This window comes from Aliivibrio sifiae (assembly GCF_002954705.1).
In the GTDB taxonomy this organism is placed as follows: Bacteria; Pseudomonadota; Gammaproteobacteria; order Enterobacterales; family Vibrionaceae; genus Aliivibrio; species Aliivibrio sifiae_A.
In genome coordinates this window covers 755,928-813,598 of sequence record NZ_MSCO01000001.1, presented here as the reverse complement: position 1 = coordinate 813,598, position 57,671 = coordinate 755,928, and the positions used below count along the sequence as shown (strand labels likewise).

Genomic DNA, 57,671 nt, shown 5'->3' with positions numbered 1-57,671 from the left:
TAGATTTCACCAGTATGACTCATGCTAGAGACGTTAACTTCCCAGATAGCGTGCCTAAAATGGCATTTGGAAAACTAGTTCACCAAGGTGAGAAATGGCGTATGCCACTGTCCATTGAAGTGCATCATGGCTTGATGGATGGTTTACACGTGGGGCAATTCATACAGACATTACAAGCGATGTTTGATAATCCATCGCAGCTTGAGCGAGCTAAATAGCGTTCATTCAAATCACTAATAATGCGATTCGACGCCCTATTCAAATCAAAATGTGATTAGATTAAGGCTATTATTCACATCACAAGTACTTCTCTATTGGCAATAACTGCAAAAATTGAGATTCAAATCGCTCCCATCGGCCAGTTTCTGGTTCACTTTGCCAGCTTTTGTCGCCTGAATACCAACGGACTTCGCCCTCTTGCAGTTTTAGATGCCAACTGTTTTCTTCATCCATGGCGTGTTCGATATCTTGCGTGAGTTGCTGTGCGATTTCTTGATTTTCAATGATTAAAATCGACTCTGTATTCAGGTACGTTGAGCGTAAATTGAAGTTAAAAGAGCCGATACTCGCGATACGATCATCAAAAACAGCAGACTTAGCGTGAAGTCCATAAGGCAATATTGGTGCGCACTTAGAGATATCTCTAGTCGATTCTTCACATAATCCAGCTTCTGGTTTTAATTCATAAAGTTGAATGCCGTGCTCAAGCATATCTTGACGGCGACCTGCGTAACCTGAGTGATTAGTGGTTAAATCGTTCGATGCCATTGAGTTAGTTAACGCTTTTATCTCAACACCCTTACTAACCAATTCTTGCCACCCTTCGAGTTGGTTATCATCAAATATAAGGTAAGCCGATTCTAATAAGATCTCTTTGTCTGATTCACTGGCTAATTTCGCGAGCGCTTTCGCCGTTGATTTTGGCTCACTGGTGTTATCTTTATCCAGCGGTACAGGGCGATCAAAAACAAATTGAGCGTTAACCCAAGTCATTTTCTCCATTAGATTAGTTAAGTATTGATGCGCCGTTTTATTCCCCTCAGGTAAAGCTGGGTAGTTTTTATAAACAGGTGCATCAATCTCATCTAACACAGGTTGCTGTGAGGCTGGTTCTGATGAAACTTCTTTTGCTAATAAATCGACTGGGTAAGACCAAGTACTGTCCCAATATTGAGTAAAGCTCGTTTGAATATCAGCCACCACAGAGCCGGTTACTAACACATCACGATCACGAAAATTAATCTCTTCAGACAAATCAAAATATTCATCGCCAATATTACGCCCACCCACCACAGAAAAAGCGCCATCAACAGTGAATGATTTATTGTGCATACGACGATTTAGGCGAGAAAAATCCCCTAAGAAGTTCACCCACTTAGTCACTCCGCGACGGGTTGGAATTGGGTTAAAGACACGGATCTCAACTTGAGGATGAGAATTAAGCGCAATCAAGAGATCTTCACGCTCGTTTAAGTTGATGTCATCAAGCATAACGCGAACTTTTACGCCCCGATCAGCCGCCGCTAATAAGCGACTCGCTAGATAATGGCCTGATGTGTCTGAATTCCAGATGTAATATTGAATATCAATGGTGTGCTCTGCGGTTTCAATCAATGCTAACCGTTGAGCAAAGGCATCCCACCCTGCATCTTGTATTAAAACGGCACTGGTTTCTTGTGTCGTTTTTTTAGGTATCGATGTATCTCTTAATTCAGATAAAGAACTTGTTATCGGTGCTACTGCTGGCTCGCTAGCGTGCTCAATTCCATCAGGAAGTGAACCACACCCCGAAAGAATAGCGACGAAAAATAGGGTGATATTAATGCGTTGAAGCACTGACATTTATTAAACTTCCTTTTAATTTTTAGTAATCAATCCTGATTATCTCTGCCGTAATCTTAGCAAGAAAACAAAGAGTAATCTTATATATTCTGATATGATGCTTTTTTGCCTTAACTACTGTTTATATATCCATGTATACATTACGACCTTACCAACAAGATTCTGTTAAAGCGGTTATCCATTATTTCCGAAAACACACAACGCCTGCGGTGTTAGTGCTGCCTACGGGTGCCGGGAAAAGTTTGGTGATTGCTGAATTAGCACGAATAGCAAAAGGTCGTGTGTTGGTACTTGCTCACGTTAAAGAGCTTGTTGAGCAAAACCATGAGAAATATGAAGGTTATGGTGAAGAAGCCTCTATATTTTCAGCAGGGCTAGGTCGTAAAGAAAACGATAAGAAAGTGGTGTTTGCCTCTGTGCAATCTGTGGTGCGTAATCTTGATTCATTTAAGGATCAATTTTCCTTATTAGTTATTGATGAATGCCACCGCGTGCCTGATAACAAAGACACCAGTTACCGCAAAGTGATTGAGCACTTACAAACCCAAAACTCAGGTATTAAGGTGCTCGGTTTAACCGCTACCCCTTATCGTTTAGGGATTGGTTGGATTTACCAATATCACACCCGTGGACAAGTCAAAACTGATACGCCTCGTTTTTTCCGTGATTGCATTTTTGAATTGCCTATTCAGTACTTATTGGATGAAGGTTTTTTAACGCCAGCAAAACTCTTAGATGCCCCAGTATTAAGCTATGACTTCTCGCAATTAAAGCCAGCCTCTACCGGTAAATACAAAGAATCAGAATTGGATTTGGTGATTGAAGAATCCAAACGAGCCACACCACAGATCGTTCAACAAATAGTGGAATACGCCAAAGACAGAAAAGGCGTGATGATCTTTGCTGCGACGGTTCGCCATGCTCAAGAAATATTATCACTACTGCCACCAGAGCAATCTGAGTTGGTGATTGGCGACACTAAAGTGGTCGAGCGTGATGCTATTATTCAGCGCTTTAAGAAACAACAAACCAAATTTTTAGTCAATGTCTCAGTATTAACGACAGGGTTTGATGCACCTCATGTTGATTTAATCGCTATTTTACGTCCAACAGAATCGGTCAGTTTATACCAACAAATTATTGGCCGAGGCCTGCGTTTAGCAGAAGGAAAAACCGAGTGTACGATTTTAGATTACGCGGGTAATTGCTACGATCTCTACCAACCAGAAGTTGGTGACCCTAAACCTGATAGCAACAGTGAAATCATTACTATTCCCTGCCCTGCCTGTGGTTTTAATAATAACTTCTGGGGGAAGTTAGACAGTAATGGCTTTTTACTTGAGCATTTTGGTCGTCGCTGCCAAGGTTATTTCGAAGATGATGAAGGCACGCGTGAAGAGTGTGGCTATCGCTTTAGAGCCAAATACTGTAACGAGTGTGGTGCAGATAATGATATTGCAGCACGTATTTGCCATGAATGTGATGCGATCTTAGTTGATCCAGACAAAAAGCTAAAGGAAGCACTCAAATTAAAAGATGTTCGAATTCTCAACTGTATTGATTTGACGCTTACCGCAGGAAAAAACCAATTCGATAAGCCACAAATTAAGGTCACCTATTTAGGTGATGATGATTCTGAACTGCATGAAGTATGGCAAATGACGACTAAAAAACAGAAGCAATTATTTTTGAATAACTTTGTACGTCCTCATTTAGTGGATAGGCACCGTCCATTTGAAGAAACAACGGCAATAAAAATCGCGAATAACCAACACCGTTTTCGTCCACCGAGTTTTGTGATTGCTCGTAAACAAGGGAAGTTTTGGTCTATTCGCGATAAAATCTTTGAAGAGTAATTTAAATTATGATTGGTATTATCTAGAAAATTACCACAGCGAACGATAATTCATGTGACAAGAGCGGCACTGAGAGAACGCCTTATCAAGCGCGGCTCGTGCTGCCACTTCATCTTGCTCTACTGCAGCTTCGCTGATTAACATAAATTGCTGCGATAGCGTATTAAATTTAGCTTCAAATTCTGCTTTTTGGGCCCAAATTTTAGTCCGTGCTCGGCTGTTGTCTGCGCTGCCTTCTGGAAACAGGGTTTTCTGTTCTTCTACTGTTAAATGCGCACTTTGGGCTAACGGCATAATACGCTCCCAATCTAATGCATCTTTATCAAACTCATCATCCAATAAATCAGCCGTTGCATCGAGGTGCTGAAAATTATCTTGTCGAGTCTCTATCTCTTTAGTGTAATCCGCTGCTATTACGGAAAAAGAAAATAACGTAATTATCCCTATTTTTTTCATATTTGCCTCCATTCGTTTTTCTCTATCAGTCCACCATCCACTAATATTACATGCCGCGATGCTCTATTTTAACGGCAATTTCTTTACATTACCAAAATACTATTTAAAACACACGAAAATAGGTTGTTAGATAAATAATGGGGTGGTACTATTCGCGCTCGTTTTTCGAAACGAAAGTCTGTTAAGTTAGGTCGCTAAGCTTAATGGCATTTTTTTATTTTACTATTTTGAGAGTAAAGACTATGAAATTTGAAGCAGTAGTACGTACTGAACAAGGTAAGGGTGCGAGCCGCCGCCTTCGTCACGCTGGTAAATTCCCTGCAATCGTTTACGGTGGCACAGAAGCTCCAGTATCAATCGAACTAATCCACAGTGATATCATCAACCAAATGGATAAGCCTGAATTTTACGAAGCAATTGAGCTAGTAATCGATGGCGCTACTGTTAAGGTTAAACCGCAAGACGTTCAACGTCACGCGTTTAAGCCTAAAGTTGAGCACATGGACTTCATCCGCATCTAATTCGAGTCTGTTTTATTCTTTTGCATTATGTTATTTCTTTCTTACCAATTGAAATAACAACCCCTTTAAAGCCCTGATATTACCAGTATCGGGGCTTTAATCTATCTGACGCACACGATTATAGAATCTCCCAATTCTCTTCTGCTTAAAAACTAAGATCCCCTTCTCATTTTGTATTCTAAATTATAAGACAACAGTAATTGGACAGTGTTTTTTACGTTTTACTGACAATATTGGGGTATTCTCTTCTATACTTCGGTGTATTAAAAAAAGTTAAACTTCATAAACCAGTTAGGAGTTAAAATGAAAAAATTATTAGTGGCTGTATCTCTACCTGTATTAATGGCTGCATGTGCAAGCAATGGCGATAATCTAATGGCTGACGCTCAAGTTTCTGCTGACATGCTTCAACACCACAACTGGCAGTTAACGCAAGTTGATGGTAAAGACATTACTACTCCTGAAAGAATGGAAGCTCCACGTCTTGAAATTGGCGAGAAAATGACAGCTAATGGTAACGCTGGCTGTAACAACTTCTTTGGTCAAGGTGAGTTAAACGCTGAAGGTCAATTCCGTATTGAAAAAATGGGAATGACAATGAAGATGTGTATGGGCGATGTAATGACAACTGAACAAGTTATGTCTAGTACTCTATCTACATGGAGCGACATTACACTGACTAAAGAAAACTTGATCCTTAAAGGTCAAGAGCATGAGCTAACTTTCACACTGCGTGATTGGGTAAACTAATCAAGTTGTGTTAATACCAATTCCATTAATTATCTGATCTAATTAGTTACATTGGTATAAATCTATCTTCGATCTAACCAATCTGAAGATACAAAAAAACCGGTGAATTCCCCTCACCGGTTTTTTATTGTTTGTTATTTCTAAGCTTCAGTCCAACGCTTAAAGATAAGCGATGTATTGATACCACCAAACGCAAAGTTATTGCTCATAATGTAATTACAATCAAGCTCACGACCAGTGCCTGTAATGTAATCAAGCTTGCCACAGCGCTCATCTACAGTATGTAGATTCAAGGTTGGGCTAAACCAATTGTTACGCATCATCTCTATCGATAACCACGCTTCAATCGCGCCACAAGCACCCAGCGTATGACCGAAGTAAGATTTCAATGAACTAATTGGCATTGATGAACCAAATACGTTTTCTGTTGCTGTACTCTCTGCAATATCACCTCGCTCGGTTGCTGTACCGTGCGCTGACACATAACCAATTTGTTCTGGAGATAAGTTCGCATCTTTCAATGACATTTCCATACACAGCTGCATGGTTTCCATTTGAGGTTGTGTCACATGAGCTGCATCGCAGTTACTTGCAAAACCGATCAATTCAGCATAAATCGTCGCACAACGTGCTTTTGCGTGCTCGTATTCTTCAAGTACTAGTGCACCTGCGCCTTCACCAATAACTAGACCATCTCGATCTTTATCATATGGACTTGGCGATGTTTTAGGCTCATTATTTTTTAAGCTAGTTGCAAATAATGTATCAAATACGGCTGATTCTGTTGGGCATAACTCTTCTGCACCACCTGCAACCATTGCAGTTTGGTAACCGTGTTTAATGGCTTCATACGCATAACCAATCGCTTGGCTACCCGAAGTACACGCACTGCTTGTTGGGATAACACGACCACGTAAGCCAAAGAATAACCCTACGTTTACCGCAGCGGTGTGAGGCATCATTTTCACATAAGTTGTTGCTGTAATCGCTTTAGTACTTTTCTCGCTTAGCATGACCCCAAAAGCGCCTACGGCATCAGTTGAGCCCGTTGATGAGCCAAAAGCAATACCTGTTTGACCGTTGGTTAGAACGTCATTACCAATCAAACCGCTTTGCTCTAACGCCTGCTCAGAAGCAACAGTGGATAATAATGACACTCGCCCCATTGAGCGGATCTTTTTACGAGTGTAATGCTTTGGTAAAGTAAAGTTATCAATCGGTGCTGCAAGCTTAGTGTTAAGGCCATCATAAACCTCAAAACTTGGCATATATTGAGTGGCATTTTCACACTTACGCAAGTTTTCGCCTACGGTGTTCCAATCGCTGCCTAGCGCTGTTACGCCCGACATGCCAGTTACCACAACACGACGACTCATACTAAACCACCATTAATAGAGATAACTTGGCGAGTCACATAACCCGCAACATCTGACATTAGGTAACTAACAAGCCCTGCAACCTCTTCAGGATCACCCATTCGACGTAATGGCACTTGCGGTAATGCATGCTCTTTTACATGTTCATCAACCATACCGGTATCAATCAAACCTGGAGCGACACAGTTTACTGTAATTTTTCGTTTTGCAAGTTCAAGCGCTAACGATTTCGTAGCACCAATCACGCCTGCTTTAGCGGCGCTATAGTTGGTTTGACCACGGTTACCAACAATACCAGACACTGATGCCAACGTGACAATACGTCCGCCTTTACGCTTTTGAACCATAGGCATAACACAAGGGTGAAGAACATTATAGAAACTGTCTAGGTTAGTATGAATAACGCTGTCCCACTCTCCTTCTGTCATTGCTGGAAAAGCGGTATCACGAGTAATTCCCGCATTACTCACAACGCCGTAATACGCACCATTCACTTCGATGTCATGTTCAAGCATAAGTCGACATTGAACACGATCACTAATGTCAAACTGAATTAAGCGACCTGCGCCGCCGTTCTCTTCAATTGTCGCTAATGTTTGTTCAGCTCCTGCTTTATCACTCATATAGTGAACAACCACAAAGAAACCATCTTTTGCTAACTGTTCTGAAATTGCGCGACCAATCCCCTTACTGGCTCCGGTCACTAATACTTGTCTCATCATGATTCCCTCTACTACTTGTCTTGCTTAGGAGCTAAAAGCTCTTCTAATTTTTCTTCTGTTGGCACGAATACGTTTAATTGACTTGACGCTATTTGCTGGCTATTACATTCAATATAACAACTGAATACCGCCATGCCATTATTCTCTAAGATTTGCTCTGCAAAAATGTCGAGTGTGTCGCCTTGCTGAAATTCACTGCACTCTGCTTTATATTTTCGACTGCCAAGCAAAAAGCCTATTGGGGACTTATTGCCTTTTTTCCATGCATGATAACCAGACCATCCAGCGACACTTTGTGCCATAAACTCAATGCCTACCCATGCAGGAATCGTGTTGGTTTCATGATTAAAAAAGACGTTCTTATCACTAATAATGACTTGGCAGTGAATAGACAGCTCTTGAACATCAATCAACTTATCAACTAACGCTAATGGCGTATCATGAGGCAAAAGGTCGATTAAATCAGGAATAGTACTCATGATTGATATCCAAAAATTAAACTGATGTTATTGCCACCAAAAGCAAATGAATTACTGATGATTGCTTTCTTTTCTAATACGTGATTAGTCACTAAATTAATGTCGGCTAACTCGGTATCTTTTTCACCGTCATTAATTTGCATTGGCAAGGGTAAGTTAAATTTTAGTATGTGCCAGCAAATCGATGCTTCAATAATGCCAGCGGCACCTAACGTGTGCCCTGTGAGTGGTTTAGTTGAGCTGATTGGTGTTTGCGAACCAAATACGGCATAGGCGGCTTTTGATTCCATCGCATCATTTAATGGGGTCGCTGTTCCGTGAGCATTAATATAACCAATTTCAGAAGCATTAAGTCCTGCATCTTTTAATGCTTTTTCCATCGCTTCTATTGCGCCTTTTCCTTCTGGGTGTGGCGCTGAAATATGGTGGGCATCAGAACTATCACCAACCCCAAGTAAGGCTATGGGGTCATCGGAATCTTTCTGCTCTGCGCTTAATAGCATGTAGGCACTGGCTTCACCAATATTAATCCCTTTTCGATTAGGACTAAATGGTAAGCAGTGTTCATTTGATAACGCTTCTAAACTATTAAAGCCGTTAAGGGTTAATTTGCATAGAGAATCTGTTCCACCAACAATAATCGCATCAACAAAGCCTGATTTCAATAATCGTTTCGCTGATAAAAATACTCTTCCACTCGAAGAACACGCCGTTGAGATTGCATACGTAGGGCCAGAAAGATCCAAATATCGAGCAACAAACTCAGCAGGGTTTCCTAATTCTTGTTTACGATAGTGGTAACCAGCAGAGAAAGCTCCTGATTGCAATTTCTCACTCAGTGCAATTTCTCCGTCAGAGATCCCCGACGTACTTGTCCCGACAACAACAGCAATACGATCCGCGCCGTACTTTGCTTTCGCTTCTTGGATTTGAGGTTCTATTTGCTGCAATGCTGAAAGCACTAATTGGTTATTTCGGGTATTAAACCCAGATAGACTCGACGGTACTTCTGGCAACTCACCTTCTGCTTTGCCAACAACAGTTGATTTACCATCATTTAACCACCCACCTTCTGCTCTCATTGATGGGGCTTTATTTCCACTAAGAGACTGATGAATATCACTTGTCTCTTTACCTAATGCTGAATGCGAACCACAGGCATGAATATATACAGGGAAATCACTCATTTTATTTATCCATTATTCTTTGAGTTTGCGCTTCTATGAATGTGAAAACGTTTTAATTTTAATGACGTAACCTAAATGAGGACTGGTTAACAAAATGTCACCATCAAACTTATTTTTAATTGAATCATAACGAATATCTAATACCGTTTTACCGGTATCATCAACCAAAATTCGATGATTATCACCCTCACTTAATTTCCACCCAATGCTATCTAATGATGCCTGCCAAGACTCGATTGGCCACAAGGTAATCATAACATTGAATAAAACTTGCTCTGGTGGAGGTAATGTCTCAGAAAGCCCAGCCATAACATAAGTATCTAATGTTAAGCCATCATAATCTAAGCTAAGTAATCGTGAGCCCCATGAAGCAAAACCCGCGAGAACAAGGTCATTACCTGTCAGTTGCAATTGAACTGGAAGTTGTTGTTTCTTACCTTGAAATTCTACTGAGATTAACTGGCTTAATGATAAGTCACTGCCATATTGAGCCGGTTGAGGAAGCGTAATAAATTTACGTTGAGCAACCTCTACTTGATTAGCTTGTTTAATCGGTTTTGATGTACATCCCATCAGGATAAACGGCAAAATAAAGACGCTAAAATAACGAAGTACTGCACGTTGGTTCATCATTATTTCTCTCTTCTATTAGGTAAATGATACAGAGGTAACTGACTTAATGGTGCGAGTAACCAAGCCACAATGATACCTGTTAATACTGTGATACCAAAACTGTGTATTGCTTGGGTTTCGCTTAATGCTAATAGCCCAAAAGAAAGGATGGTGGTTAGCGCTGATAATGAAATCGCTAATAACGTGCTTTCTCTGTGCGAGTGATCTCCTTGCTTATTCTGCTCAGCAAAGAAAAGGGTGTAATCAATCCCTATTCCCAATATCAACATCAAGGCTAATAAATTAAACAGATTTAGTGGTACTCCGGTTAATATCGTAACCGCCAATCCTGCGCACCCAGCAATAAAAGGGGGTAATACAATTAAGAAAGCTTGCTTTACTTTATAACGAGGTAGCAACAATAAAAATATCGCAAGATACGCCATCAATAACAGTTCAGTAATTCGTTGTCGGTATTGAGCAAACAAAGTAGAAATCTCTTCTGCTTTATTAAGGTAAGTGACGCCATTATCTTGGGCAAAATCACTTAATGCTGCGCTATCAACCTCTTGATTAAAGGTAATAACAGATGCGAATACATTATCAATTTTCCCAAGCCACAAGAAACCTACGCTCTCTGAAATTGGAGATGCTAAAAACCCTTTAATCGTAAGCGCGTTATATGGTTGTAATTGGGGCAATGCTTTCTTTTGTTGTATTACTTCCTGATAAGTACTCGTTTGAGTTCGGTATAAATCATTAACCAGTTGGTAATTTGCTTGCTGTGTTTTTTGCGAAGGTACATAACGGCTGATAGATTGAAACCCACCAAACCCCTGTTCTTGATCCAACTCATGTGAGATTGTCTCTAATTTCTGTAACAGCCCTTCTTCTGAGTTATCTCGAACCAATAATAATTGTTGAGATCCCCCAACACCGGTAATGCTTTTGATCTCTCTTTCTTGTTGCTGCAGCGCTTGTGGTAAAGCTTGAAGTTGACGAATATCATCATCGTACTTTGCTTGTGTAACCCCAAAAACAGCAGCGACTAATAAGCTTAATGGTAACACTAATCGCAGCAAAGGTTGCTGCCACACAAGTAACCATTGACTTAATGCTCGTTGAGCAGGGATAACATGATAGTTACTTGGCTTACTTGCAAGTAACGGATACCAACACACAACGGTAAAATAAGCAGCAGTTAACCCGATGGCTGAGAATAGCGATAATTGTTGTAAGCCTGGGAATGGCGCAATTAGCATACCTAGATACCCAATCAAACTTGTGATTAGCCCTAAGGTAATTGCTGGAAAAAGTTGTTTTATACCCTCAGCTGAATTCCATTTTGCACTGGCATTCAGGCGATCAGTTAAAAAATGAAAGGCATAATCAATAGAGACGCCTATCAAGCTAGCACCAAATACCAAGCTAAATAAATGGATTGAACCAAAGAAGGCAATCGTTAATACATAAGCGCAGAATAAACCTGTCGTAATAGACAATAGAGCAAGCGCTAATGGCATGGCACTTCTGTATACGACCAGAACTAAAACAAGAATACCGATCAAAGATCCAAGCCCAATAGTACTTATCTCACCTTTTGCACTTTCTGTACCATGAGCAGCATAGAAAATAACGCCTGTATGCTGCACATCAACCGAGAATTGCTTCTGTATGCTCTGCTCTAATGCCATTAAATCAGGCAATTGCCGCTGTAAAGAAAGTTGATAAGATGATCCAGCAAGATCGGCGGTGATCACAATGTATTTATGATCATCAACCGTTACTGTGAGATAACCATTTTTTATTTTAATGTTGCCAGAGCTTGTTGTTAAACCCGACAAGTAGTCTCTGAATAATAGAAATGGATCATTTTCTAATTCAAGCCCTGTCACACCCGAAAAAGGGTTATACAGCGCTTGTAATACCTGTTGAACTTGTTGCTCTGGTGCTGAGGTTAATTGCTGCTGTTGTTTTTCAGTTAATAACTGAGCGCGAGCAGGAAAATAATATTGACCCCACGCTTGCTGCTGGTCTTTACTTACTGTTTCTGTAACAGAATCAAATAAAGGCAGCTCTTTTAAGGCAGCACTAAATTGCTCAACAGCATTGATGAGTTTTTTATTGTCATTCTGCTTTTGACGAACAACAAACACCACTTTATCACTCATGGTATTTGCTATGGTATCAAACGCGTGTTGAGCAACCTTATCTTGTTGATTATCAGGCAGTAGCGCTAATATATTGGTCTCGACAGGAAGAACGCCCTTTGTGTTGGCTTGATAAACAAATAGACCAACAAGTCCTAAAATTATCAATAACCAACTTAAAGCAAACTGTCGAGGCTTGAACCAGTTAGAAGGCAAATGCACGTAACTCTTCTTCTGTTAATGTAATTGGTTTGGTTGATTGCTTAGTAAACAGCATTTCTGTTACGTCACCACGAGCTTCACTTAACACAACGCGATTCAAGTAAGTACCGCCTTCGATTTTGATCGATTTAAACACACTATCAATCGGTGATGTGGTTGGTGTTAATAACAACGTCCATGCTTCTTTTTCGCCCGATAACGTTAAGGTGAAATTTTCCTTAATCGCATCAGTATCACCCTTAAATAACGAAAGGAATAATCGCGTAAAGTAGAATGCCATTGGGTTTTGAGTGTCATTCATCACTTGGGCTTCACCATTTATTAACTGACGAAGTTTATTCTGCGTTAACGTCAATGTAATAGGGAATGGTTTAGTTTGTTGCCATAACAACCCTTTCTCATGATCCAATAAAAAAGACCCTGATGTTAATAGTGGCTGACTGAACATTTGCATCGTTCTAACTTGCTGAAAGTCACCACGTACTAACGCTGACTGAGCGAGTTGCTGCTGTAAATCATTTACATCAAAAGCAAAACTATTTGCACTGAATAAAACGCTTAACGACAATAACAAGGTTGAGATGTATCGTTTAATGCTATGCATTCTGGTAAGCCTCTACTTTATCGGTAAATGCTTTAGGTGATACAAAGCACATTTCGTCGTTTTTCATCTCAACAGCAACCTGCATCGTATGCCCTCTTGTCATTCTGACTCCAGATTCCGCATCATAGATAACATAATCTACACGCATACGGTTCTCCCATTCAGTCAGTGTTGCCACCACTCGAATAGTGTGGTCGTAACGTATGGATTTAGTGTATCGGACACCAACATCAATGATTGGCCAGAGATAACCAGATTCAACCATATCGTTATAACTGTATCCGATTTTTTTCAGCATCTCATGACGAGCAGTTTCAAAAAATCGGAAATAGTTTCCGTGGTAAATGATGCCCATTGGGTCCGCATCTTGAAAAGCAGTTGTGATCAACACTTCTGAACTTAATACGTTCAACGTTGATGATCCATCAGCATTAATCACAGTGTTTGACATTAATATAGCGTCCAATGTTGTTGTTGAATTTTAGTAATAATATTGCGTAGGTCTTGTTCTAACGGGCGATCTTCATCTACAAAAGCAAATTCAGATAAGACCGCATCACGCATGGTTTTCAGCTCAACACTTAACTCATCATCACTTAGTTCGCCTTGTCTCTCACGTAACACTAACGCTTGAGTTGCCGCTAATAGAGAAGCTGAAGTTACTTGCTCAGTTAACTGAAGAACACGTAAGCAATCACGAGAAGCAATGGTCCCCATACTCACTTTATCTTGGTTGTGACATTCTGTTGAACGAGAGAATACACTTGCTGGCATCGTGCCTTTAAGTGCTTCTGCTGTCCACGCTGAAATACCAATTTGTACCGCTTTAAAGCCATGGTTAATTGGTTTACGAGCGCCAGTTGCGCCAGTTAGGTTGAATGGTAGGCCGTTGTTGAATTTATAATCCATTAACTGTGCCATTTGGCGATCAAGTAGATCAGCAATGTTAGCAACCGCTGTTTTCAGCATGTCCATCGCCATAGCAATGTGACCACCGTAGAAATGACCGCCATGAAGAACACGCTCATTATCACCATCAATAATTGGGTTATCGTTAGCACTGTTCAATTCGTTCTCAATCATTTGACGTAAGAACGGTAGGCTATCTTGAAGAACCCCAATAACGTGAGGCGCACAGCGCAAAGAATAACGGTCTTGCAGACGATCACTGTTTCTTGGTGGTGTTTCGTTGTGTAAATCAGAACGTAACCACGAAGCGATTTGTTGTTGACCCGGATGCGGTTTTACGGCAAATAATGCTTCGTCAAAGTGAAAGTCATTACCTTGCATGCCAACAGAAACCATTGCGGTGATCTTGGTTGCCATTTGCGCTAGGTACTCAGCACGTTTATAGGCTAAACATGCCAACGCCGTCATTACTGACGTACCATTCATTAACGCTAAACCTTCTTTTGGCTTCAACTTAATTGGTGTGATATTTAATTCTTTAAAGACATCAGCCGTTGCGCGAATTTCACCTTTATAGATCACTTCACGCTCACCAATCAGAGCTGCTGCAAGGTAAGAAAGCGGCGTTAAATCACCACTTGCGCCCACTGAACCTTCTTGAGGAATTCGTGGTGAAATACCATGATTAATAAGCGTTACAATTTGATTTAATAAATCATGAGTTACGCCTGATACGCCTTGCGATAACGAACACAAACGAGTGGCTAATACCGCACGTGCTTGTTGTTCATCTAGGTTCTCACCTAAACCACAACCATGAAAGCGAGTTAAATGTAATGGCAACTCATCCACTAAGTCCATTGGGATAGCAACCGTACAAGAATCTCCGTACCCGGTTGTCACACCATAAATCACGCCTTCTTCTTTTAAAAGACGCTCTAAGAACTCAACACCACGGTCAATTTTAGCAGTAAATGCATCAGAGTTATTAAGTTGTGCATCAGCACCATTTGCAATTTCAACAACGTCTTCAATCGTCAGACGTCCCTTACCAAATGTAATTGAATTAGTTGTCATCTTTCTTTCCAGTTAACTGCCAAAAATTAAAAAAGTTATACCACTGCGATGGTGCTTTCAGTGTGAAATGCTCCAATCGTTGGGCATAATTTTGTACGACTTCTTGCAAAGCTTCTTCTCGCTTACCGCGAGGTAATGTAATTTGTTCTGAGAACGGTTCAAAATACACATCAAAACGTGGCTCTTTTTGTGAATCATCACGCAAGCCAAACATAAGGTAAACCGGTTGTTTTAAGATAGAAGCCAGCATAAATGGCCCCTGCGGGAATGGCGCTGGTTTGCCTAGGAAGTCCGCCCAAATAACACGATCTTCTTTAGTCACTGAAGTACGATCACCAACAATAACAATCCACTCACCTGCATCTATCTTTTGCTGTAATAAAATAGCGGTATCAGGCCCCATTTTACTGACTTGAATCACATTAACCTCAGATTGAGGATTAACCGTTTTCATTACTGCATTAAAACGCTCTGCATGTTCAGTAAACACCAGTGCGTTAATTTTAAGATCTTTGTGTCGACGACTCAGAGCACGACATAACTCTAGGTTACCCAAATGTGAACCTAACATTACGATGCCTTTTTCACGTTGAGATAACGCTTCATAATGCTCAGTACCATGCACAATTAAATTCTTTTCAGAAAAATCACCACGCCATGCCGCCAGTTTATCTAACATAGTTTCACCAAATGAAACTAAATGACGATAAGGAGTGAGTTTGTCAGGCAGTGCAATGCCTTTAACCCGAGCGTAGGCATTTACTTGTTGAATAAAATCATCAGACGCTTGTTTTACAGAGCCACCACGTAAGTAGTAATACGCCATCACTGGCTTAAGTAATAACGAGAAAACACGACGACCAAAAGTAGAATACACCCACAACAACAACTGCATTCCGATGATAGTGCCACGCTCAGCATGAGACGACCAATGATCGTCTTGTATGGCTTTTCGTTTTAATAATGACGGGATTCGTGGCAGCATGCCAAAAAACAACTTAGTGTGCATCCAACTGATTTTAACGTTATCCCATAAAGCATCAAAATGAGAGATGCCATCTTCAGGGTAAATTACACGTGTGTTGATAAAACGGATATCTGTATCATTCCAATACATACGGACCATTATTTCGGTATCAAAATCCATTCTTCGTCCCAAAACGGCACGTTCAAGAACACTGATCGTTGGGCCTATTGGGTAAGAACGAAAGCCACACATACTGTCTTTAATCGCAAAAGAAAGCGTCTCTATCCATACCCAAACATGGGTGACATAGCGTCCATACAAACGAGATTTAGGCACGCTTTCATCATAGATTGGCTGACCAGAGATCAAGGCTGTCGGATAGGTTTGCGACTCTTGAATTAGCTTAGGCAATGCATCTAAATCATGTTGACCATCGGCATCAATTTGAATCGCATGGCTAAAACTTTGCTGATAAGCCGCTTCAATTCCTGCAATAACCGCCCCGCCTTTTCCTTGATTCTTAGCCAATGTAATTAGGGTTACATCATCATGAAATGCTTCCACATCCGCTAGAGTTTTTTTTGTCTCAGGCTGACTGCCATCATCAACAATAAGTATTGGATAACCAAAAGCCATTAATGATTCAACAACCGCAGGCATTGTCGCACCATGGTTATAGCAAGGGATAAGAAAACAAGGACGAAAAGTTGTCATTATTGTTGTCCTAATAAAATACGTCCAGAAGAGTGTTTACTTAGATTATCGTCATGCTTAGAACTAAAAGAAAAATACAGTTTCTCTTTATCTTTAATCCACTTTAACTCTAGTTCAACATGAGTATTCGGCAGGATTGGTTCTTGAAACTTCAGAACTTCCATCCCTTTAAAGACAGAATTTGCCTGCAAATATTTTTGACCATAATAAATAGCCCAATCCACCTGGGTCACACCGGGTAATAATGGGTGATTAGGAAAATGCCCCGTAAAATCTAAAAGATCATCATCCACTCGCATAGAAATAACTATGCTAGATTGATTGTCATCTTGAACTGACAGCTCAGTCGAAATAATTGTCGGTTTACGTTTTGTCATGAGTGCTTCTTTTAATCATTAACATCATTAAATAGCTGCTGTAAGTCGTGCATTTGACGCTTACCTTGGCTATTCAATGGAATTTCTTTAACCGCCCTAAAGCGACGTGGAATACCAACAGGTTCTAACCACTCTCTTAATTCAGAGCGTAACTTTAACCAAAACTTACCTTTAGAGCCTTGTTGTATTGATTTGTTCCCTGCATCTGAAAGAACGATAACCGCACCCAACACGGTACGTTTCGCTTCTTCCATTGGGATCACAGCCGCTTCATTAATCCATTCAAGCTGCATTAAACGTTTTTCAACTTCAGTCAGTGAAAGCCGTTTCTCTTCAATTTTAATGACTCTATCGACTCGCCCTTTTAGCATGAACTGTCCATTATCTAACAAATCACAGTAATCACTGGTCGGATACCAAAGCTCATCATCAATAAACGGAGATAACAGCTCTAAGCAATGTTCGATATTCAATCGTGCTTTATGAGAAGGGAAAAAAGTCCATAATGATGTCGGCTCAACCTGTTGTCGATAACCTACCCCACCCGTTTCGGTACTCCCATAAACTTCAAACGGACGCAAAGATAATTTCTGCTCGCTTTGGTCTGCCCCTTCAATGGCTAACGGGCCACCAGAAGAAAATACCATTTGATAACGATTGTAACCTTCATGATCAGCAAGGCGCTTTAATAATGCAGGGCTGCAAATTAGCGTCTTCTGATGTTCTGGGCGATGAGATAAAATTTGCTCAGGATAAGCAAAATTATTACAACTGAATGCACGCCCTGCACATAATGGCCATAGTACTCTGAATAATAAGCCGTAAATATGTTGGTGAGAAACAGTGCTGTAAATCTCTGATGAGCCGAGTTGATTACCCCAAAGTGACTCGAGTTGTTGAATTTCGTTATCCAACAATTGCAGCGTTTTTTTAATTGGCTTTGGCGTATCAGTAGAGCCTGATGTAAATAAAGTAAGGCAAACTTGATTCAATACTAATGGAGATAACGGAACAGAGGCATCAGTAGTAATATTTAAATACTCTACATGCCTTTCACATGGCATGATTTGAATAATGTCATCATGCAATAGTGCATCAAAATGTTCAGACAATTCAGTGAGTGCCGCGGGTTGATGGTTGCCCGGTAAAATGATGTGCTTATTAGCATGAGCTAGCGCAAGAAAAGAAACAGCAAATTGATAACTGTCATCAAAACACAGCGCCCACTTAGTCTCTGGTTGATGCGAAAGAAAGCCACATACTCGTTGAACGTCCGCTTGAAATCTCTGATAGCTAATATGATTATGCTGTTCATCAAAGCAGACGACATGAGTAAGAGTGTTTTGTAAAACTACATCAGAGAGAGATTGATAACTCATACTTCTTTTCTCTTTATCCATTGACGAACTAACCATTCACTAACAAACAAGGTGCCAATCAATAAATAGCTAATAAAACCGTTATACAACATCCATACTTTCATATCTAAAAAGCAGGTAGAAAGTGAAATAGAACCATTAATAACAAAAAATACACACCACACTTTTGTGACTGTTCGAGTGTACGCAACACCACTAGGTGGAAGATCTGGTTCTTGAAGGCGAGCAAATCGCTCTATCATGCTTTGTGGCTGAAATAGACTCCAACAAAAGACGATAAACATAACCACGTTGACAATAACAGGGTAGAAAGTAAACCACCCTTCAGAGCGAAATACCCAACCAAGACCAGCAAGAATAATCCCTGCCGCTCCACTAATCATCGCGATGTATTTAAGCTCTTTAATTGGAACCTGTTTGCCACCGACCATTCGCACTACAAACAACACCGCCAGCACGCCTGCTACTGTCGTAATTCCACCAAAATGGAGACCGTAGTAAACCGCTAGCGGATAAGCAAGCAGTGCAATGGCTGACAATACCGTCAGCCAACGCATTATTTTAGAAGTGCAGCGACAGAGTTAACTACATCTTCAACAGTACGAACCTCTTTAAATTCTTCTGGTTTGATTTTTTTGCCTGTTACTTTTTGTAAGTGAACAACCAAATCAACCGCATCGATACTGTCCAAATCAAGATCGGTATACAGTTGAGCATCAAGGGTAATATCTGCTTCATCGATTTCAAATAACTCAACTAATGCTGTCGTTACTTGTTCTAATACTTGTTCCTTATTTACATCTGTCATGACTTACTCTCTTACGCTTTATTTTCAGTAATGTAAGCAGCCAAGTTTGCTACTGACGCAAAATGTTCACGAGTTTGAGTATCGTCAGCATCTAATACTAGGTTGTACTGCTTTTTTATCGCTAAACCTAATTCTAAGGCATCAATAGAATCTAAACCTAAACCGTCACCAAATAATGGGGCTTCTGTTTCAATATCATCTACAGAGATATCTTCTAGGTTAAGCGCTTCAATAATTAATTGTTTAATTTCGTTATGTAATACTTCCATCAATAACCTACTTATTTTCTTTTGATGTTTTAAATTTATTTTGTGGATACAAGGCTGTATCTAAAAATCGATTTACGTTTCGAGCCGCTGACGACGAAGAATCAGCGTCTTCAATGTATGGAGCAATGGCTACCTTATCTTTCACTTGCACATGAAAGAATGGGCGCACATCTGGAACTTGATACCATTTTGCTTCTTTAGTTAAGAAACTTGGCGTTACCGTGACATGAATAATGCGTAAATCACTTTCACTACGAACGGCTATTTGTGCCGCGCCACGCTGCAGTTTAGATTTAATACCAGATGTTGTCCGTGTTCCTTCAGGGAAAACTAACAATACATTTCCTGAATTTAACTTATCTGAACACTCTTCTAAAAATGCTTCTGGTTCACGATTTGGAATATACCCCGCAGCTCTCACTATCCCGCGAATAAAAGGATTATGCCATAGCGCCGCTTTTACAATGCAGTCACATTGCGGTAATTGTGAAGCAATTAAAACATAATCAATCAAGCTAGGATGATTAGCGATAATTAAACAGCTTTTATCATTTTTTAAGAGCTCAGCACCGTCAAACTGATAACGAATAGCACGACTGTAATGCATGGTTTTACAAAACAATAAAAAGCTACGTTGAATAATCAATTGCACACGCATCTCTCGTTGTTGCGCATTCTTTGCGGTAAACGTAAGCGTAGGAAAAATGATAAATGTTAAACACAGCGCGCCAATACCAAAAAGAGAGAAGCAAAGCCCTGTTGCCACTATTCGCCAATATTTATCTATCCGTGAAAATACCGTCATTTATTTATTACGAGTCCATATCCATTGGATTGATTGACTATTAACCTTCCATTGATCATTTGATCCTACTAAGTTAGCAATACATTGCAACCCATGAGGTAAAACTTCGGGGCTAACTGATGGTTTATTGCTCCACTCAACCCGAATATCTTCTCCAACGCTTAAAATCAGCCCTAATGCATAACCCTGATACGCTTCTTTCTCGAATATTTCATAATGAGAAGGAAGCGGCTCATCAAAATCAACAACGAGAACGCGATGATTAGGATTGTCATATAAATATGCGGATGCTTCGATTAATGCAGAGTGGAACGTGTTCTCTCCAGCAGCAATAGACGTCACAGGAATGGATTCTTTTGCAGTAATAGTAAATAAGCCAGCCGCCGTATTATGCACTGACTGAGAAAATGCCATTGGAGAGGCATCATTTCCATTTAAAATATCTTCTAATAATGCACTGGTTCTTGTCAGTTCACCGTGACGACTGGCAAATACCAAATAATCCACATTTTGATTTTCAATTAATCGTAAAGCAGTTTGAACGGCTAATTTACTTAATGAGCTCATTCTACGTCGTGCCATTGCAGGAATTTTATCAACTGACGCTTTTTCACCTTTCGGCCAAGTGAAGTTAGTTTCTTGCCATTGTTGCCACGCAGTTTTGCTTTCTATGCCTGCCGAAATTGCGTGCCAATCGATAATATTAAAATTTGCGTATGCCATGATGCCCACTAATAGTAAAAACATTACATTTTGTAACTCTACTCGTATAGGATATATGAATTCAGTGACTTGGCGCAAATACAAAAACGGCAAGCCATTCTGTAAAAAAACATAAAAATAGATAATTAAAGGATATTAACGATGAAAATTTCAGCACCATTATTGCTAACGAGTGGCTTATTATTTTTATCCGGATGTACCAATGTTATGACATTAAATGATGCTAAAACTGGTGATGATTTATTACAAACCAACAAGCAAGTTTATACTTTGGTAAACTTGCACCCAGACGCTAGCCGACTTAAGCTTTATTCGGTTAATTATCAACAAGATGGTTTAATACCATTATGCACAAAAGTAGATATAGTTAATGTTCAAAACAAGCGCCTTACCTTTAAAATAGACGGGGCTGATGGACAATACGTTCTTGATAAACACAGCTCATCTCCTGACTTTTCAACGTATTTAAGTCACTATTTTGGTACAGAATGTAACACCTCAAAAATACAAAAACTCAGTATATTAGACCAGCAAGGGATCAAAGAAGGTATTGCCAAAGAAGGCATGACAAAAGAAGGGGTGAAATATGCGATCGGCTTCCCACCAGAACATAAAACTCCAGATTTAAATAGTGATGAATGGCTATATTGGAAAAACCGATTTAATACATTCAGAGTCGAATTCAAAGATAATCTCGTTTCTAATATCGTTGATTAATCGACTGTTCTTTATTTCATATCGGTGGTTTCTTGCTTTTGAACAAAGTTTCACTTTAAACCCCTGATATGATCCATTCATCTTCTAATAATATGGTTAATTTCGTGACTCAATATAAAAATGACCCTTTCAACGCACTAGAAGCCAAGACTGAAGCTCAAAAACTGTCTTTTGCCCCTATCGTTTTCCATACCGCTCGTACACTTAGAGATCTTGGTATCCTCGCAGCACTTGATAAAGCAGCAAGCCAAGGTCTAAACGCAAAACAACTAGTAGAAGATACTGGCGTGTCTGAATACGGTGTTAAAGTTCTTCTTGATATGGCACTTAGCGCACATATCGTGACATGGAATGAGCCTAATTATATCCTTGCCAACTTAGGTCACTTTTTATTACACGACGGCATGACTAATGCTAATTTAGATTTCACCGCGGATGTTTGTTACGCTGCAATGATGCACCTAACCGAAGCAATTCAAGAAGGCACTCCTGCGGGCTTAAAAGAGCTTGGGGACTGGCCAACGATTTACGAAGGCTTATCTCGATTACCTGAGAAAGCAAAAGAAAGTTGGTTTAAGTTTGATCATTTCTATTCTGACCGTTCATTCCCTATTTTATTAGAAAAAGTATTAAGTCAAAAACCAAAACGTCTTTTTGATATCGGCGGTAACACGGGTAAATGGGCCTTACAGTGCTGTAATTACGATAAAGATGTTGAAGTAACGATTATTGACCTTCCACAGCAAATTGAAATGGCATTAAAAAATGCAAAGCAACAAGGTTTTGCTGATCGTATTAACGGACACCCTACCAATATGCTTGATAAAACCCTGCCATTACCTCAAGGGGCTGATGTATGGTGGATGAGTCAGTTTTTAGATTGCTTCTCTCCTATGGAAATTTTAAGTATCCTAAAACGCGTACGTGCAGCAATGTCGGATGGCGCTAAGGTATATATCTTAGAATTATTTTGGGACGCACAAAAATACGATGCTGCGTCATACAGCTTAAATGCGACTTCTTTATATTTTACCTGTTTAGCAAACGGTAATAGTCGCTTCTATCGCTGCAGTGATTTCTTGGAAATTATCGAAGAAGCGGGATTTGCTGTGGCTGAGCAAACCGATAATATTGGCTTAGGTCATACATTACTGGAACTTCGTGCTAAATAATCCTATTTTTAATTAATACGTCCATAACTATTATAAATATTTTTCATCATCACTTTAGTCTCTTTTCGCAACTTAAAGTGATGATTTTTGTCTTGATTAGGAGCGCTTGTGCTATCACCACAATCAACCCAAGTTGCCATCATTGGTGCTGGGCCATCAGGGGCTATTGCTGCTGCACTATTAAAAAAACATAATATTGATTGTGTTATTTTAGAAAAATCGACATTTCCTCGCTTTTCAATCGGGGAAAGTTTACTTCCTGCTTGCATGGAGTCGATAAAAAAGGCAGGAATGCTTGAAGCAGTAAAAAAAGCTAATTTCCAATATAAAGATGGTGCTGCTTTCCATTTTGACAGTACATTTACCTCATTTGATTTTACAGATAAATTTTCAAAGGGTGCTGGAACCACCTATCAAGTTCAACGTGGTAACTTTGATAAAGTGCTGGCAGATAGCGCAGAAGTGCAAGGGGTTGAGATCCGCTACCAACATGAAATTACTGATGTTGATGTATCTCAAACTAAAGCACTGCTTTCTGTTTTAGATAGCGATGGTACCCCTTATCAAATTGAAGCTGATTTTGTATTAGATGCAAGTGGGTTTGGGCGTGTGTTACCGAAGCTACTAGATCTTGAAGAACCTTCCTGTCTTCCACCACGAAAAGCTATTTTTACTCATATCAATGATAATATTACTGACATTAACTATGACAGAAATAAAATCCTTATCTCTGTACACCCAACCAACACACAAGTGTGGTATTGGTTAATTCCATTCAGTAATGGGACTTGCTCTTTTGGTGTCGTTGGTGAGCCTGAGTTTTTTGCAGATTACCCTAGCGATAATCTCCAGGCATTAAAGCAATTGGCAACTGAGGATAACAACCTCAAGCAATTACTTGCCAATGCCGAGTACCCAAACCCATCAGGTCAAATTATGGGTTACTCTGCGAATGTGACCAAGCTGTTTGATCGTAACTTTGCTCTTTTAGGTAATGCGGGAGAATTTCTTGATCCTGTATTTTCTTCTGGTGTAACCATTGCGATGAAATCAGCAGAGTTAGCAGCAGAGTTATTGGTTAAACAGTTCAATCAAGAAGAGGTTAATTGGCAAGTTGATTATTCAGACAAACTAATGAAGGGCGTAAATACATTTCGTTGTTATGTTGAAGGGTGGTATGAAGGAACTTTCCAAAACGTTATTTTTCACGAAGACCCTAATCCAAAAATTAAACAAATGATCAGCGCTATTTTGGCGGGTTATGCGTGGGATGAAGAGAATCCTTTTGTTGCTGAACCAGAACGCCGTTTAAAAGTGATCGCTGAATTATGTAAGCCATTAATTAAATAATTCAATACTCACTCCATGATAAAAAAAGGCATCCAACCTCTAGATTGGGTGCCTTTTATATTTTTGAGATATCAGCCTTATGCCTGCTCACTCTCGATAACCGCTTTGAGGCTATGTGGATGAAGCTTTATACACACACCTTGATATTTAAAAGCAACGGTATAATTTGCAATTCGCTCTGCATCACCCGATGGACAACTCTGTTTTACTTTAACGCCTAAAGACGCCAAGCTCTCCCACTTCTCTTCTAACATTGGAAACGTTTTAAATACATATTCCAAAAACGCTTCTTGAGAATTAACATCGCATGGGATGACCCACTCTACATGCTCCCAACCTTGCTGCGGATAACTTTTTTCACCAGGATATGGCAACTCTAAACATTCAATAGGCCAACCACTAACCTGTATAGGTTGATTAAAACCTAGAGCGATAATTGGACGACCATTGATCTCGTTATTTGACCATTCTTCTGCTTGTTGTAACCACGCTTGATGAGCTGCTTCTGCCACGTCTCGATCATTAATTCGTAACGCAATATGATCAGCTTGATAGTCAGTAAGATCTAATCCCAACACATCAAGTAAGCTTTGAATTCTATCCATAAACACAGGTAACGCATTAATTAACTGCTGAGGCTCTAATTGTTGTTGTTTTAATAATAACGATGACATGAAGGCAACCTAACGGTAAAAAAGAGAAACCGAATTGTATCAACCTCTTTACTTGATGTTTAGAGTCTTAAGAAAAAATAGCAGAAACTATTAAATATCCCCTGTTTTATTGCTATTATTAGCGACTATTTTGCTTTCCATGCAACAGCATTCCTGTTTAACAGCGATATGAAGGATAACTCTTTGAATATTCAATCACTTATTAACGACAAAGTTTCTCAAGCCTTAGAAGCAGCCGGCGCGCCAGCAGGCAGCCCTGCCGCAGTTCGTCAATCTGCAAAAGCTCAATTTGGTGACTACCAGGCTAACGGCGTAATGGGCGTAGCTAAACGACTAGGTACAAACCCACGAGAATTTGCTCAGAAAGTACTGGATGTTTTAGATCTTGATGGCATCGCTAGCAAAACTGAAATTGCAGGCCCTGGCTTTATCAATATTTTCTTGTCAGAAGAATTTCTAGCACAACAAGCAGAAGCCGCATTGGCTGATGAACGCCTAGGTGTTGCTAAAGAAGAACAACAAAATATCGTTGCCGATTACTCTGCGCCAAACGTTGCAAAAGAAATGCACGTGGGTCACTTACGTTCAACTATCATCGGCGATGCTGTTGTTCGTACTCTTGAGTTTTTAGGCCACAACGTTACTCGTGCTAACCACATCGGTGACTGGGGTACTCAATTTGGTATGCTTATCGCAAACCTTGAGCGCATCCAAAAAGAGAAAGGCGAAGTTTCTATGGAGCTGTCTGATCTTGAAGGTTTCTACCGTGAATCTAAAAAACTGTATGACGAAGACGAAGAGTTTGCCGTAACTGCCCGTGGTTACGTAGTTAAACTTCAAGGCGGCGATGAGTTCTGCGCAGAGATGTGGAAGAAACTTGTTGACGTTACTATGGTTCAAAACCAACGCAACTACGATCGTCTAAACGTATCACTTACTCGTGATAACGTAATGGGCGAAAGCATGTATAACAGTATGCTTGCTCCAATCGTTGCTGATCTTCAAAAACAAGGTCTAGCAGTTGAGAGTGATGGCGCTCAAGTTGTTTACCTTGACGAATATAAGAACAAAGATGGCGAGCCAATGGGCGTTATCGTTCAAAAACGTGATGGTGGCTTCCTTTACACAACAACAGATATCGCTTGTGCTAAATACCGTTTCGAAGAATTGAATGCTGATCGCGTTCTTTACTTCATCGACTCACGTCAACACCAACACCTAATGCAAGCATGGACTATCGTTCGTAAAGCAGGTTATGTTCCTGAGAGCGTATCTTTAGAACACCACGCTTTTGGTATGATGCTAGGTAAAGATGGTCGTCCATTTAAAACTCGTGCCGGTGGTACCGTTCGTCTGGCTGATCTTCTTGATGAAGCAGAACAACGCGCAACAACACTAATCGAAGAGAAAAATAAAGACCTATCAGCAGAAGAAAAAGCGAAGATTGCTACTACGGTTGCAATGGCCGCGGTTAAGTATTCTGATCTTTCTAAACACCGTACGACAGATTACATCTTCGATTGGGATAACATGCTTGCATTTGAAGGCAACACTGCGCCTTACATGCAATATGCTTACACTCGTGTCGCTTCTATCTTCAGCAAAGCTGGCTTGTCTATGGATGAGTTAACTGGTGAAGTTAAGATCACTGATGAAAAAGAAAAAGCACTTGTTTCTAAATTAATGCAATTTGAAGAGGCAGTTCAAGCAGTGGCAAGTGAAGGTCAACCTCACTTAATGTGTGCTTACCTATTTGAACTTGCTGGTCAGTTCTCTAGCTTCTACGAAGCATGCCCTATCCTCAACAACGAAGACGAAGCTGTTAAACAAAGCCGCTTGAAACTAGCTGCATTAACAGCTAAAACGATCAAGCAAGGTCTAGACTTATTAGGTATTGAAACGCTAGAGCGTATGTAATTCCTTATTTTAATACGCTGGGTATTTGTATATTCAGAGTATTGATAAAAGAAGATCAAAAAAGGAGCTAATTTTAGCTCCTTTTTTATTACACAAAATTTATGTAAGGGAATATTAAAACCAACGTTCTAAAGCCGTTTTATCTAACTGCTTGAATGCTTTATTCAAAATATTCGCTAACTCTTTGTATCGTGGTTGGCTCTTCATTGGCTCTAATGCAGCCCCTGACTCTATAATTTTTTGATATAACTCTCGGTACCAACTCGCGAGCGCAGGTGGTAATTTTGTATTCGCTCGATTACCTAACCACCAAAAACCTTGCAATGGCATGCTCAATGCGAATAACGCAATAATGATAGCTTGAGGTAACCCTGCTGTATTATTGAAGGTCATTTGGGTAAGAACACTAATAACAGCAACAGCAGGCATAACCTTTACAGCAAACTTCGTTGCTTTAATTACACGATGTTCTGGGAACATTGGAGCTAACTCTTTTCGTTCAGGCCATGTATCCATGTAGGTTTGGCCATCTCGAAATCGGAATAGAAAACCGCTTTCACTCATATTGCCCCCTTAATTTCTAAACAAAAGTTTAAATATTCAAAAAAACACAGAATAAACTTGATTAGAATTAATATTATCTTAAAATATTTTTGTTATCTTAGCGCACAATCGTTATCCTATGCGCTGATTTATTTTTTGCTGTAGTTCTACTATAAGCTAAAAAAGGATAAATCGGCAAGGACTGCTGTAATGCTCTTTCTAAGGATAGCCAACTTTTTTATGCAAATGCGGTAATAATTTTCAAATTAACTGCATTTGTCATTGTTATGTCACTACGACATAACTTTAATTACTGATGAATAAATAGGTATTTATACATGTCTAAGCTGGTTTTAGTTTTAAACTGCGGTAGTTCTTCTCTTAAATTTGCGGTTGTTGACGCAGAATCTGGTGCAGAGCACTTAACTGGTCTTGCTGAGTGTCTTGGTCTTCCTGAAGCTCGTATGAAGTGGAAACTTGATGGCAAACACGAAGCTCAACTAGGTGCAGGCGCTGCACACGTAGAAGCTCTATCATTTATGGTAGAAACTATCCTTGCTTCTAAGCCAGAGCTTAAAGCTAACCTAGGCGCTATCGGTCACCGTATCGTACACGGTGGCGAGCAATTTACTAAGTCAGCACTTATCACTGACGAAGTACTTAAAGGTATTCAAGACGCTGCAACTTTTGCACCTCTTCATAACCCTGCTCACATCATCGGTATCGAAGCTGCTAAAACAAACTTCCCTGATCTTCAGAACGTTGCTGTATTTGACACTGCATTCCACCAAACAATGCCTGCTGAATCTTACCTATACGCTCTACCGTACAATCTATACACAGATCACGGTATCCGTCGTTACGGCATGCACGGTACTTCTCACCTGTTCATCACTCGTGAAGTTGCTGGTCTACTAAACAAGCCAGTTGAAGAAGTTAACATCATCAACTGTCATCTAGGTAACGGCGCATCTGTATGTGCTATCAAGAACGGTGAATCTGTAGATACTTCTATGGGTCTTACTCCTCTTGAAGGTCTAGTAATGGGTACGCGTTGTGGTGATATCGATCCTGCTATCGTTTTCCACCTACATGACGCACTAGGTTACTCTGTTGAGCAAATCAACAACATGCTAACTAAAGAGTCTGGCCTACAAGGTCTAACTCAAGTGACTTCTGACTGTCGTTTCGTTGAAGACAACTACGGCGAGAAAGAAGAAGCAACTCGTGCGATGGATGTATTCTGTCACCGTCTAGCTAAATACGTTGCAGGTTACACAGCAACTCTAGAAGGTCGTTTAGACGCAATCACTTTCACAGGCGGCATCGGTGAAAACTCTGCTCCAATCCGTGAAATGGTTCTTAACCGTCTAGGTATCTTCGGTATCGAAGTTGATGGCGAAGCTAACCTTAAAGCGCGTTTCGGTGGTGAAGGTACTATCACGACAGCAAACAGCCGCATCCCTGCAATGGTTATCTCTACTAACGAAGAGCTAGTAATCGCAGAAGACACAGCTAAATTAACTGGTCTATAATATATCTCCTAAAAGGCTAGCCATTAGGTTAGCCTTTTTTCTTTCTATGGCTTTATTTTTTTCAATAAGGTCTCTTGCCCCAATAGTGTAGAGGAATCTTCCATGTCTCGTACTATTATGCTTGTTCCAATCAGTGCTGGTGTTGGTCTAACTAGCGCAAGTTTGGGTGTTTTACGTTCTATGGAACGTAAAGGCGTAAGCGTTTCTTTTTACAAACCTATCTCTCAACCTCGTCACGGTGGTGATCAACCTGATCTAACTACTTCAATTGTGACTAGCAGTAGTGATATTAAAGCAGCAGAACCTACAACAGTTTCTCGTGCAGAAGAACTTCTACGTAACGATCAAACTGATGTTCTTTTAGAAGAAATCGTTGCTCGTTATAAGTCAATCAGTGAAGACACTGATGTGACGCTTATCGAAGGTCTTGTTCCTACTCGTAAGCACCCATTTGCTAACCAATTAAATGGTGAAATCGCAAAAACACTGGGCGCTGAGATTGTGTTTGTAGCTACTCCTGGTACAGATAATCCTTCTCAACTTAAAGAGCGTATCGAAGTAGCATGTTCTAACTTCGGCGGCACTAAGAACAAACAAATCGCTGGCGTTATCATCAACAAGCTAAATGCACCTGTTGATGAAGCTGGTCGTACTCGCCCTGATCTATCTGAAATCTTCGATGATGCAGATGCAACGACTAAGACTAATCTTGAAGTAATGCAAATCTTCAACTCTAGCCCTATTCGTGTTCTTGGTTGTGTGCCTTGGAAAATCGATCTAATCGCTACGCGTGCTATCGATATGGCTAAGCACCTTAATGCTGAAATCATTAACGAAGGTGAAATCGCGACTCGTCGTATTAAGAGCATCACTTTCTGTGCACGTTCTCTTCCGCACATGATTGAGCACTTCAAACCAGGTTCTCTTTTAGTAACTTCTGCTGACCGTCCTGACGTTATTGTTGCTGCATGTCTTGCTGCAATGAACGGCGTTGAAATCGGTGCTATCTTACTAACTGGTGGTTACGAGATCCCTAAATCAATCGCTGAACTTTGTAAGCCTGCACTAGATGCTGGTCTTCCAATCTTCACAGCTCAAGGTAACACTTGGCAGACTTCTCTTAATCTACAAAGCTTCAGCCTTGAAGTTCCTGCAGATGATAAAGAGCGTATTGAGTTTGTTAACGAACACGTTGCTAGCCACATTGACGGCCCTTGGATTGACTCTCTATCTGAAGGTACTGAAGGCATCCGTCGTCTAAGCCCACCAGCATTCCGTTACCAGTTAACTGAATTTGCTCGTAAAGCGGCTAAGCGTATCGTTCTTCCTGAAGGTGATGAACCTCGTACAGTTAAAGCTGCGGCTATCTGTGCTGAACGTGGTATCGCGACTTGTGTTCTTCTTGGTAACCCAGAAGAAATTCGTCGTGTTGCAGCACAACAAGGTGTTGAACTTGGTGCTGGCGTTGAGATCATCGATTCTGAAGCAGTACGTGAAAACTACATTGCTCGTTTAGTTGAACTACGTGGCGCGAAAGGTATGACTGAAGTTGTAGCTCGTGAGAAACTACAAGATTCTGTATTCCTTGGTACTATGATGCTGGAAGCAGGCGAAGTTGACGGTCTTGTGTCTGGTGCGGTTCATACCACAGCAAACACTATCGTTCCTCCGTTCCAAATCATCAAAACAGCACCTGATGCTTCTATCGTATCTTCAATCTTCTTCATGCTTCTGCCTGATCAAGTTCTTGTATACGGTGACTGTGCGATCAACCCTGATCCAACAGCTGAGCAACTTGCTGAAATCGCTATCCAATCTGCTGACTCTGCAGCGGCATTTGGTATCGATCCTCGCGTTGCAATGATCTCTTACTCTACTGGTGAATCTGGTAAGGGTGCAGACGTTGATAAAGTACGTGAAGCAACAAAACTTGCTCAAGCAAAACGTCCTGATCTAATGATCGATGGTCCTCTACAGTACGATGCTGCAATCATGGAAAACGTAGCTGCCTCTAAAGCACCTAACTCTCCTGTTGCAGGTAAAGCGACTGTATTTGTATTCCCAGACCTAAACACTGGTAACACAACATACAAAGCCGTTCAACGTTCTGCTGACCTAGTATCTATCGGTCCAATGCTTCAAGGTATGCGCAAGCCAGTAAATGACTTGTCTCGTGGCGCTCTAGTAGACGATATCGTTTATACTGTAGCTCTAACGGCTATCCAAGCTTCTCAAGCTGAGCAAGCTGAAGAAAAAGTAATTAACTAATTTTATGCTCTAGTAATAGAGTTTAGTTAACGAAAATAGAAAGACACGCGATGAAAATTGCGTGTCTTTTTTTTGTGTCTGTTCAACCCATAAAAAAACGAGAACCAATTGGCTCTCGTTTTTATTTATCACTTTAATCGTTAAATGATTATCGTATGTAAGTGGTCATTAACTCATCTTTGTATACAGGGCGATACCAGACGCGTTCAGCCTCTTGGCAACACTGAGTCTTGTCACAACCAATAAGCTCACGAGTTAACTTTCCTTTCTTCACCCAGAGCTCAAGCATTGCATCGACACCATCTTCACTCATACTGAACTTCTTAGCTAAAGTAATGCGTTCAACTCGACCTTGTTCATCAATGTACTGTTTAAGCTCTGTTAAAATCATACTAAGGCAGCCTCTTGTTGCTCTACTTCTTTACTCTTATGTTTCAAGGCCAAATAAGTAACAGCCATTGCGATTAGCGAAATTGCAATCCACATGCTGCTTGTCATTGGTGCATTAGAGAAATTCGCAATTTGGTAATACAGCGTTGCTGATACGTAAGCTAATAGCATTGTCCAGCCCGCAATAAAGTAAGAGTACTGACGACCAAACTCACGCATATACGCACCCATTGCAGCCACACATGGAGTGTAAAGCAGAATAAAGATTAAGTAAGCCATCGCACTTGCGCTTGTCACAAAGTGAGCTTGTAAATTACCAAAGATTGAATCAGCAACACCTTGGTCTTCAGCAACAGCACTAGAGTCTGTTAAGTCACCCACTTCAACACCTAATGGATCTGAATAGCTTAGACCTGATAGATTGTCAGGAATAGACATCACTGCTTCTTCAAGACTTGCCATTAAATCAAACTCAGCACCTTCATCAGCTGGATCTGAATATAAGCTGTTTAATGTACCAACTACGGCTTCTTTTGCAAAAATACCGGTAATAATACCCACAGTTGCTGGCCAGTTATCTTCTTGAATACCAATTGGCGCTAATACTGGAGTTACAATTTGAGCTGCTTTTGATAATACAGAGTTTTCACTGTCTTCATTACCAAATGAACCATCCATACCCAATGAGTTAAAGAAACTTAAAATAGTTACAACAACAACAATCGTTTTACCTGCACCAAGAACAAAGCGCTTCAGCTTTTGCCATGTTTTAATCATGATGTTACGTATTGTTGGAAATTCATAATCTGGAATTTCCATGATGAACGTATCACTACGGCCTGGATAGATTGTGTGCTTCAATAGCAAGCCAGTGAATACAGCAGCTAAAATACCTAAGAAATACAAACCAAATACCACGTTCTGACCATTTTCTGGGAAGAAAGCTGCAGCAAACAAAGCATAAACAGGAAGACGTGCACCACATGACATAAATGGAGCCATTGATGCTGCCAGTTTACGTTCACGCTCTTGCTCTAACGTACGAGTCGCCATAATAGCAGGAACGTTACAACCAAAGCCTAGAACCAAAGGAACAAACGCTTTACCTGGTAAACCAATCTTCTGCATTACTTTATCAAGCACAAAAGCAGCACGAGCCATATAACCAGAGCTTTCAAGTAGAGATAGGAATAAGTATAAACAACCGATAACAGGAATAAATGTCGCTACGGTTTGAATACCACCACCAACACCATCAGCGATAAGTGTAACTAACCAAACAGGTAAATGGCCATCTAATAAATAGTGGCTGCCATCAACCAGTAGTGCGCCAACGCCAATATCAAAAAAATCAATAAATGCACTACCAATGTTAATAGAAAACATAAACATCAGGTACATGACAAAGAAAAAGAAAGGAATACCGACCCATTTATTCAAAATTACACGGTCAATTTTCTCACTAACACTGTGGCTTAAACCACCTTCCTGGCGACGTAATTGCTGACATAATTGATGTAAAAATGTGTATCGACAATCCGCAATATGAAAATCAGCTTCGACTTGCGTGGTTAATACATTAGCGATATTAGCCACTGCATTTCTTTTTTCTACTTCTAATCCATTCAATACTAATGCATCATTTTCTAATGCTCGAATTGCCAGAGAACGACTTGATCCGTAATCACTTGTAAATAATGATGAAGCTTCTTCTATTGCTGTCTCAACTTGCTCGCCATACGTTAACTCAAGCGAAGTCATTTTTATGCCTTGAGCAATAGATTTATGTAATTTTTCTTTAAACTTATGAACTTGACCATTGTTGTTTGCAGAAAGTGCAAGTACAGGGCAACCTAGTTTCTTTTCTAGTCCTTTAATATCCAATACCTGACGCTGACGTTTTAATACATCCATCTTATTAAGCACAACGATCATTGGGCGACCCAACTCACGTAATTGCAATGTCATATATAAGCTGCGCTCTAAACAAGACGCATCTACGACATTAATTATGACATCGGCATCATGTGTTAGCACTGCACGAGAAGCGATTGTTTCATCAAGGCTGTTAACATCATTACCGCTATCCAATGCATAGATGCCAGGTAAGTCCGTCAATAAGAATTCATCACCAGAACAGGTATAACGGCCTATTTTTTTCTCAACGGTTACCCCCGCCCAATTACCTACTTGCTGCTTTGCACCAGTAAGGCCATTAAACAAGGTTGTTTTACCGCTGTTTGGATTACCTACAGTTAGTACTTGATACTGCATTTTTATAATTCCTTAACTGTAATTTGTTCTGCTAAATTTTTACGAATGGCAAGAGATGTGCCTCTTACGCTAATTTGTAATGGGTCACCCATTGGTGCTTTACGCAATATAGATATTTCAGTATGTGGAAGCATTCCCATTACCATCAGTTTTTTTCTAGTGTCTGTTGGTAATAAAGACATATCTGTTACAACGGCTCTTTTTCCGCTTTCTAATTGCGCTAAGTTCATCTAAAGCTCCACGATAGTGAGAATCATTATTATTTCGTTTCATTCTATCGCTAACAGCCAGTTTTATCTTGCGCTAAATCAATTTTTGTCAGTAAATTGACAAAACTCTCATAAAATAGAGGGGTTTTATGAAAAACATCTTTATGTGACACCGCTTCCATTACTACGTCAATTACGTTAATTACAGAACAGTTAAAATTGACGTCAAAAATAAACCAAAACAGGACAAAAGCGACAATAAAATAAAATTAATTAAAAATCAAATACTTAACAAAAAATAAATCAAATGTCGCTTTTGTACTAATACATTGTCGTTATTTTGATATGTAAAATAAGAATGGTGGAGGTATAGTTATTTCATCGAGAGGGAGACCTCTTAATCTTTTATTCTAATAGAGGTAATGAGAGCAATCTTCTTACCTCGGCAGCAAGCGAAGGTGTCATTGACACCCGTGGCGTAGTCCCCCCGGCTACGTCACGATCTTTTTTTTCTTTCGTTAATCTCTTCTTAATTATTACAATTCATCACTTTCTTTATCTTCATTTTCACTCACAAATTGAGTTGGAGATAACCCATAATGACGCTTAAATCGCTTACTAAAATAAGAGGGATCATTAAACCCTGATTCAAAGGCCGAATCTGCAACCTTATAACCTGAAATCAGTAACTCACACGCCTTTTCTAACTTAACTTCTATCAGATACTCCATAAATGAGCGTTGAGTTAACTGCTTAAATTTTCGTTGGAAATTTCGCTCTGAAATAAACAATTCTTTTGCCGCAGCGCTTGTACCAAAAGCAGGATTACGATAATTATCTTCAACAATTTTATACACACCAATTAACCAACGTTGATGTAAATAAGCATCATCATTTATTTGCTCTCCAAACTTCGCTAACGGTACTTTATCTATGAAGGTATCCAATGCGATAGGCCATGATAGAACAAGCTCATTATTTCCTAATTCATTCTGTTTAACCTCAAAATGTCCACCATTTTGTACCGTAAGCTGTTTAACAGAAGACAGACCTAAGGCTTGGTGTATTACTTCTATAGTTTGAGTTAAATCCACACCTTTTAGCGCTTCAAGTTCACTATCTATAATGCACTTACCATCACTGATAAAGTGAGTTGTCACTATTTTATCGTCACAATGAATTTGGATAACCACCTGCTCGCCAAACTGACTTCTTTTTAATAAATGAAATAATACATTATTAAAAATTGCATCAATTAATAAAGGCTGAACAAAAATAGAACAGTTTTTAGAGCAATCTTCTAAATAGAGATTCACTCCCTTTAAGTGGTATTCCTCTTTCCACCCCTTAACCGCTGCTCTTAGTAAGGTTGATAATACTTGGTTAATTCTATTATTCTTCTGTTGCATCACTAATGGTTCAATATGAGCCAACTGCTTTAATAAAGACAAACTGTATTCACATTGATTGGCTAGCGCTAAGTTTGTTAGCGACCCTTTCTTTTGTAAATCATGTTGGATATCTCTTATTGGCTGTTGTGCTTGCTCTGCCATTTCAGAAATTACATGTTGTCTTACCGTCAATAATTTTTGTAATTGACGATTACTTGAAACCAATACCTTACCTTGGTTACTCAATTGCTTAGTTTTTATTTCAACACTTTTCTTTAATTTCTCATTACTTTTTTTAATTTCTTTTGAACGCCATGAGTAAATACCTAAAACAGTAAAAATAGCGACACCAAAAAGCAAAAATATAAACCATGGAGCTAAAAACCAAGGAACCTCAACATAAAACAAGAACTCTGTAATATTACTTCTTCTTTGACCATTATTATCAGGCTTTATCCGTAAGACATACCTTCCCGGCTTTAAAGAATCAAAAATTAATGAACTTCCTTCGAAGTGCTGCCATGACTCGTCACTTGAACCAATAAGCTGATATGAGAACAATTTGTTTTGAAACTCAGGAAGAATACCAAATAAAAAAGAAATACTGGCTTCATAAGGTATTGGCGTTTTAAGTTTTTTCTCAGAGCCATAACTGACAGCCTTATGGTCAACTTTAACTTGCCCGATAACGACATGTGGCTTAGTAATTTGATATTCTAGCAATTCCTGTTCATCCGCAAAAAACAAACCATCTTTACTAACAAACATCATGGTTCCATTATCAGAGATTGAACACAAATCTGTTAATAATTCATTATTGATTAAGCCTCTCTGGCTTCCAAAATGTTTAGTCAAACGCCCTTGGTGGGTATATAAAGAAAGCCCTTTGCTTGATGTTAACCACACGCCATTACTGCTTGATAATACACAATGTGGTGTGGTGTATTCCGCAGATAATTCGACGTCATTTCGACCACCTTTAGCATCACTGATCTGTAAGCCATAATTACTGACAATCCAAGAGTCTCCATACTCTGTATCCACCATATCAAGAATACTACCGGCCCTGATATACGCATAATCAAAGGTTAACGCTCCATTTTCATATCTATAGAGCCCCATATTGGTTCCAATCAATATTTGGCCGTTTTTATTTTCATACATATGAGTTATTTGAGTTGAGTATTTTTGTTCTAATGCCCAATAAAAACCTAAATACGTTAATTTCTTTGTCGCAGAATCGTACTTATATAACCCTTTAGAGTTCGCAAACCATAATATTCCAGAAGTATCGATTAAGAGGTGTTCCACATTCTCATTATCTAGTGACTCTAACCCACTCTCCCTGCTAACCTTGTTTGAGTTTATTCCTAACTTATAAATACCAGAGGTTGTTGCTGCCCATATAACATCATTACCACGAGATAAATCATTAATGTAATAAGGCATTACTTCTATAAGACCAGAGGTTATGTCTGCATTATTTAATTGAAATAAACCAACAGAAGTACCGAGCCAAGAATATTGGCCTGGTGTCTGTTGTATCGCGGTTATTTCATGAATATCAAGATGTCCATTCGCTTCCTTATACCTTGCTCTAGTAAACAAGCGACTTCCATCAGAGTAGTAACTCACACCATTATCAGTGGCCACCCATACGCCATTATTATTATCAGATAATAGTGCATAAATTTTATTTCCTTCGAGAGAATAATCATCCCTTACGACAGATTCAAAATACTCTAAATTTTTCGTTTCTAAACTCCACTTATACAAACCTTGCTCGGTACCAAACCAAAAAGAACATTTGGTCTCAGCAAAAGACAGTAAAGTAAGATCATTCGAAAATTTATTATGGATATTTAACTCATTACCGTTTAACTCGGCTATCCAAATACTGTCATGTGTCCCTAAAATTATTTGCCCAGTTTCTTTTGAATAAAAAATAGCATCAATATACTGCCCTAAATGTAAGGGAGTAAAACTTTCAGTTACCGTGTCAAATTCAAAAAGTCCCTCAGAGGTAGAGACAACCCAACGTTTATCAATATAGATAGCACTTGTTATTGCTATCTCATCATGTATGGCACTGGTATTAGCTTCATTAATATTTGCCGTATAAAAAGCATCGTTTTCGGGATCATAAACAAAAAATTGTTCACTATTATTCCCCCAAAACACCCCTGAACTTTGATTAATATTCAGTAAGTTACTTTCTTTGGGAAGAATGTACTCAACATTTAAACCTTGATCATTGGACCAAGATTGAATCTTGCTGTCTTTAATGAACCAAAATTTATTATCGTAAAATGAAATTTGCTTTGGCAATTCAGTGTCTGTTCGTTTACCCAAAGTAAATATATTTGCGCCATCAAATAAATGCATTTGTCCATAAACGTCATACATCCACAGAGCACCATCATCACGCAAGAAAAGTTGTTGAGCCGTTATATATTGTCCATCTGCATGAATTGGCATTGGATAAAAGATGGTATTGTCAGACGAGGAATAAGTGTAAGTAGAAAATGAAAGGAGGATACTTAAAATAAGCACTCTAAAGTGAGACATCTACTTGCCTTAATATAAAAAGAGAAAAAGTATCAACATGATAGAAAAACTCTGTCCATATAGCAACGAAGTAAAAAAGCCCTTTCTATTATTTAAAATAAAAAGGGCCAAGAAAGGTTAAAAATTAAATTTAAACTTGGTCACGCAAAGCATCAATCGTCAATTTAGCTTGTTGTTTAAAGTGCGCTCGTTCAGATTCTTTTACCGGTGACGCTTGTGGTAAAGGCACTTTCATTGAGTTTACTGCTCGACCATTTTTAATCAATTCATAATGTAAATGTGGACCTGTTGAACGACCGGTATTTCCACTTAACGCAATTTTATCTCCCATTGATACCTTCTGGCCTTTTTTAACCAAAATCTTGCTCAAGTGTAGATAACGAGTCATGTATTCACGGCCATGCTTGATAATGACATAATTACCAGCAAGGGGATGATGTAATGCTCGAACAACCACACCATCACCAGTTGCATAAACAGAGGTGCCAACAGGTGCCGCAAAATCAGTTCCATTATGTGGCGAAATTCGTCCAGTGATTGGATGCTTTCGATAAGGATCAAATGGAGAACTAATTCTAAAACGTTGATGTGTTGGATAGCGCTCTAATGCTCGATTTAAGCTGCGACCTTGAACATCATAATAATGGTCATCTGTATGCTTAACTAACGTGATCTCTCTACCAGAGTTTTCATACAATACTGCTTTAACCTCACCAGATGATACTGCTTTACCGTCAATAAATTCTTTATCAAGTTCAACGGCAAACTTATCACCTTTGCGAGCTTCTTTACCAAAATCAAATTTCCACTGTAATTGCTTTGCCAATGTTTGAATTTGACCAGGGGTTAGCCCTGCTGAACGCGCTGAATTATAGAAGTTACTAGTTACCCTTCCTGAAAGAAAAACAGGTTTAATTTCTCCCTTTTCTTCTTGCTGAGTAAAACTATATTTTTCACCCGTCCAAGAATAAATATCCGTATCTTTAATGTTTCGATGAATTTTAAGCTCTGTTAACTTTCCATCTTCATCCTGTTGCCACTCTAAATCAACACCAACACGCATATTAGCTGCCGATTTATTCACTTCTAATAGTGAATACATATCAGACATTGGCAATGCATATTGATTAAAAATAGCACCTAGCGTCTCACCTGAAGCGACAGTATGAGAATGTAAGATATCTTTAGCGGCTAATTGCTCATCTAGTTCATCTTTAGGCGCATTAAACTCAGGATCATTGGGATCAAAAATTGTACCTACTGGCTCACTGTTTTGATCTGCTAATGTTTGAAGGTTTTCACTTGATAGAGAAACCTCATTTCTATTTGAAACAGAAGAAGTATCCTGTAAGCTATGAGTTGGTTCCCAAATTAAGATCGCGCAGGTAAATAGAGATAAAGACAATAATACAAATTTATGTCTTTTTGATAACGTATTTACTCTCGCAACGATGGATTCTTTATATTTTATTGACTTAGACAACGTGATAACTCATTACTGATGGTTGACAAAAATATAAAATAAGCACCCTTTTCATCAGCTTGATGTATCGCTAAAGGATCAAGTTCACCTTTATGTACCTCTGTGCCTCTCGTAATTGTTGTTACAATTGCTGGCTCAAACTGAGGCTCTGAAAAGACACATACTGCTTGCTGATTTAAAAGTGATTTTTTTATATTAATCAAAGTTTTTGCACCCGGTTTTCTATCCGGACTCACCGTAAAGTGCCCCAAGTTATTCATTTCAAAATAACGTTCAAAATAGCCATATGCGTCATGAAATACAAAGTATCCCTTATCTTGCACTGGTTTCAATTGGTCTGAAATTGTCTTCACTGCCTGTGTTAACTTATTTTCAAACACGGCAAGATTAGACTGATATTGTTTTTTATTCAATAGATCCTTTTTAATCAGCTGTACGGTTATCTCTTTTGCGACAGCTAGAGTTTCCTTTGGACCTAACCAAAAATGAGGATCAGTATTGTGATGATGACCCACTTCTTCGGCGTGATCACTATGGTCATGTTGATCAAAATGGAAGAAATCAACAGAGCTAAACTGGCTAATCGTTACTACATTTTTTTGATCTTCTAATATTTTACTTAAAAAAGGTTCCAAATCATTCCCATACCAAATGATCATGTCTGCTTTTTTCACTTTCTTTATATCTGAAGGGCGTAATGCATAATCATGAGGAGAGGCACTTTGTGGAACTAAATAGGTAGATTCGGAGACACCATCGGTAAGTTCTTGTACGATTAAATGAATCGGTTTTACTGAAGATAATACAGTCATAGCTTGGGCTTGAGTTCCAACTAGAGTGCATAAACACAGTACGATAAATTGAATTTTTTTATTCATTTGCTTCTCTTAAAAAATGTGATGGCGATTGGATTTCTAAAATGTTACATTATAACACTTACTAATTGCAAACGACTCTTATTTAAAAATGACTACTTTACTCACTTTACAAGATGTCTGCGTTGTCTTTGACGGCCGCCATGTTCTCGATAATATTTCATTATCGATTGAACCAAATAAGATCATTACACTGATTGGCCCTAATGGTGCTGGCAAATCAACATTAGTGAAAGCGATTCTTGGATTGCAAAAACCAACCAGCGGTCTAATTACAAGAGAAAAAAAATTACGCATTGGTTATGTACCGCAAAAATTACATCTAAATGATTCTCTTCCTCTTACTGTGCAAGGCTTTTTAAAGTTAGCTGGAAAGTACAGCCAACAAGAACACCTTGACGCTTTGAAACTCGTTGAAGCAGAACATTTACTTCATTCTAATATGCATAAACTATCTGGCGGAGAATCACAACGCGTATTGCTTGCCAGAGCCTTGTTGCAACGCCCTGACTTACTCGTTCTTGATGAACCAGCTCAAGGCGTCGATATTCAAGGACAAATCAGCTTATATGCGTTAATTGAATCCATTCGTCATCGTTTTAACTGTGCTGTATTTATGGTTTCACATGACCTACACCTTGTAATGGCAAAAACAGATGAAGTAATTTGTCTTCAACATCATATTTGCTGCTCTGGAGCTCCTGCATCTATCTCAAAGCACCCTAAATATATTGCATTATTTGGTCAACAACGAGATCAACAATTGGCTTTCTATCATCATGACCATCGCCATGACCATGATTTATCTGGTGAACCAAGTGACGGTTCATGCTGCAGTAAAAATAAAAAGGCGTCATCATGATTGAGTTTTTACTTCCTGCCCTTTTAGCTGGATTAGGCATTGCACTACTTGCAGGACCGTTAGGTTCTTTTGTTGTATGGCGTAAAATGGCGTATTTTGGCGATACGTTGGCTCATGCCTCATTATTAGGTCTATCTCTTGGCTTTTTATTCGACATAAACTTAAATCTGGCTTTAATCGTTTGTTGTGTTGCGATTGCTTTACTCTTAGTTACTTTACAAAAGCAGCGCTTAGTCGCCACGGATACACTGTTAGGTATTTTAGCTCACAGCTCACTATCATTAGGTTTAGTTGCTGTTAGCTTTTTAGATAATGTGCGCGTTGATTTAATGTCTTATTTGTTTGGCGATTTACTTGCCGTTACTTATGATGACTTAATTTATATTTATACTGGCGTCATCATTGTTTTAGGTCTGATATATATCGTATGGAAACCACTACTTTCATCAACAATTAGTGAAGAGTTGGCCCAAGTTGAAGGGGTAAATGTAGATTTAATGCGTTTAGTTTTGATGCTAATGGTTGGGTTAGTCATTGCAATTTCAATGAAGTTTGTGGGAGCGTTGATCATTACTTCATTACTGATCATTCCAGCAGCAACCGCGAGACGCTTTTCTCGATCGCCAGAGCAAATGGTCTTGCTAGCTTCAATTTTTGGTTGTATTGCTGTTATTGCAGGTTTAGCACTATCATGGCACTACGATACTCCTGCGGGTCCTTCCGTCGTTGTTTCTGGTGCTGCTATATTTATGCTATCTCAACTAAAAAAAGCACATACCTAACTCTATAAAATTAAGCAATACTGCCTACAACAGTATTGCTTTATCTATAATATCTTAAAGCTTAAATCGACTCACTATCGCTGTTAAGTTATCAGCCATCAAACCTAATCTTTCCGATTGCTTTTCAGTTGCATCCACATCTGATGCGTTCTCTTTCGCAAAAGTATTAATTTCTGCAATAAGTTGGTTAACACTAGATATCGCGACTAACTGCTCTTCTGTTGACGCCGAAATTTGACTATTCATTGTTTGTATAATTGCAACAGATTCAAAAATAGAACTCACTGTATTTTGAGTCGTCACCGTTTTCTCTGCAATTTGATGAGCATCGTCAGAATTACTTTGCATTAAAGTCACTGATTTTATCGCTTCATCTTGCAATTCGGCAATCATATTAGATATTTGAGCCGTACTGTCTTGAGTTCTACTTGCAAGTAATCTCACCTCATCAGCAACAACAGCAAAGCCTCTTCCACTTTCACCTGCTCTTGCTGCTTCAATCGCGGCATTTAACGCTAATAAATTTGTTTGATCAGCAATACTACGGATAACATCTAAAATACTGCCTATATTTTCTGTTTTTACCTGTAAATTGCCAATAACCTGTGCAACATCTTTTATGTTAACCGCTAAGGTTTGCATATCATTATTCATGCTTCCAATGGTATTAATACAATACGTTGACGTATTATTTACTTCTAAAGCTGAATTGGTTGCTTGAATAGCACTTTTAGTCACTTCATCAATACTAACAACAACTTGATCTGTTGCTACAGCTGCTTGACCCAACTGTTCAGTTTGAGCTTTCATACTGATATTCATAGTATGAGCAGAAGAAGACAAGTGGTGAGACGATTCACTTAACTCAAACGTTAATTTATTAATATCTGTCACTAATTCTTTAATATTTTTTGCCATATCAAGAATTCGACCATAGATACCTATATGCATAGAATCTGTATCATTAATATGAGTTAAATCTCCACGAGAGATTCGGTCAATAACATTTAAAATGACATCTGGTTCATTACCTAACGTTTTATTATATTTGCGCACTGCAAAAAACATAACAAAGCCAATAAATAAATTGACAATAAAACCAATAGTTAAACCTTCAATAAGAAATGAATAAAAAGTATCGTTCACTTTTTTCTCTTGAACGCCGCTACCTAAATACCAGTTCCAAGACCTAGTTTTAACCGCTATAGATTTTACTTCTGTCGTTATACTGTCTCTAGTAGTAAACCAAGAATACGTAATTACTTGGTCAGCGATAGTAAGGTTACGAAGGATATGGCTTTTTGCTTCAGCACTGACAATATTCTCAAACGATTGACCAATAATTTGTGGGTCTAAAGGCGCAGCTAAAAATACCAAGTTTTCATCTGTCATCCAGATATATTCATTATCTGAATAAGCATAGCTTTGCATTAATTCACTAGCTAATTTCTTTGCTTTAATTTCATCTAATTCACCAGAAACTACTTTTTGCTCTAAGGTTGCAATCGTATTTTTAGCATTAGTTAATAAATTTTCTAGCCTTGTTACGTTATTTGTTTCCAATGTATACCTAACATTGTATGCGCCCATAATAATAGACCCAAACATTGCAGCAGAAAAAATTAAATAAATAATGACATACTTAGATTTAGTATTAAATTGCATGTGTATTCTCAAATTAAATAACCATTAATAGTAGTGCTAGTCATTCTTTGAGTTCTTTTAAATATGTCCTTAGAAAGAAAAGCGCCGAATCTTATCAAAGGATTGGTTATTGTCTATACTTCTTTTTACCCACCCAAACGTAACAAAATATTTCAAAGAGTTATAAATACAAAAAAGCCATTCATATTCCTATAAATGGCTTTTGCTTTATTCATGTATTGGTTTAAATGATTACCAACCAGTCACTTCACGTAGGCCTTTGCCTATGTCGGCAAGACTCTTAACCGTTTTAACTCCTGCTGCTTCTAATGCAGCAAACTTATCTTCAGCAGTTCCTTTACCACCAGAGATAATCGCACCAGCATGACCCATACGCTTACCTGGAGGAGCAGTAACACCTGCAATATAAGACACTACAGGCTTCGTCACATTGTGCTTAATGAATTCAGCAGCTTCTTCTTCCGCTGTTCCACCGATCTCACCAATCATTACAATGGCTTCTGTTTCTGGATCTTCTTGGAACAGTTTTAAAATATCGATAAAGTTTGAACCAGGAATTGGGTCCCCACCAATACCAACACACGTTGATTGACCAAAGCCTTCATCCGTTGTTTGCTTAACTGCTTCATACGTTAACGTACCAGAGCGAGACACAATACCAACTTTACCTTTCTTATGAATATGACCCGGCATGATACCAATCTTACATTCATCAGGCGTAATAACACCTGGGCAGTTAGGACCGATCATTACTACGCCTTCTGCATCTAGACGAACTTTAACGTCAAGAAGATCAAGTGTTGGAATGCCTTCTGTTATCGTTACGATAAGCTTAATGCCTGCATCGATTGCTTCAAGGATTGCGTCTTTACAGAAAGGAGCCGGTACATAAATAACAGAAGCTGTTGCTCCAGTTGCTTCAACAGCATCACGAACGGTGTTAAACACAGGAAGTCCAAGGTGAACTTGACCACCTTTACCTGGTGATACGCCACCAACCATTTTGGTTCCGTAATCAATCGCTTGCTCAGAGTGGAACGTACCTTGACCACCAGTGAAACCTTGGCAGATAACTTTTGTATCTTTATTAATTAGTACAGACATTATTTGCCCTCCGCAGCAGCAACAACTTTTTCAGCCGCTTCAGTTAATGAAGTAGCCGCAATGATATTTAGGCCACTTTCAGCCAGTTTTTGTGAACCTAGTGGTGCGTTGTTACCTTCAAGGCGAACAACAACTGGAACTTCTACACCCACCTCTTCAACAGCACCAATGATGCCATCTGCGATTAGGTCACAACGTACAATACCACCAAAGATGTTTACTAGAACGGCTTTAACATTGCTGTCTGATAAAATGATTTTGAACGCTTCAGTTACACGCTCTTTTGTCGCACCGCCGCCAACATCAAGGAAGTTAGCTGGTTGGCCGCCGTGTAAGTTTACGATGTCCATCGTGCCCATAGCAAGACCAGCACCGTTAACCATACAACCAATACTTCCATCAAGTGCTACGTAGTTTAATTCCCACTGAGCAGCATGCGCTTCACGCTCATCTTCTTGAGATGGATCGTGCATTTCGCGAAGTTTTGGTTGACGATACATTGCATTTGAATCGATGTTGATTTTACCATCTAAACAAAGGAGAGAACCTTCAGCTGTAATAACTAAAGGGTTAATCTCTAGCAAAGCAAGGTCATACTGAGCAAACATGTCGCCTAGACCCATAAAGATCTTAACGAATTGCTTAATTTGATCGCCTTCTAAGCCAAGTTTGAATGCTAATTCACGGCCTTGGTAAGCTTGAGGCCCCACAAGTGGGTCAATCGCAGCTTGGTGAATAAGCTCTGGTGTTTCTTCTGCAATTTTTTCAATATCCACACCACCTTCAGTTGATGCCATGAACACGATACGTTGTGTCGCACGATCAACTACCGCGCCAAGATATAATTCATTGGCAATGTTGGATGCTTCTTCAACTAAGATTTTAGATACTGGCTGACCATTAGCATCTGTTTGGTAAGTCACTAGGTTTTTACCTAACCACTTTTGAGCGAACTCTTTAACGCCCTCTTTTGTATCATGCAGTTCAACACCACCCGCTTTACCACGGCCACCGGCGTGAACTTGACATTTAACCACTTTCTTAGCAGTGCTGATTCGTCCTGCTGCTTCAAAAGCTTCTTGAGGGGTATCACAAGCGTAACCTTCAGGTACAGGAAGGCCGTATTCTGCAAAGAGTTGCTTTGCTTGATATTCATGTAGGTTCATTATGTTCTATCCATTTTATGTTATTCCCTTTAATGGGAATTTTTAATGTCCTAAGACGCTCTAAGGCATCTTTCTATTTTTATCCAATAATGAAGTTGAATAATAGGCTGCCGTGAGCATGACAGCCTTTGTCTGTTAAAAGGCGTTTATTATTAAACGTCTAGTAATAGACGAGCAGGATCTTCAAGTAACTCTTTAATTGTTACTAGGAAGCCTACAGATTCACGACCATCAATTAAACGATGATCATAAGACAGTGCTAAGTACATCATTGGTAAAATCTCTACCTTTCCATTCACTGCCATTGGGCGATCTTGGATTTTATGCATACCTAAAATTGCAGCTTGAGGTGGATTAATAATCGGCGTTGACATTAGTGAGCCAAATACACCGCCGTTAGTAATAGTAAAATTACCACCCATTAAATCTTCAACCGCTAATTTTCCATCGCGGCCTTTAATAGCTAATTCTTTGATGCCTTTTTCAATATCAGCAAAACCAAGTGCATCACAGTCTTTTAGTACTGGAGTAACTAGACCTCGCGGTGTAGATACCGCCATGCTAATGTCAAAGTAATTATGATAAACAATATCATCACCATCAATTGACGCATTTACTTCAGGGTAACGTTTAAGCGCTTCAGTTACCGCTTTCACATAGAAAGACATGAAACCTAAACGTGTACCATGGCGTTTTTCAAATTGCTCTTGATATTGTTTACGAAGCTCCATGATTGGTTTCATGTTTACTTCATTAAATGTCGTTAACATCGCTGTGTTATTTTTCGCTTCTAACAGACGTCTCGCGACTGTTTTACGAAGCCGAGTCATCGGTACTCGCTTTTCACTACGATGTGCAAGTGATTCTGCTGGTTTATCCGCTGTTTTTTCAGTTTGTGGTGCTGCTTTTAACGCGGCAACATGAGCGTCAACGTCTTCACGAGTAATTCGCCCCCCCACACCAGTGCCTTTTACATCAGAAGGTGCGATATCATGCTCACCTAGAAGGCGACGAACCGCGGGACTCAAAGCGTCGTTACTTTCTTCAGATAAAGACGCCGTATGACGCTTATCTGGAGAAGATTCAGTCTCATTTGTCACATCTTTTGTCGGCTCACCAACAACAGCACCCGGCTTAATTTTAGCAAGTAATTGCTTAGAAAGTACGGTTGCACCCTCTTCTTCTATAATAGCTTCTAGTACTCCCGCTTCTGGAGCCGGTACTTCAAGAACTACTTTATCAGTTTCAATGTCTACAAGTATTTCGTCACGCTCAACTGTATCACCTGGTTGTTTATGCCATGTTGCTACAGTAGCGTCTGCTACAGATTCAGGTAAATCTGGAACCAGAATTTCGATTGTCATATCCGTTTTCCTATACTTTCTAGTTCTTATCTAGGGTAAGAGCGTCTTCAACTAACGCTTTCTGTTGTTTCACGTGCACTGACATATAGCCAACTGCCGGAGAGGCAGACGCTGGACGTCCTGCATAATGTAAGATTGCATTCGCAGGCAATGCCGAACGGAAATTATGTTGACTAGAGTACCAAGCACCCTGGTTTTGAGGCTCTTCTTGACACCAAACATAATCCACTACATTCGAGTATTGTGCGATGGCAGCTTCTACTTCTTCTTTAGGGAATGGGTAAAGCTGTTCAATTCGAACAATCGCAACATCATTCTGTTCATTCACACGACGCTGCTCTAATAGGTCAAAGTAAACTTTACCAGAACAGAACACCACTCGCTTCACTTGCGCTGAGTCTAATGCATCAATCTCAGGAATAGCGGGTTGGAAATTACCTTCCGAAAGCTCTTCTAGTGATGATGTACATAATGGATGACGAAGCAGTGATTTTGGCGACATCACAATCAATGGACGACGCATAGGACGAACCACTTGACGGCGAAGCATGTGATAAACCTGCGCAGGTGTTGATGGAACAACAACTTGCATATTTTGCTCAGCACACATTTGTAAGAAACGCTCAAGTCGTGCAGATGAATGCTCAGGACCTTGGCCTTCATAACCGTGCGGCAATAACATAGTCAGACCACACATGCGGCCCCATTTTTGCTCACCAGACGAAATGAACTGATCGATAACAACTTGTGCACAGTTGGCAAAATCACCAAATTGCGCTTCCCAAATAGTTAAACCACCTGGTTCTGCCGTTGCATACCCATATTCAAACGCAAGCACTGCCGCTTCTGATAGTACAGAATCATGCACTTCAAATGGGCCTTGCTTATCATGGATATTCGCTAAAGGTACGTAAGTACTAGCATCTGATTGATTGTGAAGTACCGCATGACGGTGGAAGAAAGTACCACGACCAGAATCTTGGCCTGTAATACGAATTCGTTTACCTTCATCAACTAAAGTTGCATAGGCAAGTGTTTCAGCCATACCCCAATCAATTGCTTTTTCACCTGCAACCATCGAGACACGGTCATTACACATTTTATTTACACGGCTATGTAATTTGTGGCTTTCCGGATATTGACAAATGCGTTGACCAAGCTCGACTAGGCGATCTTTATCAAATTGATTTGCCCATTCCATATTCCATTCATGGCCAATAAACGGAGTCCAATCAACATTATGTAGTTGCATTGGTCGCCATTCTTTCACGACTACTTCACCATGATCTAATGCATCACGATATTCGTTAATGAGTTGTGTCGTGGTTTCTAGCTCAAGATCTTGACGTTCAATCAATGTATCTGCATAAATCTTACGAGGCGTAGGATGCTTCTTAATTTTTTGATACATCAATGGTTGCGTTGCGTTTGGTTCATCAGCTTCATTATGGCCATGACGGCGATAACAAACTAAATCAATCACAACATCACGCTTAAATTCATTACGGTAATCTAGCGCAATGCGAGTGACAAAAGCGACAGCTTCTGGGTCATCAGCATTTACGTGGAAAATAGGTGCCTGAACCATTTTTGCAATATCAGTACAATATTGAGTAGAACGAGTATCTTTAGGATTCGACGTTGTAAAACCAACTTGGTTATTAATAACAATACGAACGGTACCACCCACTTGGAATGCTCGGGCTTGAGACATATTAAATGTTTCAGCCACCACACCTTGACCTGCGATTGCAGAATCACCGTGGATAGTAATAGGAATAACCTTATCACCAGTTGTATCGTTAAGGCGATCTTGACGAGCTCGAACTGAACCAATAACTACTGGGTTTACAATCTCAAGGTGAGAGGGGTTAAACGCTAACGCTAAGTGAACATTGCCACCTGCAGTTGCAAAATCAGAAGAGAAACCTTGGTGATATTTAACATCGCCAGTTCCCCATGATTCGCCATGTTTACCAGCAAACTCATCAAATAAATCTTGCGGTTTTTTACCTAGAACATTAATAAGCATGTTCAGTCGGCCACGGTGAGCCATACCAATTACGACTTCACGACCACCATTTTCACCAGCACGACGAATAATTTCTTTTACCATTGGAACCATGGCATCGCCACCTTCCAATGAGAATCGCTTTGCCCCTGGGAATTTAGCACCTAGATATCGTTCTAGCCCTTCAGCAGCAGTTAACTCTTCAAGAAAAGTCAGTTTTTCTTGAGCTGTAAAAGTTGGCTTACCTGCAACAGATTCTAAACGTTGCTGAATCCAACGCTTTTCTTCTGTATTGGTGATATGCATATATTCAGCGCCTACAGAGCCACAATATGTGCTGCGTAGTGCTTCATATATATCAGAAAGTTTCATTGTCTCTTGCCCTGAAGCAAAAGAACCGACATTGAATGTTTCTGAAAAATCTTCATCTGTTAAATTATGAAAAGAAGGCTCTAACTCTGCAACATATTCATGTTGCTGTAATGCTAATGGGTCTAAATTCGCATTTTGGTGACCACGGAAACGGTACGCATTAATTAACTGCAATACTCTTACTTGCTTAGCATCTACATCTGGATCATTAACTTGAGCACTAACTTGCTTTGTTTCTTTCGCAAGACGACGGAAATAATCTCGTACAGGGGAATGGGCTTGCTCTGATACACCAGTCTTATCAACTGGAAGCGAATCAAAAACGTCTCTCCATTCATCGCTAACGATTTCCGGGTCACTGAGATAGAGTTCGTAGAGGTCTTCTACGTACGTTGCATTAGCGCCAGCTAAATGTGAAGACTCAAACCATGCCTTCATCACGCTATTCTGCATTATTTTCCCTTAATCCAGTAGTTTCACGTATATCCCGGTCTTTTGTGCCGGGCTTATAAGCCTCAACTAATATATGACTAAACCAACATATTAGCTGAGGAGATATCGGTTACACCGCTTTTTTCAATAGCATCGTCTTAATATGACCAATTGCTTTTGTTGGGTTTAACCCTTTAGGACATACACTTACACAATTCATTATGCCATGGCAACGAAAAACACTGAAAGCATCGTCTAAATTAGACAAACGTTCATTTGTCGCTGTATCACGGCTATCAATTAGCCAACGGTACGCGGCAAGCAGACCTGCTGGTCCGATGAACTTATCAGGATTCCACCAGAATGACGGGCACGATGTCGTACAGCATGCACACATGATACATTCATATAATCCATCTAAATGCTCACGTTCTTCAGGAGATTGTAGGTTTTCTCTTGAAGGCGGTGTTGCACCATCACTAATTAAGAAGGGTTTTACTTTCTCATAATTTTCATAGAACTGTGCCATATCGACAATCAGATCTCGAACGACAGGCAAACCTGGTAGTGGGCGAATAACAAGATCGCCTTTACCAATAAGTTCGGACAATGGCGTAATACATGCCAGTCCATTTTTACCATTCATATTCAAACCATCAGAACCACACACTCCTTCACGGCATGAGCGTCGAAACGATAGCGTAGGATCTTGTTCTTTCAATAAAATAAGTGCATCTAGCACCATCATATCAGAACCTTCTTCTACTTCTAACGTATACGCCTTCATGTGAGGAGCATTATCTACATCAGGGTTGTAACGGTAGATTGAAAAATTTAATTTCATCTTTCTGCCCTCTCTTAATACGTACGTGCTTTAGGTGGGAATGCTTCACGATGGATTGGCTCCATGTTCACACCACGCTTAGTCATCGATTCTGTCTCAGGGTTATACACTGAATGACATAACCAATTCGCATCATCACGCTCAGGGAAGTCAAAACGAGCATGCGCTCCACGACTTTCTGTACGATAGTTTGCTGCAACTGCCGTCGCAAATGCCGTTTCCATCAAGTTTTCTAACTCTAAACACTCAATACGCTGCGTGTTAAATTCTGTTGATTTATCAGCAAGATAAGCATTTTTAAGGCGTTCACGAATCACTTTAAGCTCTTCAAGACCTTTTGCCATTGCATCACCTTCGCGGAATACCGAGAAGTTGTTTTGCATACATTGTTGTAAATCTTTACGGATTTGAACTGGATCTTCACCACCCGTACTGTTTTCCCAACGATTGTAACGCTCAAGAGAGGCTTCAATATCGGCATCAGTTGCAGGTTTAGCTTCGGCTTGCTTCTTCAGTGTTTCACCTAAATGAAGCCCTGTTGCACGACCAAATACCACTAAATCAAGCAGAGAGTTACCACCTAAGCGGTTAGCACCATGTACTGACACTGAGGCAATCTCACCACACGCAAATAGACCTTGAATTTCAACATCTGCACCTGCGTCATCTTGTTTAATCGCCTGACCTGAAACTTGTGTTGGTACACCCCCCATCATGTAATGACAAGTAGGAATAACTGGAATTGGTTCTTTTACTGGATCTACGTGAGCAAAGGTACGAGACAACTCACACACACCAGGTAAACGAGATTCAAGCGTTTCTTTACCTAGGTGATCCAATTTAAGCTTAATATGAGGACCCCAAGGACCATCACAACCACGGCCTTCACGGATTTCGACCATCATTGAACGAGCAACAACATCACGGCCTGCTAGGTCTTTCGCGTTTGGAGCATAGCGCTCCATGAAGCGTTCACCATCTTTATTCAGTAGGTAACCACCTTCACCACGACAACCTTCAGTTACAAGAACACCCGCTCCTGCGATACCCGTTGGGTGGAATTGCCACATTTCAATATCTTGCATTGGAACGCCAGCACGAATGGCCATACCAACGCCATCACCAGTATTAATGTGTGCATTAGTTGTTGATGCATAAATACGACCAGCGCCACCGGTAGCAAGAATAGTTGCTTTAGATTTAAAGTAACAAACTTCACCTGTTTCCATACAAAGAGCAGTACAACCTAAAATTGCACCGTCTTCGTTTTTAACAAGATCAAGCGCATACCATTCAGAAAAAATCGTCGTTTTATGCTTAATGTTTTGTTGGTATAAAGTATGAAGTAAAGCATGACCAGTACGGTCCGCTGCAGCAGCTGTTCGTGCCGCTTGTTCACCACCAAAATTCTTAGACTGACCGCCAAATGGACGTTGATAGATAGTACCGTTATCAAAACGAGAAAACGGTAAACCCATTTTTTCTAATTCGATAACAGATTCAGGTCCATTCTTACACATGTACTCGATAGCATCTTGGTCTCCAATATAATCAGAGCCTTTTACCGTATCGTACATATGTTGTTCCCAGTGATCCTCGTGTGCATTACCAAGAGCAACGGTAATACCACCTTGAGCTGATACTGTATGAGAACGAGTTGGAAATACTTTTGATAACAAGGCACATGATAAACCTTGTTCTGAAATTTGTAGCGCAGCTCGCATACCTGCACCACCCGCACCGATTACTACGGCGTCAAATTCTCTAACAGCAATACTCACTACACACCCCACACAATAACTAAACCAGAGAAGAAATATCCTAAAAGAACAGACACTAAACCTAATTGAAGCAGAGCACGCAACAGCATAGGTTTAATGTAATCAGTGAGTACTTGCCATAAGCCAATCCATGCATGAATTAATATGGAAAGCAGTGCTAGCATCGTAAACACTTTTGTAAACAAACCGCCAAAGAAGTTTGTCCATGATAGGTAAGTCAGTTCTGGACCAAATGCACAGAAACCAACAATATATAGTGTGTAGAGGGTAAGAATGATCGCGCTGGCACGAATTAAAATAAAATCGTGTACGCCATTACGACCAAATGAAGATACGTTAGCTACCATACCAATACTCCTGCTAAAAGAGATAATACCGCTGTAATTGCAAACGCAACTTTAGCACTTTGAGTACCTGACTTAAGCTCTTCAAAGTAGCCCATATCCATCAATAAATGACGAACACCAACAACTATATGATAAGCAAGCGCAGTCAGAATTCCCCACATAATGAACGTCACAAAAAAACCATCGATATAATCAGCGGCTTGTGCGAATCCAATAGGCGAAGAAAGCGATAGGTTGAGCAACCAAAGCAGTATTCCAACAGAAACAAAAGTAATTACACCACTTACGCGATGTAAAATTGAGGCGATAGCCGTTAAGGGAAAACGGATCGTTTGTAGATCTAGGTTGACAGGTCTTGACTTTTTAACTTTCACAAGGGGCTCACTCAGCTCCATTGAGCATTTTATTGTTATAGATACCTCTGTTCTATCAAAAGCCATTCAAATTTAACATTTTCATAACTTTCATTGTGAGCAACATCTCTTTATGTGAGTTATTTAACAAATCTAACTCTATTTTTAAGTAGATGAAAATCTCGTTAACCCTATATAATATAAGGGACAGAACAGAAACTCAGCCGCAGTATACGATGTGAAACATCTGATTACAAACGGTTAAATAACACCTACATCACACCACAGAAAATTAACTTTATTTTCATTAAAAATATAAACAAGTGCACACATAAGCGCACAAAAATTGACATTAGCCCGTGTAATAGGTACAAAGTTGTCACTCTCATATCCGGGATAATATAAAAATATAACAAAAGGAGAATGTTATGGCTGATAAAAAGGCAACCCTTCACATCGAAGGTCAGGCCCCAGTAAACATGCCGATCATGGACGGTACCATCGGTCCTGAAGTGATCGATGTGCGAAAATTAGGAGCAAGTGGTTACTTCACATTTGACCCAGGTTTTCTTGCCACTGCATCTTGTGAGTCTCAAATAACTTATATCGACGGTGACAAAGGTGTTCTATTACACCGTGGTTTTCCTATTGATCAATTAGCCAATAATGCAGATTACTTAGAAGTTTGTTACATACTACTTAATGGCCAAGCACCCAGTCGTGAGGAATACGAAGCGTTTAAAGATATCGTGACTCGCCATACTATGGTCCATGAGCAAATTTCAAGCTTCTTCCATGGTTTCCGCCGTGATGCTCACCCAATGGCTGTTATGTGTGGTGTTGTTGGAGCTTTAGCTGCTTTTTATCACGACTCATTAGATGTTAGTAATGATGAACACCGTGAAATCGCAGCATTCCGACTGTTATCTAAAATGCCAACGCTTTCTGCCATGTGTTACAAGTATTCTATTGGCCAGCCGTTTATCTACCCACGTAATGACTTAACGTACGCTGAAAACTTCCTACACATGATGTTTGCAAACCCATGTGAAGAATACGAAGTAAATCCTGTAGTCGCTCGTGCTATGGATAAAATATTTACGTTACATGCAGACCACGAACAAAATGCTTCAACATCGACTGTACGTTTAGCTGGCTCTTCTGGTGCTAACCCATTTGCATGTATCGCTGCAGGTATTGCTTCACTATGGGGCCCTGCTCATGGTGGTGCAAACGAAGCGTGTCTACGTATGCTTGAAGAGATTGGTTCTCTTGATAACATTGATGAATACGTTGAAAAAGCAAAAGATAAAGATGACCCATTCCGTCTAATGGGCTTTGGTCACCGTGTTTATAAAAACTATGACCCACGTGCAACCGTAATGCGTGAAGCGTGTCATGAAGTACTGAAAGAACTTAATATTAAAGATCCACTGTTAGATGTTGCAATGGAGCTTGAACGTATTGCGCTTTCTGATGAATATTTTGTTTCTAAGAAGCTGTATCCAAACGTAGATTTCTACTCAGGTATTATCTTGAAAGCTATTGGTATTCCTGTATCTATGTTTACTGTAATCTTCGCACTTTCTCGTACTGTTGGTTGGATTGCACACTGGAGTGAAATGCACAGTGACCCAAATAACCGCATCGGTCGTCCTCGTCAGCTTTACACTGGTGAAGAGCTTCGTGAGTTTAAACCACTTCATGAACGTGAATAGTCCTGAGCTTAAATTCAGAATCGGATTTAAATCGTTAGACTTATAAACAAAAAAGGTTGATGTATTAACATCAACCTTTTTTATTATTCCAAATAGGTACTATACTGGATTATCAATATCAATAAATTCCACATCAAAACCCTGCCCTTTCGCTAACCATTCACCCAGAGCCTTAACACCATAACGCTCGGTCGCATGATGACCTGCGGCAAAATAGTGAATACCTAATTCACGCGCGATATACGTCGTTCTTTCAGATACCTCACCAGAAATAAATGCATCAATACCCTGTTGAGCAGCTAATTCAATGTAATCTTGCCCACCACCAGAGCACCACGCCACTGTTTTAATGTCTTTATTTATATCTGGTGTAATGTGCAAAGGTTTTCGACTCAATACTTGATCAATCCTTAAAGCCAGATCTTCACCAGATAGTGCAACGTCAAATTCCCCTTTCATTGCGATAGATTGAGGTGTTGGCTCTAGGCCTTCTACATTTACAATCGAAAATAAACGTGCTAATTCAGCATTATTACCAAGTGTCGGATGAATATCTAAAGGAAGATGATAAGCCAATAAATTAATGTCATTTTTAATTAAAGACCGAATACGATTACCTTTCATCCCTTTAATTGACTCACTTTCACCCTTCCAGAAATAGCCATGATGAACTAACAAAGCATCTGCATTTTTTTCGATTGCAGCATCAATAAGTGCTTGAGAAGCAGTTACACCTGTAATAATTTTTAAGACTTCCTTCTTCCCTTCAACTTGAAGTCCATTAGGGCAATAATCTTTAATAAGTTGAGATTTTAATTCTTTATTTAATAGTTGTTCTAACTGAAAGTTATTCATCATTACTACCCACTTTAATAATAAAAAAGCAGCGACATGCGCTGCTTTTTATCCATTCTAACTGGTTTAATTATAAGCCAGCGTCTTTAAACACATTGCTTACAATCTCTTGAGCTTCTTGCTCAATCAATGCTAAGTGCTCTGCACCTTTAAAGCTTTCACAGTAAATCTTGTAGATTTCTTCTGTTCCTGATGGACGAGCAGCAAACCAACCATTAGCTGTTGTTACTTTAAGACCACCAATTGCAGCGCCATTACCTGGAGCATGCGTTAAACGAGCAGTGATTTCATCACCAGCAAGCGTTGTTGCTGATACCATTTCTGGAGATAGCTTACTTAATACTGCTTTCTGAGCTTTATTTGCTACTGCTTGAATGCGGTTATAACTTGATTCACCATGTTGAGCAGCTAATTTATTGTAGTACTCTTGAGGATTCATACCTGTAATTGCTGTGATTTCAGCCGCAAGTAAACATAAAAGAATACCATCTTTATCAGTTGACCAAGGTGTACCATCAAAGCGTAAGAAAGATGCACCAGCACTCTCTTCACCACCAAAACCAAGAGAACCAGCATATAAACCATCAACAAACCACTTAAAGCCAACTGGGACTTCGCATAGGTCACGGCCTAAATCTGCAACTACTTTATCAATAATAGCTGAAGATACTAGAGTTTTACCTACAGCGACCTCTGCTTTCCAAGCTGGACGATTACGATATAAATAATCAATACATACAGCCAGGTAGTGATTTGGGTTCATTAAGCCTGATGGCGTAACAATACCATGGCGATCATAATCAGGATCATTACCAAAGGCTAAATCGTAGTCGTCTTTTAATGATAACAAGCCAGCCATTGCATAAGGTGAAGAACAATCCATGCGTACTACACCGTCTTTATCTAACGACATAAATTGGAATGATGGATCAATCGCTTCACTTACTAGAGTTAAATCCAGATCAAATGCTTGACCAATTTGACGCCAGTATTCAATACCAGAACCACCTAATGGATCTACGCCTAATTTTAAATTTGCTTTTTGAATCGCTTCAATATTGACGACATTTTTTAAATCATCAATATATGGCTTCACTAAATCCACTTGTTTAACTAGATCGGATGTCATCGCTTCATTGATTGGAATACGTTTTACACCATTCAATTCATTTGCGATAAGTAGATTGGCTTGATTTTCAATTGCCGTCGTTAACTCACCTTCTGCAGGTCCCCCATGAGTCGGATTATATTTAATGCCGCCATCTTGAGGTGGGTTATGAGAAGGAGTAATAACAATACCATCAGCTTTATCATCAAATTTAACGTTATGCGTTAAGATTGCATGAGAAATACCTGGAGTTGGTGTGTAGCCATTATCTTCTTGGATAATAACTTCTACGCCATTAGCAACTAATACTTCAATAGTCGAAATGAAAGCCGATTCAGACAAAGCATGCGTATCTTTACCTAAGAAAAGCGGCCCTGTTACCCCATTTTCCTTACGTACATCAGCAACAGCTTGAGCAATAGCCCAAATATGATGTTGATTAAACGTTGCTTTATCTGCCGTCCCACGATGACCCGAAGTACCAAATTGTACTTTTTGATCTGGATTTAATGCATCAGGCTCTAATAAGAAATAATTAGAGACTAATGCTGGGATATTGTGTAAATCTTCTTGCTGAGCTTTCTGCCCAGCACGAGGATGTATAGCCATTTGACGATTCCTTGTGACAAATTATATTTTGAGCTGTAACTCAAAAAATTAAATCGCCGCGCACACTTTTTCTGTCAAATCATGATGGAAACCCATACGCTCCATCAACAACTCAACCATGTGGCGC

52 protein-coding genes (2 of these 52 cut by a window edge) are annotated in these 57,671 nt (G+C 39.6%); 13 read left to right on the top strand and 39 right to left on the bottom strand.

The annotated features are described in order from the left end of the window. Window positions 1-218, top strand: partial view of a CatA-like O-acetyltransferase gene (locus tag BTO22_RS03720; RefSeq protein WP_105054325.1) — the final stretch only. Its footprint begins 445 nt before the window's first position; the window shows 218 of its 663 coding nt (coding positions 446-663); its start codon lies beyond the left edge, outside the window; the stop codon is at window positions 216-218. 79 nt (window positions 219-297) lie between these two features. Here BTO22_RS03720 and BTO22_RS03715 read toward each other — a convergent pair whose 3' ends face one another. Next, window positions 298-1,842, bottom strand: coding sequence for a phospholipase D family protein (locus BTO22_RS03715; RefSeq protein WP_105054324.1), 1,545 nt, complete (start codon window positions 1,840-1,842; stop codon window positions 298-300). Between the two features lie 131 nt (window positions 1,843-1,973). Between BTO22_RS03715 and BTO22_RS03710 the strand changes: the two genes are divergently transcribed. Next, complete coding sequence (locus tag BTO22_RS03710; protein WP_105054323.1) at window positions 1,974-3,698, top strand: DEAD/DEAH box helicase; 1,725 nt, start codon at window positions 1,974-1,976, stop codon at window positions 3,696-3,698. Between the two features lie 30 nt (window positions 3,699-3,728). Here the strand turns inward: BTO22_RS03710 and BTO22_RS03705 are convergent, their stop codons facing one another. Further along, the gene (locus BTO22_RS03705) at window positions 3,729-4,154 is read right to left on the bottom strand and encodes a cytochrome c (RefSeq protein WP_258132430.1); all 426 of its coding nucleotides are present in this window, start codon (window positions 4,152-4,154) and stop codon (window positions 3,729-3,731) included. A 242-nt stretch (window positions 4,155-4,396) separates the two neighbouring features. Here BTO22_RS03705 and rplY point away from each other — a divergent pair, with 242 nt between their 5' ends. Further along, window positions 4,397-4,675, top strand: a complete 279-nt coding sequence (rplY, locus tag BTO22_RS03700) for a 50S ribosomal protein L25 (protein WP_060990479.1) — start codon at window positions 4,397-4,399, stop codon at window positions 4,673-4,675. A 303-nt stretch (window positions 4,676-4,978) separates the two neighbouring features. Then, window positions 4,979-5,425 carry an META domain-containing protein gene (locus BTO22_RS03695; RefSeq protein ID WP_105054321.1) on the top strand — a complete coding sequence of 149 codons (447 nt, stop codon included), beginning with the start codon at window positions 4,979-4,981 and terminating at the stop codon, window positions 5,423-5,425. A gap of 140 nt (window positions 5,426-5,565) precedes the next feature. On the opposite strand, the gene BTO22_RS03690 is transcribed toward BTO22_RS03695, so the two are convergent. From BTO22_RS03690 to BTO22_RS03610, 17 genes are read right to left on the bottom strand one after another with little or no spacing between them, the layout of a single operon-like run. Continuing rightward, window positions 5,566-6,801: a beta-ketoacyl-ACP synthase gene (locus BTO22_RS03690; RefSeq protein ID WP_105054320.1), complete on the bottom strand. Its 1,236-nt coding sequence runs from the start codon at window positions 6,799-6,801 to the stop codon at window positions 5,566-5,568. Then, window positions 6,798-7,523: a 3-ketoacyl-ACP reductase FabG2 gene (locus BTO22_RS03685; RefSeq protein ID WP_105054319.1), complete on the bottom strand. Its 726-nt coding sequence runs from the start codon at window positions 7,521-7,523 to the stop codon at window positions 6,798-6,800. Before BTO22_RS03685 ends, BTO22_RS03690 begins: the two co-directional genes overlap by 4 nt. An 11-nt stretch (window positions 7,524-7,534) precedes the next feature. After that, on the bottom strand, window positions 7,535-8,002 hold the full coding sequence (locus tag BTO22_RS03680; RefSeq protein ID WP_181044554.1) for a hotdog family protein: 468 nt from the start codon (window positions 8,000-8,002) through the stop codon (window positions 7,535-7,537). Continuing rightward, window positions 7,999-9,189: a beta-ketoacyl-[acyl-carrier-protein] synthase family protein gene (locus BTO22_RS03675; protein WP_105054317.1), complete on the bottom strand. Its 1,191-nt coding sequence runs from the start codon at window positions 9,187-9,189 to the stop codon at window positions 7,999-8,001. The genes BTO22_RS03680 and BTO22_RS03675 overlap by 4 nt, the downstream gene beginning before the upstream one ends. A 33-nt stretch (window positions 9,190-9,222) precedes the next feature. Continuing rightward, window positions 9,223-9,822 (bottom strand): DUF3261 domain-containing protein, encoded by a 600-nt coding sequence (locus BTO22_RS03670; protein WP_258132427.1) that lies wholly within the window; start codon window positions 9,820-9,822, stop codon window positions 9,223-9,225. Beyond that, window positions 9,822-12,167, bottom strand: coding sequence for an MMPL family transporter (locus tag BTO22_RS03665; protein ID WP_374954012.1), 2,346 nt, complete (start codon window positions 12,165-12,167; stop codon window positions 9,822-9,824). The genes BTO22_RS03670 and BTO22_RS03665 overlap by 1 nt, the downstream gene beginning before the upstream one ends. After that, window positions 12,157-12,777 carry an outer membrane lipoprotein carrier protein LolA gene (locus BTO22_RS03660; protein WP_105054315.1) on the bottom strand — a complete coding sequence of 207 codons (621 nt, stop codon included), beginning with the start codon at window positions 12,775-12,777 and terminating at the stop codon, window positions 12,157-12,159. Before BTO22_RS03660 ends, BTO22_RS03665 begins: the two co-directional genes overlap by 11 nt. Beyond that, complete coding sequence (locus BTO22_RS03655; RefSeq protein WP_105054314.1) at window positions 12,770-13,228, bottom strand: acyl-CoA thioesterase; 459 nt, start codon at window positions 13,226-13,228, stop codon at window positions 12,770-12,772. Before BTO22_RS03655 ends, BTO22_RS03660 begins: the two co-directional genes overlap by 8 nt. Further along, window positions 13,228-14,763 carry an HAL/PAL/TAL family ammonia-lyase gene (locus BTO22_RS03650; RefSeq protein ID WP_105054313.1) on the bottom strand — a complete coding sequence of 512 codons (1,536 nt, stop codon included), beginning with the start codon at window positions 14,761-14,763 and terminating at the stop codon, window positions 13,228-13,230. Before BTO22_RS03650 ends, BTO22_RS03655 begins: the two co-directional genes overlap by 1 nt. Continuing rightward, window positions 14,753-16,444 (bottom strand): glycosyltransferase family 2 protein, encoded by a 1,692-nt coding sequence (locus BTO22_RS03645; protein ID WP_105054312.1) that lies wholly within the window; start codon window positions 16,442-16,444, stop codon window positions 14,753-14,755. The genes BTO22_RS03650 and BTO22_RS03645 overlap by 11 nt, the downstream gene beginning before the upstream one ends. After that, window positions 16,444-16,821, bottom strand: coding sequence for a 3-hydroxyacyl-ACP dehydratase FabZ family protein (locus BTO22_RS03640; RefSeq protein WP_105054311.1), 378 nt, complete (start codon window positions 16,819-16,821; stop codon window positions 16,444-16,446). Before BTO22_RS03640 ends, BTO22_RS03645 begins: the two co-directional genes overlap by 1 nt. 11 nt (window positions 16,822-16,832) lie before the next feature. Continuing rightward, the gene (locus tag BTO22_RS03635; RefSeq protein WP_181044553.1) at window positions 16,833-18,221 is read right to left on the bottom strand and encodes an AMP-binding protein; all 1,389 of its coding nucleotides are present in this window, start codon (window positions 18,219-18,221) and stop codon (window positions 16,833-16,835) included. Beyond that, complete coding sequence (locus BTO22_RS03630; protein WP_105054309.1) at window positions 18,197-18,757, bottom strand: COG4648 family protein; 561 nt, start codon at window positions 18,755-18,757, stop codon at window positions 18,197-18,199. The genes BTO22_RS03635 and BTO22_RS03630 overlap by 25 nt, the downstream gene beginning before the upstream one ends. After that, the gene (locus BTO22_RS03625) at window positions 18,757-19,008 is read right to left on the bottom strand and encodes an acyl carrier protein (protein WP_060990464.1); all 252 of its coding nucleotides are present in this window, start codon (window positions 19,006-19,008) and stop codon (window positions 18,757-18,759) included. The genes BTO22_RS03630 and BTO22_RS03625 overlap by 1 nt, the downstream gene beginning before the upstream one ends. 11 nt (window positions 19,009-19,019) lie before the next feature. After that, the gene (locus BTO22_RS03620; protein WP_060990463.1) at window positions 19,020-19,277 is read right to left on the bottom strand and encodes a phosphopantetheine-binding protein; all 258 of its coding nucleotides are present in this window, start codon (window positions 19,275-19,277) and stop codon (window positions 19,020-19,022) included. A gap of 7 nt (window positions 19,278-19,284) precedes the next feature. Further along, window positions 19,285-20,082 carry a lysophospholipid acyltransferase family protein gene (locus tag BTO22_RS03615; RefSeq protein WP_105054308.1) on the bottom strand — a complete coding sequence of 266 codons (798 nt, stop codon included), beginning with the start codon at window positions 20,080-20,082 and terminating at the stop codon, window positions 19,285-19,287. After that, window positions 20,083-20,805: a beta-ketoacyl synthase chain length factor gene (locus BTO22_RS03610; protein ID WP_105054307.1), complete on the bottom strand. Its 723-nt coding sequence runs from the start codon at window positions 20,803-20,805 to the stop codon at window positions 20,083-20,085. It abuts the gene before it with no gap. 141 nt (window positions 20,806-20,946) lie between these two features. On the opposite strand from BTO22_RS03610, the gene BTO22_RS03605 reads away from it, so the two are divergent. From BTO22_RS03605 to BTO22_RS03595, 3 genes are all read left to right on the top strand, one after another. Beyond that, window positions 20,947-21,522, top strand: a complete 576-nt coding sequence (locus BTO22_RS03605; protein ID WP_105054306.1) for a hypothetical protein — start codon at window positions 20,947-20,949, stop codon at window positions 21,520-21,522. Window positions 21,523-21,626: 104 nt separating this feature from the next. Then, window positions 21,627-22,694, top strand: coding sequence for a methyltransferase (locus BTO22_RS03600; protein ID WP_105054305.1), 1,068 nt, complete (start codon window positions 21,627-21,629; stop codon window positions 22,692-22,694). Between the two features lie 108 nt (window positions 22,695-22,802). After that, complete coding sequence (locus tag BTO22_RS03595; RefSeq protein WP_105054304.1) at window positions 22,803-24,044, top strand: NAD(P)/FAD-dependent oxidoreductase; 1,242 nt, start codon at window positions 22,803-22,805, stop codon at window positions 24,042-24,044. A gap of 77 nt (window positions 24,045-24,121) precedes the next feature. Here the strand turns inward: BTO22_RS03595 and BTO22_RS03590 are convergent, their stop codons facing one another. Continuing rightward, window positions 24,122-24,718: a VOC family protein gene (locus tag BTO22_RS03590; protein ID WP_105054303.1), complete on the bottom strand. Its 597-nt coding sequence runs from the start codon at window positions 24,716-24,718 to the stop codon at window positions 24,122-24,124. Between the two features lie 183 nt (window positions 24,719-24,901). Here BTO22_RS03590 and argS point away from each other — a divergent pair, with 183 nt between their 5' ends. Continuing rightward, entirely contained in the window at window positions 24,902-26,635 is a 1,734-nt protein-coding gene (argS, locus tag BTO22_RS03585) for an arginine--tRNA ligase (protein WP_105054302.1), read from the top strand. Between the two features lie 114 nt (window positions 26,636-26,749). Here the strand turns inward: argS and yfbV are convergent, their stop codons facing one another. After that, window positions 26,750-27,199 carry a terminus macrodomain insulation protein YfbV gene (gene yfbV, locus BTO22_RS03580; protein WP_105054301.1) on the bottom strand — a complete coding sequence of 150 codons (450 nt, stop codon included), beginning with the start codon at window positions 27,197-27,199 and terminating at the stop codon, window positions 26,750-26,752. A gap of 317 nt (window positions 27,200-27,516) precedes the next feature. Here yfbV and BTO22_RS03575 point away from each other — a divergent pair, with 317 nt between their 5' ends. Both BTO22_RS03575 and pta read left to right on the top strand, forming a co-directional pair. Then, on the top strand, window positions 27,517-28,713 hold the full coding sequence (locus BTO22_RS03575; RefSeq protein WP_105054300.1) for an acetate kinase: 1,197 nt from the start codon (window positions 27,517-27,519) through the stop codon (window positions 28,711-28,713). Between the two features lie 102 nt (window positions 28,714-28,815). Next, window positions 28,816-30,981, top strand: a complete 2,166-nt coding sequence (gene pta / locus BTO22_RS03570; RefSeq protein ID WP_105054299.1) for a phosphate acetyltransferase — start codon at window positions 28,816-28,818, stop codon at window positions 30,979-30,981. A gap of 148 nt (window positions 30,982-31,129) precedes the next feature. Here the strand turns inward: pta and BTO22_RS03565 are convergent, their stop codons facing one another. The 6 genes from BTO22_RS03565 to znuA all read right to left on the bottom strand — a co-directional run bounded on the left by BTO22_RS03565 (window position 31,130) and on the right by znuA (window position 40,174). Next, complete coding sequence (locus tag BTO22_RS03565; RefSeq protein ID WP_045101571.1) at window positions 31,130-31,372, bottom strand: FeoC-like transcriptional regulator; 243 nt, start codon at window positions 31,370-31,372, stop codon at window positions 31,130-31,132. After that, window positions 31,369-33,645, bottom strand: a complete 2,277-nt coding sequence (gene feoB / locus BTO22_RS03560; RefSeq protein WP_105054298.1) for a Fe(2+) transporter permease subunit FeoB — start codon at window positions 33,643-33,645, stop codon at window positions 31,369-31,371. Before feoB ends, BTO22_RS03565 begins: the two co-directional genes overlap by 4 nt. Window positions 33,646-33,647: 2 nt before the next feature. Next, complete coding sequence (locus BTO22_RS03555) at window positions 33,648-33,875, bottom strand: FeoA family protein (protein WP_105054297.1); 228 nt, start codon at window positions 33,873-33,875, stop codon at window positions 33,648-33,650. A 515-nt stretch (window positions 33,876-34,390) separates the two neighbouring features. Beyond that, window positions 34,391-37,813, bottom strand: a complete 3,423-nt coding sequence (locus BTO22_RS03550; RefSeq protein ID WP_105054296.1) for an AraC family transcriptional regulator — start codon at window positions 37,811-37,813, stop codon at window positions 34,391-34,393. Between the two features lie 130 nt (window positions 37,814-37,943). Beyond that, complete coding sequence (gene mepM, locus BTO22_RS03545; protein ID WP_105055551.1) at window positions 37,944-39,284, bottom strand: murein DD-endopeptidase MepM; 1,341 nt, start codon at window positions 39,282-39,284, stop codon at window positions 37,944-37,946. Beyond that, complete coding sequence (gene znuA / locus BTO22_RS03540) at window positions 39,281-40,174, bottom strand: zinc ABC transporter substrate-binding protein ZnuA (RefSeq protein ID WP_105054295.1); 894 nt, start codon at window positions 40,172-40,174, stop codon at window positions 39,281-39,283. Before znuA ends, mepM begins: the two co-directional genes overlap by 4 nt. Window positions 40,175-40,262: 88 nt before the next feature. Between znuA and znuC the strand changes: the two genes are divergently transcribed. Next, window positions 40,263-41,033: a zinc ABC transporter ATP-binding protein ZnuC gene (gene znuC / locus BTO22_RS03535; RefSeq protein ID WP_105054294.1), complete on the top strand. Its 771-nt coding sequence runs from the start codon at window positions 40,263-40,265 to the stop codon at window positions 41,031-41,033. Further along, window positions 41,030-41,815 carry a zinc ABC transporter permease subunit ZnuB gene (znuB, locus tag BTO22_RS03530; RefSeq protein ID WP_105054293.1) on the top strand — a complete coding sequence of 262 codons (786 nt, stop codon included), beginning with the start codon at window positions 41,030-41,032 and terminating at the stop codon, window positions 41,813-41,815. The genes znuC and znuB overlap by 4 nt, the downstream gene beginning before the upstream one ends. Window positions 41,816-41,869: 54 nt before the next feature. Here znuB and BTO22_RS03525 read toward each other — a convergent pair whose 3' ends face one another. The 9 genes from BTO22_RS03525 to sdhC all read right to left on the bottom strand — a co-directional run bounded on the left by BTO22_RS03525 (window position 41,870) and on the right by sdhC (window position 53,290). Then, entirely contained in the window at window positions 41,870-43,480 is a 1,611-nt protein-coding gene (locus BTO22_RS03525) for a methyl-accepting chemotaxis protein (protein ID WP_105054292.1), read from the bottom strand. Between the two features lie 231 nt (window positions 43,481-43,711). After that, the gene (sucD, locus tag BTO22_RS03520) at window positions 43,712-44,584 is read right to left on the bottom strand and encodes a succinate--CoA ligase subunit alpha (RefSeq protein ID WP_065591447.1); all 873 of its coding nucleotides are present in this window, start codon (window positions 44,582-44,584) and stop codon (window positions 43,712-43,714) included. After that, on the bottom strand, window positions 44,584-45,750 hold the full coding sequence (sucC, locus tag BTO22_RS03515) for an ADP-forming succinate--CoA ligase subunit beta (protein ID WP_060990446.1): 1,167 nt from the start codon (window positions 45,748-45,750) through the stop codon (window positions 44,584-44,586). The genes sucD and sucC overlap by 1 nt, the downstream gene beginning before the upstream one ends. Window positions 45,751-45,902: 152 nt before the next feature. Further along, on the bottom strand, window positions 45,903-47,114 hold the full coding sequence (gene odhB / locus BTO22_RS03510; protein ID WP_105054291.1) for a 2-oxoglutarate dehydrogenase complex dihydrolipoyllysine-residue succinyltransferase: 1,212 nt from the start codon (window positions 47,112-47,114) through the stop codon (window positions 45,903-45,905). 19 nt (window positions 47,115-47,133) lie between these two features. Continuing rightward, window positions 47,134-49,950, bottom strand: coding sequence for a 2-oxoglutarate dehydrogenase E1 component (gene sucA / locus BTO22_RS03505; protein ID WP_105054290.1), 2,817 nt, complete (start codon window positions 49,948-49,950; stop codon window positions 47,134-47,136). Between the two features lie 109 nt (window positions 49,951-50,059). Continuing rightward, the gene (locus BTO22_RS03500) at window positions 50,060-50,773 is read right to left on the bottom strand and encodes a succinate dehydrogenase iron-sulfur subunit (RefSeq protein ID WP_105054289.1); all 714 of its coding nucleotides are present in this window, start codon (window positions 50,771-50,773) and stop codon (window positions 50,060-50,062) included. 14 nt (window positions 50,774-50,787) lie between these two features. Continuing rightward, a complete protein-coding gene (gene sdhA / locus BTO22_RS03495) occupies window positions 50,788-52,554 on the bottom strand; it encodes a succinate dehydrogenase flavoprotein subunit (RefSeq protein WP_105054288.1) in 1,767 nt (588 codons plus the stop codon). After that, window positions 52,554-52,901: a succinate dehydrogenase, hydrophobic membrane anchor protein gene (sdhD, locus tag BTO22_RS03490; protein ID WP_105054287.1), complete on the bottom strand. Its 348-nt coding sequence runs from the start codon at window positions 52,899-52,901 to the stop codon at window positions 52,554-52,556. Before sdhD ends, sdhA begins: the two co-directional genes overlap by 1 nt. Further along, window positions 52,895-53,290, bottom strand: coding sequence for a succinate dehydrogenase cytochrome b556 subunit (gene sdhC / locus BTO22_RS03485; RefSeq protein WP_181044607.1), 396 nt, complete (start codon window positions 53,288-53,290; stop codon window positions 52,895-52,897). The genes sdhD and sdhC overlap by 7 nt, the downstream gene beginning before the upstream one ends. A gap of 392 nt (window positions 53,291-53,682) precedes the next feature. On the opposite strand from sdhC, the gene BTO22_RS03480 reads away from it, so the two are divergent. Next, on the top strand, window positions 53,683-54,972 hold the full coding sequence (locus BTO22_RS03480) for a citrate synthase (RefSeq protein ID WP_105054285.1): 1,290 nt from the start codon (window positions 53,683-53,685) through the stop codon (window positions 54,970-54,972). A 99-nt stretch (window positions 54,973-55,071) separates the two neighbouring features. Here the strand turns inward: BTO22_RS03480 and BTO22_RS03475 are convergent, their stop codons facing one another. From BTO22_RS03475 to seqA, 3 genes are all read right to left on the bottom strand, one after another. Then, window positions 55,072-55,827 carry a Nif3-like dinuclear metal center hexameric protein gene (locus BTO22_RS03475; protein ID WP_105055550.1) on the bottom strand — a complete coding sequence of 252 codons (756 nt, stop codon included), beginning with the start codon at window positions 55,825-55,827 and terminating at the stop codon, window positions 55,072-55,074. A gap of 70 nt (window positions 55,828-55,897) precedes the next feature. Then, window positions 55,898-57,544: a phosphoglucomutase (alpha-D-glucose-1,6-bisphosphate-dependent) gene (pgm, locus tag BTO22_RS03470; RefSeq protein WP_105054284.1), complete on the bottom strand. Its 1,647-nt coding sequence runs from the start codon at window positions 57,542-57,544 to the stop codon at window positions 55,898-55,900. A 48-nt stretch (window positions 57,545-57,592) separates the two neighbouring features. Then, on the bottom strand, window positions 57,593-57,671 hold the 3' end of the coding sequence (seqA, locus tag BTO22_RS03465) for a replication initiation negative regulator SeqA (protein WP_061028308.1). It continues 470 nt past the right edge of the window; 79 of the gene's 549 nt are visible here — the last part of the coding sequence; the start codon falls outside the window, past its right edge; it ends in the stop codon at window positions 57,593-57,595.

Excerpts from the sequence above, each read along its gene's own strand:
- BTO22_RS03645 (WP_105054312.1), bottom strand. The coding sequence starts at position 16,444 with ATGACAACTTTTCGTCCTTGTTTTCTTATCCCTTGCTATAACCATGGT.
- BTO22_RS03650 (WP_105054313.1), bottom strand. The coding sequence starts at position 14,763 with ATGACAACTAATTCAATTACATTTGGTAAGGGACGTCTGACGATTGAA.
- BTO22_RS03640 (WP_105054311.1), bottom strand. The coding sequence starts at position 16,821 with ATGACAAAACGTAAACCGACAATTATTTCGACTGAGCTGTCAGTTCAA.
- znuC (WP_105054294.1), top strand. The coding sequence starts at position 40,263 with ATGACTACTTTACTCACTTTACAAGATGTCTGCGTTGTCTTTGACGGC.
- BTO22_RS03605 (WP_105054306.1), top strand. The coding sequence starts at position 20,947 with ATGAAAATTTCAGCACCATTATTGCTAACGAGTGGCTTATTATTTTTA.
- BTO22_RS03715 (WP_105054324.1), bottom strand. The coding sequence starts at position 1,842 with ATGTCAGTGCTTCAACGCATTAATATCACCCTATTTTTCGTCGCTATT.
- BTO22_RS03660 (WP_105054315.1), bottom strand. The coding sequence starts at position 12,777 with ATGCATAGCATTAAACGATACATCTCAACCTTGTTATTGTCGTTAAGC.
- BTO22_RS03710 (WP_105054323.1), top strand. The coding sequence starts at position 1,974 with ATGTATACATTACGACCTTACCAACAAGATTCTGTTAAAGCGGTTATC.
- BTO22_RS03555 (WP_105054297.1), bottom strand. The coding sequence starts at position 33,875 with ATGAACTTAGCGCAATTAGAAAGCGGAAAAAGAGCCGTTGTAACAGAT.
- znuB (WP_105054293.1), top strand. The coding sequence starts at position 41,030 with ATGATTGAGTTTTTACTTCCTGCCCTTTTAGCTGGATTAGGCATTGCA.
- pta (WP_105054299.1), top strand. The coding sequence starts at position 28,816 with ATGTCTCGTACTATTATGCTTGTTCCAATCAGTGCTGGTGTTGGTCTA.
- BTO22_RS03525 (WP_105054292.1), bottom strand. The coding sequence starts at position 43,480 with ATGCAATTTAATACTAAATCTAAGTATGTCATTATTTATTTAATTTTT.
- sucD (WP_065591447.1), bottom strand. The coding sequence starts at position 44,584 with ATGTCTGTACTAATTAATAAAGATACAAAAGTTATCTGCCAAGGTTTC.
- sucA (WP_105054290.1), bottom strand. The coding sequence starts at position 49,950 with ATGCAGAATAGCGTGATGAAGGCATGGTTTGAGTCTTCACATTTAGCT.
- BTO22_RS03670 (WP_258132427.1), bottom strand. The coding sequence starts at position 9,822 with ATGATGAACCAACGTGCAGTACTTCGTTATTTTAGCGTCTTTATTTTG.
- pgm (WP_105054284.1), bottom strand. The coding sequence starts at position 57,544 with ATGGCTATACATCCTCGTGCTGGGCAGAAAGCTCAGCAAGAAGATTTA.
- BTO22_RS03575 (WP_105054300.1), top strand. The coding sequence starts at position 27,517 with ATGTCTAAGCTGGTTTTAGTTTTAAACTGCGGTAGTTCTTCTCTTAAA.
- BTO22_RS03635 (WP_181044553.1), bottom strand. The coding sequence starts at position 18,221 with ATGGATAAAGAGAAAAGAAGTATGAGTTATCAATCTCTCTCTGATGTA.
- odhB (WP_105054291.1), bottom strand. The coding sequence starts at position 47,114 with ATGACAATCGAAATTCTGGTTCCAGATTTACCTGAATCTGTAGCAGAC.
- BTO22_RS03500 (WP_105054289.1), bottom strand. The coding sequence starts at position 50,773 with ATGAAATTAAATTTTTCAATCTACCGTTACAACCCTGATGTAGATAAT.
- feoB (WP_105054298.1), bottom strand. The coding sequence starts at position 33,645 with ATGCAGTATCAAGTACTAACTGTAGGTAATCCAAACAGCGGTAAAACA.
- BTO22_RS03475 (WP_105055550.1), bottom strand. The coding sequence starts at position 55,827 with ATGAATAACTTTCAGTTAGAACAACTATTAAATAAAGAATTAAAATCT.
- BTO22_RS03480 (WP_105054285.1), top strand. The coding sequence starts at position 53,683 with ATGGCTGATAAAAAGGCAACCCTTCACATCGAAGGTCAGGCCCCAGTA.
- sdhD (WP_105054287.1), bottom strand. The coding sequence starts at position 52,901 with ATGGTAGCTAACGTATCTTCATTTGGTCGTAATGGCGTACACGATTTT.
- BTO22_RS03625 (WP_060990464.1), bottom strand. The coding sequence starts at position 19,008 with ATGACAGATGTAAATAAGGAACAAGTATTAGAACAAGTAACGACAGCA.
- BTO22_RS03690 (WP_105054320.1), bottom strand. The coding sequence starts at position 6,801 with ATGAGTCGTCGTGTTGTGGTAACTGGCATGTCGGGCGTAACAGCGCTA.
- rplY (WP_060990479.1), top strand. The coding sequence starts at position 4,397 with ATGAAATTTGAAGCAGTAGTACGTACTGAACAAGGTAAGGGTGCGAGC.
- sucC (WP_060990446.1), bottom strand. The coding sequence starts at position 45,750 with ATGAACCTACATGAATATCAAGCAAAGCAACTCTTTGCAGAATACGGC.
- BTO22_RS03685 (WP_105054319.1), bottom strand. The coding sequence starts at position 7,523 with ATGATGAGACAAGTATTAGTGACCGGAGCCAGTAAGGGGATTGGTCGC.
- yfbV (WP_105054301.1), bottom strand. The coding sequence starts at position 27,199 with ATGAGTGAAAGCGGTTTTCTATTCCGATTTCGAGATGGCCAAACCTAC.
- BTO22_RS03680 (WP_181044554.1), bottom strand. The coding sequence starts at position 8,002 with ATGAGTACTATTCCTGATTTAATCGACCTTTTGCCTCATGATACGCCA.
- BTO22_RS03675 (WP_105054317.1), bottom strand. The coding sequence starts at position 9,189 with ATGAGTGATTTCCCTGTATATATTCATGCCTGTGGTTCGCATTCAGCA.
- BTO22_RS03655 (WP_105054314.1), bottom strand. The coding sequence starts at position 13,228 with ATGTCAAACACTGTGATTAATGCTGATGGATCATCAACGTTGAACGTA.
- BTO22_RS03550 (WP_105054296.1), bottom strand. The coding sequence starts at position 37,813 with ATGTCTCACTTTAGAGTGCTTATTTTAAGTATCCTCCTTTCATTTTCT.
- BTO22_RS03620 (WP_060990463.1), bottom strand. The coding sequence starts at position 19,277 with ATGGAAGTATTACATAACGAAATTAAACAATTAATTATTGAAGCGCTT.
- BTO22_RS03695 (WP_105054321.1), top strand. The coding sequence starts at position 4,979 with ATGAAAAAATTATTAGTGGCTGTATCTCTACCTGTATTAATGGCTGCA.
- BTO22_RS03705 (WP_258132430.1), bottom strand. The coding sequence starts at position 4,154 with ATGAAAAAAATAGGGATAATTACGTTATTTTCTTTTTCCGTAATAGCA.
- BTO22_RS03565 (WP_045101571.1), bottom strand. The coding sequence starts at position 31,372 with ATGATTTTAACAGAGCTTAAACAGTACATTGATGAACAAGGTCGAGTT.
- BTO22_RS03610 (WP_105054307.1), bottom strand. The coding sequence starts at position 20,805 with ATGGCATACGCAAATTTTAATATTATCGATTGGCACGCAATTTCGGCA.
- BTO22_RS03615 (WP_105054308.1), bottom strand. The coding sequence starts at position 20,082 with ATGACGGTATTTTCACGGATAGATAAATATTGGCGAATAGTGGCAACA.
- BTO22_RS03630 (WP_105054309.1), bottom strand. The coding sequence starts at position 18,757 with ATGCGTTGGCTGACGGTATTGTCAGCCATTGCACTGCTTGCTTATCCG.
- znuA (WP_105054295.1), bottom strand. The coding sequence starts at position 40,174 with ATGAATAAAAAAATTCAATTTATCGTACTGTGTTTATGCACTCTAGTT.
- BTO22_RS03590 (WP_105054303.1), bottom strand. The coding sequence starts at position 24,718 with ATGTCATCGTTATTATTAAAACAACAACAATTAGAGCCTCAGCAGTTA.